Source organism: Escherichia sp. MAL-1 (assembly GCF_052948035.1).
Map to the genome: position 1 here is coordinate 4,241,559 of NZ_CM129609.1, position 57,671 is coordinate 4,299,229.

Consider the following 57,671-nt stretch of genomic DNA (forward strand, 5'->3'; position numbering starts at 1 on the left):
GAGGATCTCTTCTACGGACCATACTTCGCCGTTCGGGATATGGTGCAGCGCGGTAACCACGCCAGTTGCGCCCGCCTGACGGACATCAGCTAAAGAAACCGGATCGTTTGGGCCGTACCAGCGCCAGGTCTGTTCCATGATTTTTCCTCTTTCACATAGTGGGTTCCACAGCAAAGAGACGCAGAACCCTGGAGTTGTTTAGGTATCCGGATGAACAACCAGACCGCAGCCGTGGCGTTGCATCGGATGAGATGGCGTATAAGTTCTACCTTTTGGTAAGACATGTCAACCCGAATTCTGAAATTGGTTAACCACATCACAAGAATTTCACTCTCATGGTTGTTGCTGCAAATTGCAGCAAAGGGTAATCGATGGTTATTGATCAGAGGATGTGACATTCATCGCAACAATGGTTGACCAATTTACATAACATGTCGCCCAAAATAACAACGGTTCAACCAGGTAAGGTAAAACGTTATGCATGTGCTTAACATTCTCTGGGTGGTATTCGGCATTGGCCTGATGCTGGTACTGAATTTGAAGTTCAAAATCAATTCAATGGTGGCTTTGTTGGTGGCGGCGCTGTCCGTCGGGATGCTGGCGGGCATGGATTTGATGTCGCTGCTGCACACTATGAAAGCGGGCTTCGGCAACACGCTGGGGGAACTGGCTATCATCGTGGTGTTCGGTGCGGTCATCGGTAAATTGATGGTCGACTCCGGCGCGGCTCACCAGATAGCGCATACGCTGCTGGCGCGTCTCGGTCTGCGCTATGTACAGCTGTCGGTGATTATCATCGGCCTGATTTTTGGTCTGGCGATGTTCTATGAAGTGGCCTTTATCATGTTAGCGCCGCTGGTTATTGTTATTGCCGCCGAAGCTAAAATTCCGTTCCTGAAACTGGCGATCCCGGCAGTAGCAGCTGCCACTACCGCACATTCACTGTTCCCACCGCAGCCGGGTCCGGTGGCGCTGGTGAATGCTTATGGCGCGGATATGGGGATGGTTTATATCTATGGCGTACTGGTGACGATCCCAAGTGTAATCTGCGCAGGTCTGATCCTGCCGAAGTTCCTCGGCAATCTTGAGCGCCCAACGCCATCATTCCTGAAAGCAGATCAACCGGTAGATATGAATAATCTGCCCTCTTTCGGCGTTTCGATTCTGGTGCCGTTGATCCCGGCGATCATTATGATCTCCACCACCATCGCCAATATCTGGCTGGTAAAAGATACCCCTGCCTGGGAAGTGGTTAACTTTATTGGTTCCTCGCCGATTGCGATGTTTATTGCGATGGTGGTTGCATTCGTACTCTTTGGCACCGCGCGTGGTCATGACATGCAGTGGGTGATGAACGCTTTTGAAAGCGCGGTGAAGAGTATTGCAATGGTGATTCTGATCATCGGTGCGGGTGGCGTGCTGAAGCAGACCATCATCGACACCGGCATTGGCGACACCATCGGCATGTTGATGTCCCACGGCAATATCTCGCCCTACATCATGGCATGGCTGATCACTGTGCTAATTCGTCTGGCGACGGGTCAGGGTGTCGTTTCGGCGATGACCGCCGCCGGGATTATCAGTGCTGCAATCCTTGATCCAGCAACCGGTCAGCTGGTTGGAGTGAATCCGGCGCTGCTGGTGCTGGCGACGGCTGCGGGTTCCAACACCCTCACCCACATTAACGATGCATCTTTCTGGTTGTTCAAAGGATACTTTGACCTGTCAGTAAAAGACACGTTGAAAACCTGGGGTCTGCTGGAGCTGGTCAACTCCGTGGTTGGGCTTATTATTGTGCTGATTATTAGCATGGTAGCGTAAAAGGACACCAGAGCCTGCCAATGGCAGGCTCAGACTGATGACAAAGTCTAAAAATGTGCCCGGACAGTCCCCTCGCCCCTCCGGGGAGAGGGTTAGGGTGAGGGGAACAGACCAGCAAAGTGCGCTTTGTTTATGCCAGATGCGACGCTGACGCGTCTTATCTGGCCTACAAAGGGCTAACGTGCAGGTTTTTAGCTTCAGGTAATATTGCGTACCAGCATTAGCAATGTCCTGTGATTTCTTTATTGATAAACAAAAGTCACGCCAATAATCGATTGCACATTCCCTGCAGTCACCTGCCCTCCGGTACGTGCATAATTTGCCGTTAATCCCAGACTTACCGCCGAAGTCCCTACTGCTCCTAACGATACCGTGTTATTCGCTGGAATAATCGTACCGTTGCGCGTCAACTGTACGCCGACGCCCTGCGCTGGTGAAAACGACGCGGTATTGGTGAAAATCGAGTTGCCCGCATCTGCGGTTGTGCCGGAGAGGTAATACCCCAGGTTTTGGCTTTTCGCACAATAAACGGTAAGAGGAATCGGCACTGAACCAGGGTAGTCCGGCAGAGTAACGGTGACATCACGAGCAGAAACATCACAGCCGCCAGTAGGCACCACCACATCATTATTGGCGTAAATATTCCACACAAACTGGAAATCATCGCTGTTATAGTTGTTGGTCTGTCGCAAAATAAGCACGGCAATTAATGAGCCAGCTTTAATCGCCACCCCGCCCGCACTGCTCACAGGCGTCAAATAAAGCGCCACCGGCCACGGCTTATCCGTTCTCGAATTATAAACAACCCGCGGCGTTTCGCTGGTGGTCGGAAATGGATAGCTACTGCCACTATATTTTACGGTCCCGGAAAAATTAGATAACACGCCGCCATAAGCCGAGCCTCGTTGCAGTGTGACATAGTCTGTAATGGTTTCCGGATAATCGTTATGGCAAAAGATTTGCGTCGAAAGATCTACGACCAGGTTTTGCCCCACATTCACGGCAGGCGTAAGGTTTACATAAACATTAGCGCTGCCACCGCCAATAGGGATAGCTGTACCATTGGCGGTTTTACAGGCGAATGACCAGGCATTTACCGACCAGCCCATCAGCAGTACAGCAAACAGGGTAATAACTCGTTTCATTACAATCATCTCTTCGGGTTCAGCTGTAGGTATAGGTGATGCTAATCACTGCCTGAATGGTTCCCTGAGTGGCTCCGCCATTTACTGTCAATGCTCTGACCTGTAACGGGAAGTGCGCTGATTGTGAGGAATCATCCACCTGAACTGTTTTGGTTGCGCCAGTATTCAATGTGTTGCCACTGTCATCCTGTAGCTCTAACTGGATGTTTTGCGCGGTCCCCTGGTTTTTATAATATCCAGTACTGTCGGCTGCCCCGCTGAAACTAGCAGTGACCCTCGACGTTCCCACCGGACAATTAGTCAACTCAAGCGCAACATCATGCCAGGCCGATGCCGCCCCGGCAGACATCAGACTGAAAGAATAAAGATCGCCGAGATCAACCGTGGCATTGGTGGTGGAAACCGTACACGGTTTGGCGACGACCTTACCGTTCACCGTGATGGTGACATCGGCTGCCTGTATCGTCGCACTTGCGAGCGCCAATATTGCCGCCAATACATACCCACGTTTGCACCATTTCATGAGCATCTCCAGTTACTGATATTCAAGAGTGAAGGTAGCCGTGGCATTGATATGCCCCGCAGTGACAGGCACCTGTGTCGCCATTAGCCGGGCGTAAAAATTCAGCGTATTTGGTTTACCCGGCGTCAGGGTCGTCCACGAAATCGCGGACGATGGAGCATTAAGGGGGATTTGATTTTGCTGCTCATTCAGAAGTTGTATTCCCAGTCCCGAAGCCGCTGACACCGTATTTTCAAGTGCAAGCAGGTTGGCATTGTGGCTATCTGCAACGCCAGTAAACCCAACCTTTACGGCAGAAACGGCGTTACCACAGGGTGACAGCAAAATACGAAATGGAACGACAGGAGTCGTCGCGCCAATGTTGTTAAATTGCTTCGCCGCGTTTTCCATCAGATCAACAGTAAAATTGGTTGATTCAGCGGCCACACTACAGCCGTTATCTCTGACATAGCCGCGGATAGTAATCGTGCTATCCGCAGCCAAAGCGTGACTCACCGCCAGCCACAAAAAAGCGCACAGAAGATAAAAAGGTTTGTTTCTCATCACGCCCCCTTAACGACATTCAGCTGATAGCTGGGTTAATAACTGCTGCTGACTCTCTGGTGGCAGTTGATAATTGGCGACACAGTGAGCATTTTCCTCTTCTCCCCATTTCACCTGAACTTTTCCCGCTAAAGGCATTCCGCTGAGGTAAACCTGGCCATTATCCGCAACAATGCCGCTACTCTGGCTACTCTCTGATGTCACCATCGCCCCGAACGGCAGCGGCTTATTATTGTGGGTTAGCGTCATGAGCAGTTTTATCCCAACGCGCGCTTTAAACTCTGCTCGCACGATCGCCCCACGAGTGGGAACAACGTTAGCGACCGCGTTATCTAAATCGACGTTATCAGCCAGGGTATTGGTATCCAGCGCTACTCTGTTTTCCCGATATTCAGTGGCATAAGGCAGCACGGCATAACCGCGCCAGTCGGTACGCACCCCCGTCTGGTTTTCGACTTTTGCATCTTTTGCGCCAGGCGCTTTAACAAGCACCACCGTATCGTTTAACGGCTGCCCCAGCGTTACGCCATTGGCATGAGCCAGTACCCCACCGCTGACTCCGTAATAGAGCTGCTTAATATCATCGCTATGGCTGTAACCGATGTTGGCATTGCCGTAGCCACCGCGATAATTCAGCGTGGCGTAGCCTGTGCTTCCGCTATTACCATCGCCTCCCCCGGCATAGCCGGTTTGCACGCTATAGCTGAGGTTGTTGTCTTCCAGCAACGTACCGTATACACCAGCCAGATTGGTCATCCGACCGTTGAGATCGTGTGACATGCTGTAGCTGGCACTGGCATGTCGCCACTGAGATTTACTGTCAGAACGCAGCCAGTGGCTGAAAGGAATATTGACGTTAAGCGCTAACATCTGATCCCGTCCTTTTTGCCAGGCGTTTTTCGTCAGGCTATAGCTGAGCGTCCAGTTGATATCTTCGAACGCAGTATTTAATCCAGCCTGGAATTGCTCATCGACATTACTCGTTCCCCAATAAGTTTGATGGCTACCACTCAAATACAGTGTTGATGTGCGCCCGAGTTGCTGAGTAACGGTGAGCTGTAATTTCCCGCGTTTGTTATAAGCGAGGTTGTAATAGTCGGTGAATTTTGGCTTAACCTGAATAACTCCATCCTGTGTTTCGATGTTGTAGCCATTCATTCGACTGTATGTTGTATCAGCGAAATTAAAATATCCGCTGGTCGAATAACGGTAACCCACTAACTGAATATTCGTGCCTGACTCATTGAGCGATTTGTTATAGAGAAAACGCACCGATTGTCCGTCATGCTGACTGTCATCGGGAAGTGTGGAATTAGCCTGCGTCATATCCACAGACAGAGCGCCCAGTGCCCCCATGTTTTTCCCGATACCGAAATTAAAAGCACGATAACGATCCGCCAGTTGCGTTCCACCATATATTGTCCAGCCAGCCGGAAGGCCGTGGAGTAATGTACTCTGGAAAAAGCGGGTTTTTTCCTGCTGCGCATTTCCACTACGGTATTCTCCTGCCGTAATGGAATAACGAGTATGCCCTTCACGTTGCAAAAGCGGGACTGACGAATAGGGTACGGTAAAAATCTGCGTGCTGCCGTCAGCCTCTTTGATCGTTACCTGCAAGTCACCACTATTACCTGCGGCATAGATATCGTTGATGGTAAAAGGCCCCGGTGGCACCGTACTATTATAAATGTCATACCCATTTTGTTTAATAGTGACCTGTGCAGTACCACGAGCAATACCGTGGATCACCGGGGCAAATCCTCTTTGGCTATCGGGTAACATATTGTCATCTGAGGCCAATTGTGCGCCGCGAAAGTTAATACCATCGAAAATATCGCCCTGGGTATAACCATCACCCAACGTCAGCCGGGAACGTAAAGGAATTATGTCTCGCTCAAGCCAGGTATTGATATGCTGCCATTTATTTTTGCTACCTGATGAACTGTCGCTACTGTTATAACTCCAGGTGGTATTGTCGCGTAAACGCCACGCACCAATATTTAACCCACTCTGTAGGTTTAAATATGCATAATGGCTGTTACCCCCAATCCGATTCTGCACACTATTTCCGCTGAAATTATAATTGAGCAATCCGGCATTAATACCGGGATCCCATAACTCAGGAGGAATATAACCACGCGCGCGATTACTCATAAATGCCTGAGGGATCGTCAGGTTCAGTCGCTGCTGACCAACATCCAGATGCGCAGTAGCGTCCTGGACCATTGTGGTTAATGGCACACAGGCATCATCCGCCAGCAGATTCATACCGGCGACAGAAGCCGTATTCAGCCCCATACTGGCGAGTTGCGCGCGTGTCAGGCAGGGAACAATCCCTTGTTCACTGTCGCCCGTATTAAATGTGACATCACGCGTTGCCATATAACCATTATTCAAATAGATATCGACGCGATACGTCCCTGGCGGTAATTCTTGCCCATTTTCAAAACGCGATAAATCGGCCACAGCCTGGGGATCATCCGCTAAAAAGCGCGGATTAAAATAGAGGTCGGCAGATGACAAAGGTGCCTGTGCGGCAAAAGCACAGGCGACAACGAGTCGGACAAAAAAACCAGCCAAACGATGCTTACGAATATGCAAGCATTGTGTGTTTCGCTGGTAAAGTCTTAAATTCAGATATGACATTATTCCTCCGGTTTAAAATCACCCGGCAGTCAATTCTTTTTATTCAGGCGAAAAATTCCCCCTGCGTTATTCCATTACGCCCGTCATTTTGGGGGTAAGTGCGCCATAATCATTTATTGTTCGGTAAGTAATATTGCTTCCTGCATCAGAAGGCAATTTAACCGTGCTTTCGCCCATTGGAGGCACCAATGCATTTTCAAGAACCCGGGTTCCGGCATTCAACTCTGTTACCGTCAGGTAATAGGGTGTCGGGTTAATCAGCGTCAGAGAATTCGCGCTACGACGAAATCTTAATTTTTCTGCGGCCTGATCGGGTGGCAACGCTAATTTAGCCGGGCGATAGTACAGTTTAATGCGGCTGATAATTGCGAGCTGTAGCGTATTCTCAGTCAATTTTGATTTATCCATTGACGGAATCGCTTTAACGTTCATCCAGAATAAACTTTCCCGGTCCTGTGGCAATTGGTTATTTGTTGCATCAAGAATACGTAAGGTATTCTCTTTTTTTCCCTTCATCGCAAACAGAGGAGGCGTCACGATAAAACGACCATCCTTTACACCATCGGCATTTTCCACCCATGATTGAATTAAATAGGTACTATTTTCATCATTATTTGTCACGGCAAGTTGCACTTGTTTTTGCCCTGCCGGATAAATTACGCGAGTCGCGCCTAAGGCCACTCCCGCTTCAGCGCGTCCGGCAACCATCATTGCCATGAACATCAGGATACCTGCCAGCAAGCAGAATGTTATTTCCTGCGATTTCCTTACATTGACGTTTTTATTACTCACTGTCCTGTTCCTGTTATCACATTATCTGCTGAACAATTACTGATAGGTTAAAGAGAACCAGGCCTGGGCATTGGCGATGCCGCCAGTAACCCGACGCCCGGTAGCACGATATTTGGCGATGAAATGTAGCGAAGTAGAGCCTGAGTAAAGCCGTTTCCAGTTTGCTGGAGGACGATTAATCGGTACGAGGTTTCCTTCATCATCAAACAACGCTACGCCAATATTGGTGGCTATCCCTGGCCCCTCTCCCACGGAAAGCACATCCGGATTTTTACCATCCGCGACACCGTGAAACGCCACACCCACACGTTCACTCACCACCGTGCTACATTCCCGTAAATGAATAACAAAAGGCACCGGTGCGCTATCTTCCCCTGCCGCATGAAACCGGTTACTGCTGATTTGCCCCATATTGACCGTCATTTGTTTATCACCGGCTTCAATCCGGCAAGTTTCCGCAATAATGACGCCCTGAAATTGCATATTTCCGCCGGGCAGCGTGGTATTCCATTTATTTCCGGCCAGAGCAAACATTGGCAGCAACGACGCTAACAGAAATAATCTCTTCCTTTTCATCGTTATTTTTATCGCACAAGGGTGGGCATCCCTGCCCGTAATGACGTCCTTGAACCTGGGTAGGTTATTGATACTGAACCTTGAAGGTCGCATCCGCATTAGCAGCACCCGGGGTTGCGGCCCCGGTTGCAAAATAACGCGCCTGGAACGGAATGGTATTGGTTCCGTTATTCAGGGTTGTTTCTGAACTAAATGTCGCACCGTCCAGCGCCAGCGCAGCACCCGTTCTGTCCAGGATCTGCACACCAACGTTTGTTGCGCTACCCGCAGCAGAACTCTGCAGAGCCAGTACATCAGTATGCGTAGCATCAATTGCCGTACCTAAGAAGGCAACAGCGGCTTTTGTGGCAACAGTGGTATCGCAATCATTCAGCTGAATGTTAAAACCAACGGCAGAGCTGGTTGCTCCAGCCTGCTTCAGGCTAGCGGTACGAACCTGTCCCAACTGAACGGTTTGATCAACAGAGCCTGCATCAACTGCGCAAGCGGCGTTAACAACTTCCCCTTTAAAGTGAACGGTCCCACCATTTACCGTCGTAGTATCGGCCAGAGCCGCTGCGGAACTGAGGGACAGAGCCGACAGAACAACGATTGCCAGAGTTTTAATTTTCATGCTGCTTTCCTTTAAAAAAACTATTTCTAAATCGACATGGGCAGTCGTTCTGTACACTTTGTTTTGTCAACGAGTTTGACTGCCAACACTGCACAGTTTTCCCCCAAAAGATGAAACATTTGGGGCCATTTTGACTCATAGAGGAAAGCATCGCGCACAAACTTTTTCAGTTTATTTGTTGGCTTAATATTCTATTGTTATCTTTATTTATAGATTTTTATATTGCATGAGGTGGTTTTTGGAGAGAAGAATGAGGAAGATGCGTCGAGCCAAAGAAACGTTAGCTTTACATATAGCGGAGGTGATGTGAAATTAATTTACAAGAGAAATAATTTACATATCAAACAGTTAGATGCTTTTTGTCGTTTTTTAATATTTTTATGCTTGAGAAAAAATACGTAACTTATTTATGATATGGACAGTTTGGCCCCAATTGTCTTGTATTTATTTGTTTTTTAACTTTATTATCAATGAGTTAAATCAAACCTCTTCTCTTTTTAATTTTTCGTTTATGAGATTATTTCTTTCCCATAATCCGGCAAAACGAGCAGCATTACTGGCGGTATAACGTACAGTATGGCGAATATTTCGATGCCCGAGATAATCCTGAATTAAACGAGTATCTGCACCACGCTCCGCCAGTTCATAACCGCAAGCATGCCTTAACATATGAGGATGAGTCTGCGTTACGGTTCCAGCTTCAATACCGGCATCGCGAATAATGCGATAGGCCTGCTGGCGAGAAAGCCGACTCCCACGGCGAGAAATAAATATAGCGTCGGTCCGGTCAGCGCCTTTCCAGTTAGCACGTTCCTGGGTCCAGCGTTCCACGGCTTCACGCTCATCAAAACGTAACGGGTGAACGGTAGAAAATCCGTTCTTCAGTCGGCGAATATTTATTCGACCTTCATTAAGGTCAAGATCCTGATAATGCAGATCAAGCAGTTCACTAATACGCATCCCATGCCGATATGCCAACAGAATAAGACAATAATCTCTGGCTCCCGTTGCCCCGTAACAAACCGCCTGCATCATGGCCTGAACTTCTTTACCGGTAAGATAACGACGTTTACTCACAATAGTAGTACTCCTAACTGAGATATATTTGAATGAATACCTATAGGAAACCTCAATCGGTCAAAATTAGCCCAATAGATAAAAAGATAACCACACACGAAGTGATGTGGCTATCAGTCAATTACATTAAATATCATACAAAAATAAAATATCACTGATGTGATAACATCTATTTTCATTGATTTGATTCAATATAACAATAGATTGCAGTGGATTAACTTCCAGTTGCTTAAAAAATAAAGAAAAAAGTGCGGAAACAGGAGAATTTAAGTGATGTGTAAATTTATGAATGATTTTGTTTATTTATTTTGAAGAACATAAACCATTGTATTTTGTATGGATATGGTTAACTTAATGTTTATTATGAAAATTAATAATCACACTTACAATAACATCAATTAATAAATGGTTAATCATTTTTGATATATCGTAAGAATAATGTAGTTTTTAACACCATCCCTGGTATCTCAACTATCTCTATAAAACAGCGTGACGCTGTCGTCCTCTGGCTCTATCCCAGATGCCGTAAAAACGCCCTGCATTGCTGGCGGTATACCAGACAGTATGACGAATATTGCGATGCCCAAGATAATCCTGGATAAGTCGCGTATCTATTCCCATATTCGCCAAAGCAAAACCACACGAATGGCGTAACATGTGCGGATGAATCTCCAGTGACAACCCGGCATTACCACCGGAAGTCGAGATAATATGGTAAAACTGTTGCCGAGAAAGCGGATTTCCCTTACGCGATAAAAATACCCATTCGCTCTCAGCATGCGGGTACGAAGTACGGATACTCAACCAGTTTTTTAAAGCCTGAACTTCTTTGTTCAATAGCGGGTGCGTTGTTGAAAAGCCTTTTTTTAATCGATGGATATATATACACTTTGCCTTAAGATCAATATCCGAAATCCTCAATCGACAAATTTCACTCGCCCGGAAACCATGAATAAAACAAAGCAAAGTCAGACAATAATTACGTGCTGCATGAGGCCCGGTATTTGCTGCTTTAAGGAGTGATTCGATTTCACTATGGGTCAGGAAGTTCCTTTTTTTGTTATCAGCCTTATTCTTCATCGTTTTTCCCTTATAATTACAGACGCGCACTAGCTGTGCTGGGTTAGCAATAATCCAACATTTTTATCCTGATTATGTTTATAAAAGCGAACGTTTGCTTAATAACTAACGTAAGTGGACCAGTTCTTCTGAGTGAACTTAAATGGAGTAGCAACAGTTACTTATAATAACGTTGCCATACAAACGCTATGCTCTTGCATGCTATGTACCTTTATATATTTATCAATCGGATACGAATCTAATAATAACCCTCATCATTAATGCAACTAATCTTATCTATATATCATGTGATATGTTCTGTAACAAGTAAAATCAACATAAAAAATTCAGCAAAATTTAATATTCGTTCAACTATCCGTCTCACATATGACATTATTAGACAACTCCATTTGCCACAAAATGGCTATTTCATGGAACGCAGTAATTTCTTAGTAGCTATTATCAGGCTAATTCTTAGGTCCCTAGCGATTATTCCTGGCTGGTTCGTCAGTTTAGTTCATGAGATTGTTACATTCCTTTTTATCCTGGAGATATGGGGGAAAGCAGGAGATGATTTTTTCATCTGCATCCGTTGGTAAATATGGCTTTGGTCACTGCGACTTAAACCTTCCTCAATCACAGCTGTTCGCCGGGCTATTCGGCAAACAAGCTAAGTGAAACATCATCCTGAAAACACCAACATCAACAAGCCTCTCCAGAGAGACTTCAGGAGTGACCAGCTACAAGCCACAAACCAGGAAACATATTTCATGATGAGAATTATGCTCAGCCTGATGGCGGGTAAACACTTATTTTCACCACGCCCACTGAGTTATCTTGCAAATCTTTCCTTGTTTATACTCTAAATAAATTACTTATAAAACAGATAATTAAATAACAACCCTTGGTTTGTGAAGGCCTCCGCAAGTGTTCGTTTGGCTTCACATGGCATCTTCTTCTTAGAAAAATATCGACATATTTTGTGACACGAATTGCAAATCTGGTTTTGTTGTATGGATTGCGTGATTTTTGATCTGGTATAACAGGTATAAAGGTGCACCAAGATAGTCAATGAGACAGGGCATCTCGCAATCTATGGCAAACATCACTTCAGTTCTTTCACATCGGGTGATGAAAATGCACTTCAGTCTGAAAGGAATATGAAAATGAGATCAACAGACACTCTATTTTATGACTCTGGGTAAAATGGATTGAGTAAGTGATATAGCTTACGAACATTCAAATCAATTAAACATCAGAAGAGATTTTATACTCAGGTATTTAATCTGGCTCTCTGTTTATTTAAATAATGTGAAAAGAGATTTTTCACAGGAGACCTTATACAAAAAATATAAAATACAGCTACCGGTTGCCAAAGACACTATAAGCCTGGCAAAAAAATATTACACAACATAAATGCTAATTGTTTATGCGGGCTTTGTATTGCTTTCTGTTTCCTACAAATGAGTGAAATTTATGAAAAAGGCTAAAATACTTTCTGGCGTATTATTACTGTGCTTTTCGTCACCATTAATTTCTCAAGCTGCGACACTGGACGTACGTGGTGGATATCGTAGTGGAAGCCATGCCTATGAGACTCGACTCAAAGTCAGTGAGGGATGGCAAAATGGATGGTGGGCAAGTATGGAAAGTAATACCTGGAATACCATTCATGATAATAAAAAGGAAAATACCGCACTCAATGATGTTCAGGTTGATGTTAATTACGCGATTAAACTTGATGATCAATGGACGGTGCGCCCGGGAATGTTAACGCATTTTAGCAGCAACGGCACACGCTACGGACCCTACGTAAAACTGTCCTGGGACGCGACAAAAGATCTTAATTTTGGCATTCGCTATCGTTACGACTGGAAAGCTTACCGACAACAAGACTTATCCGGTGATATGTCTCGTGATAACGTTCATCGTTGGGATGGATATGTCACTTACCATATTAATAGTGATTTCACCTTCGCATGGCAAACGACGCTATACAGCAAACAGAACGATTATCGCTATGCAAACCATAAGAAATGGGCGACGGAAAATGCATTTGTTCTACAATACCATATGACGCCGGATATTACGCCATACATAGAATATGACTACCTTGACCGTCAGGGTGTTTACAACGGCAGAGATAATTTATCGGAAAACAGTTATCGCATTGGTGTGTCATTTAAACTGTAGTAGACAGGAGACAGTCACAATGAATAAAACAATAACGGCGCTTGCTATCATGATGGCTTCATTTGCCGCAAACGCGTCTGTATTACCGGAAACTCCTGTGCCATTTAAAAGTGGTACCGGAGCAATTGATAACGACACTGTCTACATTGGTTTAGGTAGCGCAGGTACGGCATGGTACAAGCTGGATACACAGGCCAAAGATAAAAAATGGAAAGCGTTAGCTGCATTCCCTGGTGGACCAAGAGATCAAGCAACCTCTGCATTTATTGATGGCAATCTGTATGTGTTTGGCGGCATTGGCAAAAACAGCGAGGGCTTGACTCAGGTATTTAATGATGTACACAAATACAACCCCAAAACCAATAGTTGGGTTAAATTGATGTCGCACGCGCCGGTGGGCATGGCGGGCCATGTGACTTTTGTACACAACGGCAAGGCTTATGTTACTGGCGGTGTTAACCAGAATATCTTCAATGGCTATTTTGAAGATCTCAACGAGGCTGGAAAAGATCAAACCGCTGTAGATAAAATCAACGCTCACTATTTTGACAAAAAAGCAGAAGATTATTTCTTCAATAAGTTTCTGTTGTCTTTTGATCCCTCAACACAGCAATGGAGTTACGCTGGCGAATCTGCCTGGTACGGAACGGCTGGTGCGGCGGTTGTTAATAAAGGTGATAAAACCTGGCTTATTAATGGCGAAGCCAAACCAGGATTGCGAACGGATGCCGTATTTGAACTTGATTTCACCGGTAATAATTTAAAATGGAATAAGCTTGCTCCCGTCTCATCACCAGATGGCGTCGCTGGCGGTTTTGCGGGGGTAAGCAATGATTCTCTTATATTTGCCGGAGGGGCCGGATTCAAAGGTTCACGAGAAAATTACCAGAACGGTAAGAACTATGCGCATGAAGGCCTGAAAAAATCATATAGCGCTGATATTCATCTTTGGCATAACGGGAAATGGGATAAATCGGGTGAATTATCGCAAGGTCGGGCCTACGGAGTATCATTGCCCTGGAATAATAGTTTATTAATTATTGGCGGTGAAACTGCAGGCGGCAAAGCGGTGACGGATTCAGTTTTGATCACTGTGAAGGATAATAAAGTCACAGTACAAAACTAACGCTTCAGGGCCCCGGTAAAGGGGCCCTGCTATCAATTTACCATTTCAATTACGCGAAAATTATATGGACGCAATAATATCGCCCGATTATTACTATGTTCTTACCGTTGCTGGTCAGTCTAATGCCATGGCGTATGGCGAAGGACTGCCATTACCGGACAGTGAAGATGCGCCTCATCCCAGAATTAAACAATTAGCGAGATTTGCGCATACGCATCCCGGAGGCCCGTCATGTCACTTTAACGACATTATTCCACTGACTCACTGCCCACACGATGTTCAGGATATGCAGGGTTATCACCATCCTCTGGCAACGAATCATCAAACACAGTACGGCACCGTTGGCCAGGCACTGCATATTGCACGGAAATTACTACCCTTTATTCCTGATAATGCAGGGGTTCTCATCGTTCCATGTTGCCGTGGCGGATCGGCTTTTACAGCGGGCAGCGAAGGGACATATTCAGAACGGCACGGAGCCAGCCATGATGCTTGTCGTTGGGGAACGGATACTCCGCTATACCAGGATTTAGTCAGCAGAACGCGAGCCGCACTGGTAAAAAACCCGCAGAACAAATTCCTCGGCGTATGCTGGATGCAAGGCGAATTTGACTTAATGACCAGTGACTACGCGTCACATCCTCAACACTTTAATCATATGGTTGAAGCCTTTCGTAGGGATCTAAAACAATACCATTCTCAGCTTAATAATATTACTGACGCACCATGGTTTTGCGGCGATACCACCTGGTACTGGAAAGAAAATTTCCCTCATGCGTATGAAGTTATTTATGGCAATTATCAAAATAATGTTTTAGCCAATATTATTTTCGTCGACTTCCAGCAACAAGGTGAAAGAGGACTGACGAACGCGCCTGATGAAGATCCGGACGATTTAAGCACGGGATATTACGGTTCAGCGTACCGGTCACCGGAGAACTGGACGACGGCACTGCGAAGCAGTCATTTCAGCGCGGCAGCCCGTCGGGGGATTATTTCTGACAGGTTTGTAGAAGCAATTTTGCAGTTTTGGCGCGAAAGGTGAGCGTTCATTAATTTGATTTATTCGCATCCATCAGCGCTTTTAACTCCTCCGGCGTAAACGGTGGTTTGCGCCGGTGCAGCATCGCATGGCAATTAGGGCACACAGGAAGTAAATCATTAACTGGATCCAGCTGGTAATCCTCTTTAATGGCTGAAAGCGGCACCAGGTGATGCATATGGATAAAACCCTCAGCGATATCGCCATAGATCTTCACCAGATCAACGCCGCATACGTTGCACTGGCATCCGTGATGTTCGACTGCTTTCTCGCGAGCTTTTTTATCGCGTTCATAGCGGTTTACCGTCACCTTTATCGCCGCACCTTCAACGTAGGTCCCCTGCGACGGCAACTCATCCGGGAACAGAACATCGGCTATGGGAGCCGCAGCGGCTTTATCCTGATGAATATGAAATCCCTGATCTATAAGTAGCTTGACGCATTTAGATTTTATTCCGCCGGTGAAATCCGCAGGGGTAAATTGCGTCCCCGTCATCAATGTCGCTGCGATACCAGCAATCGCCTTCGAGGGGTAACGTCGGCCATGATATTCAATCTCATACAACCGTGCAGGCTGGAACTGATGAGTTTCTCCCGCATCCCATAAATGAATAGCTTTGATGATATACCGCCGAGGAAGATGATCGGGGAGTTTATTCATGGAGAATGTCCTTATACGTTCTCAGAACAAGCAGCAAAAAAACAAATGAGATCAAGGTAATATATCTTCACTTGCAGGCTTGAACAGCAGAAAATTTGCGAGCATGATCGCAATTATTTCACTGCCAGGGATATCAATGGCTTCCAGTAAATCGCTACAGCAGGCAATTGCCAATATAAAAATCTGGCATAAGGGTGAACAGCGCGCACCGCATAAACCATTGTTATTGCTATACGTATTAGCGGGATACCTGAATGGACATCCGCGCCTTTTCGATTATTGTAGTGGAACAGTCTACGAGGATGCAGTTTGAAGTGAGTAAGTAAAGGTTGCTGGAAACGATCAATGCCGCCATACAATGATATTTGAGGATCACCAATGAGTAATAAAAACTACGAAAGTCACCGCAAAGCAATTGTTAGTAAAGGTATACCACCCGCTCTATTAAATAGGCTCACCAATTCGGATGTTCAGGTGATCAATACCTTCTTAACACGAGTGAGCAAACTGGAACTATCTCAACAAGAGAAAGACTGGATCATAAAAATCATCTCTATGGTTTAGACAATTTCAGCCTTGTAGCCTTTCAAGGGTTTTGTGTGGGTACAAACATTATCGAATCGGGATATAGCCGCAGCTGTAGCTGTATCCACATCAGTAAGTTGATGTAGGTTGACTTAGGTTGAGCGAAAAATAGCGAAAAGCCTTGTGTGGCGCGGATTTCAGTCATAAAAAAAACGTCCGTTGACGTCTATTGATGTTCCGATGGTGCGAAGGTGCGAAGGTGCGAAGGTGCGAAGGCCGGACTCAAACATCAAAATAAGTTAATGATAAAAAACAAATAATAAAACACAACAATGAAATATGCCCCCTTTTGTGCCCCCACTGTTTTTCTGACCAATCTATTTTCAGCCCATCAATAAATCGGAAAGTTAAATCATTTTTAATCAGTAAGTTTGGATCCGTAGCTCGGATCCAAACCAGTGCATCTTTTATCCACATAAAAAATTTTTTTTCGAAAGAACTGTTCACACTGTTCACCTTTCTGTTTTCTCCTTTTATTTCAGAGTGATAGGTGGTGAATAATGGGTGAAGGGTGAACATTCGATTCTTCACCTCCGGCATTCTGCCGGTGTGACTCATACCGGTGATTAATCCCCCGTACTGAAATCACTCAGGAAGAAAAAAGTTTTTTTTGATTTGATTGTTCACACTGTTCACCTTTCGTTTTTCTCTTTTAATTTCAGTATGATAACGGGTGAATATACGGTGAAGGGTGAACAGTGGATTGTTCACCTGCGGGGGATATCGGGATAAAAAAAGACCGGCAGATGCCGGTCAGGTGGGTCATGAGGGTCAGGTTGTCGCAGGGTCGTCACATTTTGGCAGCCAGTCGCCGTAGCTTTCCTCTTTCAGCGTCAGGTTGGTCTGTATCCCCTGTTTGGTATGGCGCTTCTCGTAATTCAGTCCGTATTCCTTCAGCATCACCGGCAGCCCCAGCCCGAACATTTTCAGACTGAGTACATTCCGGTAGCCGTTTGCCTCCATGTAGGCCAGATAGGCGTGATAGAGGTATTTACGGTAATTACGCGGGATGATACTGGCGTTCCCCATATACATGCCGCTGGTCTGCGGCAGGGTTTCCAGATAGCCGATAAAATCAAACGTCGGGTCGGCATCCCGTTTGATGTTCAGCGCCTCGTCTGAGTTCTGCTGGGACTGAAGCAGTGACCGGGCGAGCATCGGGTCGCTGAACTTCTGCATCAGGTGACGCACGATGACCGCCAGCTCGCGGGTGATTTTGTCCTTAAGCTGCGGGTCGCGCTCCTGCGGGGCTATCTGTTCCGGGAAGTGAATAATCACCCGCCGGCGTGACACGCCGCCGCTGCGGTCGGTGAAGCGCATCGGGTTATTGTTCACGGCCAGAATCACCGCCGGGATGTGCGTGGAGTATGCATCCCGGTATTTCGGGTCAACGGACACCGCATCGCCGCCGGTGATGGCCTTGAGTCCGGCACCGTCGCCGCTCCATTTTTCCTGGTCCGGCAGGCGTATCAGTGAGAAGCCAGTTAACGCGGCACGTTCACGCGGGGATTCCAGCGTCTCAATGGTGGCCGACGTGGCGTTATCTTCCCCGGCCAGCAGGGTGGCTATTTCGGCCATGATACTTTTGCCGCTGCCGCCGGGACCGGTCACCTCCAGAAAGAGCTGCCAGTCGTAGCGGTTTGCCAGCACCATAAACAGTGCGGCCAGAATCACGTCGCGTTTTTCCGCACGGCCACCGGCGGCACGGTCAAGCCAGCGCCAGAACGCGGGGGCGTGGGTTTCCAGCGTTTCCCCTTCCACCGGCGGGGTGAAATCCACATCACACAGGGTGCGCATCCAGTGTGACGGACTGTGCGGGTGGAACGTGCCGTTCTGCGTGTCGAGCACGCCGTTACGAAAGCCAATCAGGCGGCGGGAGGGGGCTTCCTGCTGCGGAATAATCAGCTTCAGGGTGTCCACCACGGAGGCCACCTTCCCGGAGGAGAACGGCGCGCGCAGACGCTGAAACAGCCCGGCCACATCCCGGGCAAAGTCCTGTGGCGGCAGCACCTTCCAGACACCATTTTCATAGCGGGACAGAAGCTGGCCGTTGGCATCGACCGCGAGCGCCTCGCCGTAATGCTCATAGATACGCATGGCCTTTTCACTGGTACTCATGGCGGAAAACTCCGCTTCGCTCATGGTGTCGAACGGGCTTTCAGCCGGTGGCCGGATGGCATCGTAAATGGCCTTACGGGTGGCTTCCCTGCCGTACTGCGTGAAGGCATCATTCCAGTCACCGAAGACCGGCGGCAGGGCAACAACACCTTCACACGCATCTGCGGCTGCGGCGGCTTTTTTCTGGCCGTCACCGCTGAGGTCACGGTCTGCGGCAAGGACAATCTGACAGGCCGGATGCTTCTGCCGGGCAAGGCTGGCCAGAGAAAGGAGGTTCACGGAAGAAAGCGCCACCATCACCGTTTCACCGGTCAGGTGATGTACGGTAAGTGCGGTCGCGTATCCCTCCGCTATCCACAGACGTTTTCCGGCCTGATTCTGTCCTTCAAGGATGTGACAGGTGCCCCTGACCTGCCCGCCTTTCAGGGTGCGCTTACGGCCGTCAGCGCTGATTAACTGAAGGTTAACAAGTTCGCCGCTGTCGTCATACAGTGGCACCACAAGGTCACCGGCGCGCCAGCTCACGCCACCGGCTCTGTGTGTGCCGGTCAGCATCCGGCATTCCCGGCCGGGAAAGCCCTTGCGGGTCAGGTAGGCGTTACCGGTTCCGGTACGGGTTTTCGCCATCAGGGTTTGTGCCAGTGCGGCGGCGTTCTTCCGGGCAGCGTCTGTTTCAGCACCGGCGGCGGCCGTCACTGCCGGGTCAGCCGGGGGCAGGCTGCCGGTCACGGCAGCCACCTTTGTGGCCGCGTCGGACGGGGAGACACCAAACACCTTTTCAACCAGTTTCAGGCCGTCACCGGCACCACACTGATTGCAGTACCAGGTGCCGCGCCCCTCCCTGTCATCAAAACGGAAGCGGTCACTCCCGCCACAGACCGGACAGGGCTGATGACGGTTTTTCAGCACCTGAATCCCCAGCGCCGGGAGGATACGCGGCCAGTGGCCGAGCGCATGGCTGACGGTGGCGGTTACGTTCATTTTCATGGTGTTGTTCTCCTTCAGTGCAGTACCGGCGCTTTTATGTGACGGGCACAGAGTTCATCCATCACAACCAGCCCGAGAAAGGACAGCGACGGCGCGGCCTTCAGGGGGCCGGATTCCATTAAATCTTCCAGCAGGGCACAGGCTATCTGACGCCCTTTTTCCTCACCGTGCTGGCGCAGATAAAAGCCTTCCAGCTCAGCGGCGATGGCCGCCTCCAGTGATTCAAGGGTGAGATGCGGGTAGCGGTGCTGACGTTCGCACACGGTCAGCCAGGCACAGGCGACAGCGCGACGGTAAAGGGCAGCGCGTAAGACGGGCGGTAAGGGTGTTTTCATTTGCTTTCCTCCCTGTGACAGATGACTGCATTCCGTGCCGGTTGCATTAACTGATAAGGCATATCTGCGTCTCCTGAAGACGTGCGTATCCCTGCGCGAATACGCACATTTAATTTTTCGGGTGTCGTTTTTTAATTACAGATAATTGCGGTAACTGTTATCCGGGGTGATTTCCGGGTCAGGCTCCGTGCGGGGAATTTCCCGCCATTCCCGCGCCACCGGTGCTGCCCGGCTGACCGGAACAGGGTCCTGCGGGTAAATATCCAGATATTTCTCACGCCATTTCTGTAATTCCGGGTCTCCGGCCATTTCTTTCAGTACCGCATGCCGGTTTACGGGGCTGCGTTTAAACAGGTCAGGACGGTCACAGGTAAATTCCCGCAGAAAACGCCCCAGCGGGATGTCTGTGGTGCGCCCGTCAGCGAGGATACGCACAAGGATACTGAATTTACGGCGGTACGGGTTCCAGACAATGTCCGGGCAGCGGTACGGCATTTCCCACGGAATACCGTCTTCCAGAATGCCGACCACGGCCACATCGGGAAAACCGGCAGAACGGTAAATCTCACCGGGCTGGGGAAAATCAAACATGCGTCCTGTCTCCCCGGTCTTTCTGCTGGGCGAGAAAATCGCGGCACAGGCCTTTGGCTTTCAGCTCATTCAGCACAAAATCAATATCTTCATTCAGGTAGCTGAAAATATGCGGAATGTAGAGCTGATGCAGGCCGGAGAGTTCACGGTGAATCAAATCACCCCCAACAAACCGGGATACGGCGCTGGCGCGGTTGAGCTTATGGTAAGCCTCAATGCTGAGGTGTTCACGGGCGTCATGACGCGCTGAGACGGTCTGAGGGGCTTTTTTATTACGCACGGGACACCTCCACCACCGGCAGACGGGCAGCAAGGGAGAGCACATAGTCACGGACAAGGGAACGGCGGGCACTGCGTTCATCACCGGCGACGGTGCGAAGCATACAGATACGGGGATGACGGTCTGTGCGACGGACAGCCGCAAACACAAAGACAAATTCAGGGTGTGAGGGGGTAAGGGTTGTAGCCATGATGGCAGCCTCCTGTGAATAGCAAATAACGCTATCGCCGGAGTTTCCACGCTCGATGGCGATAGCCCAGACGGGGGTGGAAATACCGGCTTCACAGGATACCGGCCAGCCCGGAGGCTGCCCCGCCTGAGCTACCATTGACTCTGCGGCATAATGAGCGGACGCGGGCAGGATGCACGGAATGCCATCTGCACGACTGACCACACACCACACCATAATCTGGCGCTCTGTGGCGTTGATTGCGACACAAAAAAAGACGCATGGCGCGTCATATGTCGCCTGTGAATTGCTCGGGTTTCCACGCCCGGCTGCCGATTTTGCGGCAGCGGAAAAACTATATCCGCAAATGCCGGAAAAAGGCAAGCCAGAAAAAGGGACTTTTTGCAGAGCGGGCATCATCATGCGTCGTACCCCCGTTTGCGTCCGGCAATGCGCCCGGCCATCCATGCGGTGACTTCAGAGTGCAGCCAGGCCACATTTTTACCGCCAAGACTCACCTGCGGCGGAAATTCCCCCTTACGGATGAGTTCATAGATGGTCGAGCGTGACAGGCCGCACAGGTGCATCACTTCCGGAAGACGTAAAAAACGCTCCTGTGTGATGTCCGGCAGCGGCATCAGTGGCGTCACAGGGGCGGGAGACGGGGAAGAAAAAACAGCTTGCATCGGGCTACCTCGTTAATGTCCATACAGCACCGGATAAGTCCGTCCGGCTTCGGGTAGCGCTTTATTTTGTGAATATTTTCAGCAGACGCAACAGGGGGGATTTGTTCCGGCAGCCTTACAATGCTTGTGTATTTTTTGTTCATCTCCACTTAAAGTCATTTAAAGCCACTTAAAGCAATTCGTAATTTTTATAGTGAAATACAAATCGTTTTTTCTTATTCATTCCCGGCGAATTAATAAAAACAAACAGTAATAAACAGCACAAAAAGCCCATCAACGGGTGAACAGTGGTGAACAGACGGTGAACAGTCATTACTGCGATTGTTCACCCTTTAACTTACTGTATTACTTATCTTTTTTCTTATGGTGAACAGAGGTGAACAGTAAAATATAAAAAAAATAAACAGTAAGCCGTTTTTTCCAGCGACCTTTTCCTGGCTTGCCGGTCTGAGGATGAGTCTCCTGTGTCAGGGCTGGCACATCTGCAATGCGTCGTGTTGCTGTCCGGTGTACGTCACAATTTTCTTAACCTGAAGTGACGAGGAGCCGGAAAATGTCTGACCACACTATCCCTGAATATCTGCAACCCGCACTGGCACAACTGGAAAAGGCCAGAGCCGCCCATCTTGAGAACGCCCGCCTGATGGATGAGACCGTCACGGCCATTGAACGGGCAGAGCAGGAAAAAAATGCGCTGGCGCAGGCCGACGGAAACGACGCTGACGACTGGCGCACGGCCTTTCGTGCAGCCGGTGGTGTCCTGAGCGACGAGCTGAAACAGCGCCACATTGAGCGCGTGGCACGCCGGGAGCTGGTACAGGAATATGACAATCTGGCCGTGGTGCTGAATTTTGAACGCGAACGCCTGAAAGGGGCGTGTGACAGCACGGCCACCGCCTACCGGAAGGCACATCATCACCTTCTGAGTCTGTATGCAGAGCATGAGCTGGAACACGCCCTGAATGAAACCTGTGAGGCGCTTGTCCGGGCAATGCATCTGAGCATTCTGGTACAGGAAAATCCGCTCGCCAACACCACCGGCCATCAGGGCTACGTCGCACCGGAAAAGGCTGTCATGCAGCAGGTGAAATCATCGCTGGAACAGAAAATTAAACAGATGCAAATCAGCCTCACCGGCGAGCCGGTTCTCCGGCTGACCGGACTGTCAGCGGCAACACTTCCTCACATGGATTATGAGGTGGCAGGCACACCGGCACAGCGCAAGGTGTGGCAGGACAAAATAGACCAGCAGGGAGCAGTGCTTAAGGCCAGAGGACTGCTGTCATGATTTACTGCCCGTCGTGTGGACATGTTGCTCACACCCGCCGCGCACATTTCATGGACGATGGCACCAAGATAATGATTGCACAGTGCCGGAATATTTATTGCTCTGCGACATTTGAAGCGAGTGAAAGCTTTTTCTCTGACAGTAAAGATTCAGGAATGGAATACATTTCAGGCAAACAGAGATACCGCGATTCACTGACGTCAGCCTCCGGCAGTATGAAACGCCCGAAAAGAATGCTTGTTACCGGATATTGTTGTCGGAGATGTAAAGGCCTTGCGCTGTCAAGAACATCGCGGCGTCTGTCTCAGGAAGTCACCGAGCGTTTTTATGTGTGCACGGATCCGGGCTGTGGTCTGGTGTTTAAAACGCTTCAGACCATCAACCGTTTCATTGTCCGCCCGGTCACGCCGGACGAACTGGCAGAAAGCCTGCATGAAAAACAGGAACTGCCGCCAGTACGCTTAAAAACACAATCATATTCGCTGCGTCTGGAATGAGGGCTGCCGGTTAACACCGGCCGTCGCCGCACACCGTATTTTTATTCTTCAGCATGATGAGAAAGAGATAACGATGGAAAGCACAGCCTTACAGCAGGCCTTTGACACCTGTCAGAATAACAAAGCAGCATGGCTGCAACGCAAAAATGAGCTGGCAGCGGCCGAACAGGAATATCTGCGGCTTCTGTCAGGAGAAGGCAGAAACGTCAGTCGCCTGGACGAATTACGCAATATTATCGAAGTCAGAAAATGGCAGGTGAATCAGGCCGCCGGTCGTTATATTCGTTCGCATGAAGCCGTTCAGCACATCAGCATCCGCGACCGGCTGAATGATTTTATGCAGCAGCACGGCACAGCACTGGCGGCGGCACTGGCACCGGAGCTGATGGGCTACAGTGAGCTGACGGCCATTGCCCGAAACTGTGCCATACAGCGTGCCACAGATGCCCTGCGTGAAGCCCTTCTGTCCTGGCTTGCGAAGGGTGAAAAAATTAATTATTCCGCACAGGATAGCGACATTTTAACGACCATCGGATTCAGGCCTGACGTGGCTTCGGTGGATGACAGCCGTGAAAAATTCACCCCTGCGCAGAACATGATTTTTTCGCGTAAAAGTGCGCAACTGGCATCACGTCAGTCAGTGTAAAATTCCCCGAAAATCCGCCCGTTTTTACTGAAAAAAGCCATGCATCGATAAGGTGCATGGCTTTGCATGCGTTTTCCTGCCTCATTTTCTGCAAACCGCGCCATTCCCGGCGCGGTCTGAGCGTGTCAGTGCAACTGCATTAAAACCGCCCCGCAAAGCGGGCGGGCGAGGCGGGGAAAGCACTGCGCGCGCAATCGAAAATTATGTGTTTGATAATTAAAACATTCTATATGCAGAAACATCACTGCCTATGGATAGCTTCTACTGCCGAACACACACTAATCATCAAAATATCGCACTAAAGCACCCCAATATTATTAAAAGAAAAATACCAAGCAGAATTATCCCTTTCCATATTGAACGTTCGTTGATCTTATAGTGATAAGTTGCTAATCTCCATTAAAAAAGGAGATAACAATGCACGCTTTAGCACCGTATCTTTTCCGCTGCTACAATCCGAACGCAGCCAAAGAACAACGTTATTCAGCACTGAGTAACATCAGAGAACATGATTTACTTGATATACTCGATGAATTTATTAAGCAGTATAATGAAGAATATATCCTTTCTGAAGAAACCAAACAAGTTTTTCGTTTTAATGAGATTACACGCGATAACAACAATCGAGAAATATATGGATGGTTCGAGTCTGGATATTACGGAACAAAGACCGACATAATAAACATTGAAACTGGCGATGTAGACTTCGAAAAGACAAAAAACAATGCTGAAATAATTAGATATTACATACATTTTTATATTCCTAGAGATGTAAATGAAGGCATGGCGTTTTTACATACCTATAGAGGTGATGGTATAAAAACTCTTTTTATGAGATTGTTTTCAGATTATTTCAAGAGGGTTACCAACTTAGTGATTCAAATGAACCCTCTGGCGTATGATAAAGCGATTGAAAAATGGATGAATGCCATTACCAAAGAAATCAAGGTAACTAAATTCCATGGCATTACAGATGTAGCTGAACAAGCCAAAAAGCTAGGCCATAACGAGCAAGAATTAATTATCAAACCGCCTCGAAATGCAGGACTTGGAAGACTTCGAGACTATTTCTCCAGAGGCTCGGAGCAATATCAACTCGTTGAAGTCCTTAAAGAATATGGAGAAACAGTAAAAACAGTTGTTGAATTAGATAATGGCAGAAAAAGAACTTTTCATATTGGAACAACAGCAAGGGGAGCTGTATGTGAAATTTTATTTGATGAAGAACAAGTTGTTTTTTATGATGGCATGCCGGAAATAGCATCACTAAATAATTTTGTTGATGTTATTATCATGGAATATATACAGTTGTTATATCGTGGTGTTACTATAAGGAGAGCGTAATGAGTTCAAAGATAAATATATGCGAAGTTCTTATAGGCCACTTCAGAACTTTAAAAAATGCTGACACTAATAAGATCAGTTTATGGGATATATTTACATTCATAATACTACCATTTATTATTGCTGCCGCATTCTCACTCCTTGGAAGTGGTATAACAAAAGATTTAATATCATTATTAGTTAATTTCAGTGCAATACTAACAGCATTACTGCTTAGCGTTCTTGTTTTAGTATATGATCAAGAATCAAAAATAAGACAAAGAAAAGATATTGATACATTCTATGAATCAAAGAAAGCATTACTCACTGAACTTTATTATAACATTTGTTATTCAATTTTATGTGGAGTTTTGTTAGTCGTGTTGTGTTTTATAGTATCACTGTTTCCTGTCAATCAATCAGGATTCTTTTACGGCAAAACACATGAATATTATGTCAGCATAATAAACACAACTCTAAAATTAAATGTGTTATACTATTTTTTATGCCCACTCATAATATATGTTTGCGTACATTTAATTTTGAATATCATTATGATTGTTAAAAGAATGCACGCACTCTTAACTCTTGATGTGAATGATTAGCTTTTAAATTAACCTAGCCAGCGAGACTACAAAAATTCTGGCTAGGTTAAAATACTATTTAAGTTGTCTAGCAAAATCATATGGTGTAATACTTTCTTTCTTATTTCTATCTAAATAATCTGCCCACCACTGTATCATTAAACGCCTTTCGTCTAAATGCTCAGATGTATGAATATAAGCAGCACGTACATTATTACGTTCTGAGTGACTTAGCTGACGTTCAATCGCATCATCACTCCATAAGCCTGATTCCCCTAATGCTCCACGCGCCATCGTTCTAAACCCGTGCCCGCAAACTTCGGTTTTCGTGTCATAGCCCATCGCACGCAATGCGCTATTTACTGTATTTTCACTCATAACCTTAGTTGCGTCATGATCCCCCGGAAAAAGCAGTTCTTTATCACCACTAATCTGCTTTAACTGGTTTAGCTGCGTATTTTCATGAAAGGAGATCACTCAATAACTTCCATCGAGATCGGGTAATAACATTTGAACAGATCGCTGAATAACATCGATGGAGATCACTTTTGACTCATTTTGTTATTCAGTGATCTCCATCAATGTTATTGGAACTTCACAGGTGTGTTGATCTGTATCTTTTGCCATTCCGGTAAAGGATACCTATGCCAACAGTTCCAATTTCTATGAGAAAACTTAAAGAAATTCTTAGGCTTAAATACGGTGTTGGACTCAGCCATCGACAAATTGGTCGTAGTCTTGCAATCTCCCCTTCCGTTGTATCCAGATATGCTAATCGGGCGGCTCAACTTGGCATAAAGCAGTGGCCCTTACCTACAGGATGGGATGATACAAAACTAAAACATGCGTTCCTTCAGACCCAGGTTAAGATGAAGAAGCACTCTCTGCCTGACTGGGCTACAGTACACCGGGAACTGCGTAATAAATGCGTGACGCTGCAGCTACTCTGGGAAGAATACTGTGAGCGTAATCCAGGCGGTTTTTACAGCTATAACCATTACTGCCGGATGTACCGTGAATGGCTCAAAACCACTTCACCATCAATGCGTCAGGTACATAAAGCTGGCGAAAAACTTTTCGTTGATTACTGTGGACCTACCGTTGGCGTTACCGACCCTGAGACCGGAGAAATAAGAACTGCTCAGGTCATCGTAGCTGTTCTCGGGGCATCAAGTTACACATGGGCAGAGGCCACCTGGTCTCAGCAGCTTGAAGACTGGGTGATGAGTCATGTTCGCTGCTTCCAGTGGTTGGGTGGCGTTCCTGAACTTGTTGTTCCGGACAATCTGAAAAGCGCCACATCCAGGGCATGTAAGTATGATCCTGACGTTAACCCTACCTACCAGCAGATGCTTGAGCATTATAATGTCGCAGTTTTGCCTGCGCGGCCACGTAAACCGAAAGATAAAGCCAAAGCTGAAGTTGGCGTTCAGGTTGTTGAACGCTGGATCATGGCCCGAATCAGGCATGAGATCTTCTACAGCCTTGCATCGCTTAATCAGCGCATTCGGGAGTTGCTGGAAAGACTGAATAACAAAATAATGCAGAAGTTGGGTTATTCACGTGCAGAACTCTTCATCCAGCTTGATAAACCCGCACTGAAGCCTCTTCCTGAAGCCAGTTACAGTTACACCCTGGTGAAGAAAGTCAGAGTTCATGCCGATTACCACGTGGAAATCGACAAACATTACTACTCGGTTCCATGTTCGCTGTTAGGCCAGCAACTGGAAGCATGGATCTCCGGAGAACTGGTAAGACTCTTCAATCAGGGGCAGGAGGTTGCTGTGCACCCGCGCAAGCGTACTTATGGCTACAGTACCCGCAACGAGCACATGCCTGAAGCTCATCGACAGCATGCCACCTGGACGCCAGAGCGTCTTCTGGAATGGGCGGGGCACATAGGCAGTGAAACTCATAGTTATGTGCTTCATATACTGAACTCTCGTCCACATCCGGAACAAAGCTATCGCTTCTGCCTTGGACTCCTGAACCTTCATAAAAAATACAGTAAAGCCAGACTTAATGCAGCATGTGCAAGAGCTCTGAAAACAAAGGTATGGCGTCTGTCAGGTATTAAATCGATCCTGGAAAAAGGTCTGGATAAACAACCTGTTCAGGATCCAAAACCAGATCTGTTATCCACGATGGAACACGAAAACGTACGCGGCAGTGAGTATTACCACTGATACGGGATCCAATGATGAATCATCTTTACGAACAACTGACCGCACTTAAACTCACCGGCTTCCGTGATGCGCTTAAAAAGCAACTTGCTCAGCCGGGCACATACCAGGAGCTGGGCTTCGAAGAACGCCTGTCATTACTGACAGCAGAAGAACTAACCTGCCGTGAAAACAGGAAGGCAGAGCGTCTGATCAAACATGCACGGTTCAGACTTAATGCTGAGTTATCAAAGCTGGATTATCGTAACAATAGAGGGCTGGACAGGGCCTTCATCCGTTCACTCAGTCAGGGAAACTGGTTAACCCTGAAACAAAATATTTTACTGACCGGGGCCACCGGCAGCGGTAAAACGTTCCTGGCATGTGCACTTGGTCATAATGCCTGCCGACAGGGATACAAGGTCTACTATTATCGCCTTAAAGCGCTGATGGAACAGTGCTATCAGGGGCATGCTGATGGAAGATACAGCAAACTTTTGACCAGGCTGAATAATAGCGATCTGCTGCTTCTGGATGACTGGGGGCTGGAACCTCTCTCATCAGAACAGCGTAGCGACCTGCTGGAAATAGTGGATCTGATGTACCAACGAGGCTCAATCATCGTAGTGAGCCAGTTGCCGGTGGAAAACTGGTACAAAATGATCGGAGACTCCACACATGCGGATGCCATCCTAGATCGACTGGTTCATGGCAGTATCAAGATCGAACTTAAAGGAGAATCAATGCGGAAAATACAATCTCCGTTGACCGAAGGAGATCAGTGAAGGTAATTTAAAAACGGTTCTGTGAAAGTGACACGAACCGATCTCCATCGATGTTACTCACCGATCTCCTTCACGGTAATACGCATTAGCAAAATCATCGCTTGCCGACTAAGCGGAACGATATGCTCTTCTTTCATCTTCATGCCACGGTACGAATAACGCACTCCTTTAATTTCTTCTCGTTTTGCAGGTACTCGCCAGAGAGATTTATCGAAATCAAACTCATCCCAACGCGCGAAACGTAACTCACTGGAACGCACAAAAGTTAGTAAGGAAAGCTCAACCGCAATCCGCGTCATTACGCGACCACGATATGCAGCAAGACGTGCAAGAAACTCAGGAAACCGGCTAGAAGGTAAAGCAGGATAATGGCGCGCTTTGGTTGTCGATAGTGCACCAGCCATATCGCTGGCTGGATTTGAGTCGATGTAATCGTTCTGTACGGCATAACGCATAATGGCTGTGACGCGCTGTTGCAGGCGCTGAGCGACATCGTGTTTGCCACTGGCATCAACTTTTTTAATCGGGGCTAACAGGTGGCTGGTTTTAAGCTGCCGAATGTCGGACGAACCGATATGAGGGAAGATATAAAGCTCAAGATAGCGAAGAACGCGCGCTCGATGGTCTTCACTCCAGCGCTTGTTACTGGCATGCCATTCTCGGGCGATAGTTTCAAAAGTATATGCCCCCGAATTCTCGGCCTGAGCTTCTTTTTGTACGACTTTTGGATCTATGCCCTGTACTAAAAGCTTTTTAGCTTCATCGCGTTTTGCTCTTGCCTGAGCAAGCGTCACAGTAGGCCAAACACCAAAAGCGAGACGATCCTCTTTTTTGTCAGAGGGACGTCTGTATTTCATGCGCCAGTATTTGGAACCTTTGGCAGAAACCTCAAGATACAAACCACCACCATCGGCCATTTTGTAGGTTTTGTCTTTTGGCTTTGCGGTCTCGACCTGTCTGGCGTTGAGCTTCATTTGGGGGCACATTTCTAATCGAAGTTAAGATGCCCCCAATTATGCCCCCAATGATATCCGGATTTCAACGGACAACCTCGGAAGAGGTAGGACGTAAAAATCGCTGCAAGCATTGATTTTAAAGGGATATTTGGACTTTCTCGGATGGTCTTGGAAGTACTAATGGTGCCGAAGGCCGGACTCGAACCGGCACGTATTTCTACGGTTGATTTTGAATCAACTGCGTCTACCGATTTCGCCACTTCGGCACTGAAGAGGTATGCGGAAAACGTTGTGGATTATACCTGTCGCACGCCACCATGCAAGCGCCAGCTTGCTCGCACCTCGCTAAGTGCTGAAATTTTCAGCATTGCATACCGCGATGTGTAACCTTTGTCACACTCCAGGCACCCCGCCCTGCCATGCTCTACACTTCCCAGACCAAACCAGAGAAGGATAAAAGCATGTCGATGATAAAAAGCTATGCCGCAAAAGAAGCGGGCGGCGAACTGGAAGTTTATGAGTACGATCCCGGTGAGCTGAAGCCACAAGATATTGAAGTGCAGGTGGATTACTGCGGGATCTGCCATTCCGATCTGTCGATGATCGACAACGAATGGGGATTTTCACAGTATCCGCTGGTTGCCGGGCATGAGGTGATTGGGCGCGTGGTGGCACTCGGGAGCGCCGCGCAGGATAAAGGTTTGCAGGTCGGTCAGCGTGTCGGGATTGGCTGGACAGCGCGTAGCTGTGGTCACTGCGACGCCTGTATTAGCGGTAATCAGATCAACTGCGAGCAAGGCGCGGTGTCAACAATTATGAATCGCGGTGGCTTTGCCGAGAAGTTGCGTGCGGACTGGCAATGGGTGATTCCACTGCCAGAAAATATTGATATCGAGTCCGCCGGGCCGCTGTTGTGCGGCGGTATCACGGTCTTTAAACCACTGTTGATGCACCATATCACTGCTACCAGCCGCGTTGGGGTAATTGGTATTGGCGGGCTGGGGCATATCGCTATAAAACTTCTGCACGCAATGGGATGCGAGGTGACGGCCTTTAGTTCTAATCCGGCGAAAGAGCAGGAAGTACTGGCGATGGGTGCCGATAAAGTGGTGAATAGCCGCGATCCGCAGGCACTGAAAGCCCTGTCGGAGCAGTTTGATCTCATTATCAATACTGTGAACGTCAGCCTCGACTGGCAGCCTTATTTTGAGGCGCTGACCTATGGCGGTAATTTCCATACGGTCGGTGCGGTTCTCACGCCGCTGTCTGTTCCGGCCTTTACGTTAATTGCGGGCGACCGCAGCATCTCTGGTTCTGCTACCGGCACGCCTTATGAGCTGCGAAAGCTGATGCGCTTTGCCGCCCGTAGCAAGGTTGCGCCGACCACCGAACTGTTCCCGATGTCGAAAATTAACGACGCCATCAAGCATGTGCGCGACGGTAAGGCGCGTTACCGCGTGGTTCTGAAAGCTGACTTCTGATCTCTTTGCCGGGTGCCTGTCGCCCGGCACTTAAATCTCTTTGGAAGGCGTCTCGCAATCTGCTTAATTTAGCGGTGAAGAGTGCACAGCCGTTGCCTATACTCCAGGCAGGAAACTGGAGGATATCTCATGAGCGAACCCCTGTTAATTGCCCGCACGCCGGACACAGAACTGTTTTTACTGCCGGGAATGGCTAACCGTCACGGGCTGATTACTGGCGCAACGGGGACGGGTAAAACTGTCACGCTGCAAAAACTGGCGGAGTCTCTATCGGAAATCGGTGTTCCGGTGTTTATGGCCGATGTGAAAGGCGATCTGACCGGCGTCGCGCAGGCAGGAACGGCGTCGGAAAAACTGCTCGCAAGGCTTAAAAATATCGGCGTCAATGACTGGCAACCGCATGCCAATCCGGTGGTGGTGTGGGATATCTTTGGCGAGAAAGGCCATCCGGTGCGGGCGACGGTTTCGGATCTGGGGCCGCTGTTGCTGGCGCGGCTGTTGAATCTCAACGATGTGCAATCTGGCGTGCTAAATATCATCTTCCGCATTGCTGACGATCAGGGGCTGTTACTGCTCGACTTTAAAGATTTGCGGGCGATTACCCAGTACATCGGCGATAACGCCAAATCATTCCAGAATCAGTACGGTAATATTAGTAGCGCATCGGTTGGTGCCATCCAGCGCGGATTACTGACGCTGGAACAGCAAGGGGCAACGCATTTCTTTGGTGAGCCGATGCTGGATATCAAAGACTGGATGCGTACTGATGCCAACGGTAAAGGCGTTATCAATATCCTCAGCGCCGAGAAACTTTATCAGATGCCGAAACTGTACGCCGCCAGCCTGCTGTGGATGCTTTCAGAGTTGTATGAACAATTGCCGGAAGCGGGCGATCTGGAGAAACCAAAACTGGTGTTTTTCTTCGACGAGGCACATCTGCTGTTTAACGATGCACCGCAGGTACTGCTGGATAAGATTGAGCAAGTGATAAGGCTTATTCGCTCAAAAGGCGTGGGCGTCTGGTTCGTTTCGCAAAACCCGTCTGATATTCCGGATAATGTGCTCGGGCAGCTCGGTAATCGCGTTCAACACGCTTTGCGGGCTTTTACGCCCAAAGATCAGAAAGCGGTAAAAGCTGCGGCGCAAACCATGCGGGCCAATCCGGCATTTGATACCGAAAAGGCAATCCAGGAACTGGGGACCGGCGAGGCGTTAATCTCGTTTCTCGATGCAAAAGGAAGTCCTTCTGTGGTGGAACGGGCGATGGTGATTGCGCCTTGTTCGCGGATGGGACCGGTGACGGAAGATGAGCGTAATGGCTTGATTAATCACTCTCCGGTGTATGGCAAGTACGAGGATGACGTGGACCGGGAATCCGCCTATGAGATGTTGCAAAAAGGCGTACAGGCAAGCACCGAGCAGCAAAATAATCCTGCCGTGAAAGGGAAAGAGGTGGCGGTGGATGACGGCATTCTTGGTGGATTGAAGGATATTTTGTTCGGCACTACCGGACCACGCGGCGGGAAGAAAGATGGTGTTGTGCAAACAATGGCGAAAAGCGCCGCCCGCCAGGTGACGAATCAGATTGTGCGTGGAATGTTGGGGAGTTTGCTGGGAGGGAGAAGAAGGTAAGTCAGGTGCGATTTGTCTTTGCCTGATGCGACGCTGGCGCGTCTTATCATGCCTACACCACTGCAATATATTGGATTTTCATGATTTTTCAGGCATGAACGAAGCACACTTTGCTAACAATAATAAAGGGAGCTTTCGCTCCCTTTATTCGTTCATCAGGTTACGATTTTCTCATTAACAGCCACAGGCTGATTAAGAAGAAGCTGGCGCTTGGCAACAGTGCGCCGATGATCGGCGGGATGCCATAAACCAACGTCAGCGGGCCGAAGATCTGGTCCAGTACGTAGAAGACAAAACCGAAGCTGATACCGGTGACCACACGCACGCCCATCGGTACGCTACGCAGTGGGCCAAAGATGAACGACAGCGCCATCAGCATCATCACCGCCACGGATAGCGGCTGGAAGATTTTGCTCCACATATTGAGCTGATAACGTCCGGCATCCTGACCGCTCGACTTCAGATACTTCACGTAGTTGTGCAAACCGCTGATTGAGAGTGCATCCGGGTCCAGCGCCACCACGCCCAGTTTGTCTGGCGTGAGGTTGGTTTTCCAGGTGCCGCTCACCGTCTGCGAACCGGTGATCTGTTTCGGATTGGTCAGATCAGATTCATCAACCTGCGACAGACGCCAGACTTTATGTTCCGGGTCAAACTTCGCGGTAGCGGCATAGCGTACGGATTGCAGACGACGATTCTCGTTAAAGGCATAGATACTGATGCCACCTAACTCTTCGTCACCTTTAACCCGCTCAATGTAGACGAAGTTGTTGCCATCTTTCGCCCATAAGCCTTGCTGGGTAGAGAGCAACGAGCCGCCGTACATCGCCTGCGCACGGTAGTTACGCGCCATCTGCTCGCCCTGCGGCGCGACCCATTCGCCAATAGCCATCGTCAGCAAGACCAGTGGAATGGCGGTTTTCATCACCGACAGCGCCACCTGCATACGGGTAAAACCAGAAGCCTGCATCACCACCAGTTCGCTGCGCTGCGCCAGCATCCCAAGACCAAGCAACGCCCCAAGCAGAGCCGCCATCGGGAAGAAGATTTGCACATCTTTCGGCACGCTCAGCAAGGTATACATTCCTGCGCCTAACGCGTCGTAACTCCCCTGCCCGGCTTTTTTCAGCTGATCGACAAACTTGATAATGCCCGACAGCGACACCAGCATGAACAGCGTCATCATGATGGTGGTGAAAATAGTTTTACCGATATAGCGGTCAAGTACGCCAAAAGGTTGCATCACACCGCTCCTTTACGCGAAAAACTGGCGCGCAGGCGGCGGACCGGCACGGTGTCCCAAAGGTTGAGAACAATCGCCAAAGCCAGATAAATCAGGTTAACGGTCCACATCCACAGCGTCGGGTCCAGCTTACCTTTACCGCCGTTCGATTTCAGGGAGGTCTGGATCAGGAAGAAAAGTAGATACAGCAGCATGGCTGGCAGCATCGACAGTACGCGTCCCTGACGCGGGTTAACCACGCTCAGCGGTACGACCATAAGTGCCATCATAAACACGGTGAATACCAACGTGATACGCCAGTTCAGTTCTGCGCGAGCACGATCGGTATCAGTGTTCCACAATGTACGCATGTCCATCTGGTCGGTATCGTTCGGGTCGAGCGCCACCGCCTGGTGACCAATGATCGCCTGATAATCCTGGAAGTCCGTAATGCGGAAATCACGTAACAGTGCAGTGCCTTCGAAGCGCGTTCCCTGGTTGAGAGTGACGACCTGGGAGCCGTCGCGCAGCTGGGTTAAATGTCCGGAATCGGCCACCACCACAGAAGGACGAGCATTACCTTTTGGTCGAATTTGCGCGAGGAACACATCTTTGAAATCGCTGCCGTCAACGCTTTCGATGAACAGCACCGAGCTGCCATTAGTCGCTTGCTGGAATTGCCCTTGCGCCAGCGCCGCCATGCCAGGGTTCGCTTTCGCTTCTGCTAACACTTCATCCTGATGACGCGATGACCACGGTCCCGCCCACATCACGTTAACCGCCGCGACGATTGCCGTGAATACCGCAAGGATCATTGCCGCTTTCACCAGAACCGCTTTGCTCAGGCCGCAGGCATGCATTACCGTAATTTCACTTTCGGTATACAGTTTGCCCAGCGTCATCAGCAGCCCGAGGAACAGGCTTAATGGCAGGATAAGCTGCGCCATTTCCGGCACGCCCAACCCGAGAAGGGAGAGCACCAGATTCGCCGGAATATCGCCGTCAACCGCTGCGCCGAGGATCCTCACTAACTTTTGACAGAAGAAGATCAAAAGCAAGATGAAGAGTATCGCCAGCTGGCTTTTGAGCGTCTCCCGCACCAGATATCTTATGATTATCACTTTAAATACGCCCGTAAAAACTCGTCTTTTGCAGGATTTTAGCTTGTTTCATGGCTTAAACGTCATTTATTCTCTTGAGTCGTCGAAATCGTCGCTAAGATAATTATACTCAACGGATTCACCTCTCAGATTTTGTTCTGACGTGCCAATGCCGTAATAACGTTAAGATTAACACGAAGTCATCGCAACAGCGGACATGAGTTACGAAAGCTTGCAATTCTATCTGTAGCCACCGCCGTTGTCTTTAAGATTCAGGAGCGTAGTGCATGGAGTTTAGTGTAAAAAGCGGTAGCCCGGAGAAACAGCGGAGTGCCTGCATCGTCGTGGGCGTCTTCGAACCACGTCGCCTTTCTCCGATTGCAGAACAGCTCGATAAAATCAGCGATGGGTACATCAGCGCCCTGCTACGTCGGGGCGAACTGGAAGGGAAACCGGGGCAGACATTGTTGCTGCACCATGTTCCGAATGTACTTTCCGAGCGAATTCTCCTTATTGGTTGCGGCAAAGAACGTGAGCTGGATGAGCGTCAGTACAAGCAGGTTATTCAGAAAACCATTAATACGCTGAATGATACTGGCTCAATGGAAGCGGTCTGCTTTCTGACTGAACTGCACGTTAAAGGCCGTAACAACTACTGGAAAGTGCGTCAGGCTGTCGAGACGGCAAAAGAGACGCTCTACAGTTTCGATCAGTTGAAAACGAACAAGAGCGAACCGCGTCGTCCGCTGCGTAAAATGGTGTTCAACGTGCCGACCCGCCGTGAACTGACCAGCGGTGAGCGCGCGATCCAGCACGGTCTGGCGATTGCCGCCGGGATTAAAGCAGCAAAAGATCTCGGCAATATGCCGCCGAATATCTGTAACGCCGCTTACCTCGCTTCACAAGCGCGCCAGCTGGCTGACAGCTACAGCAAGAATGTTATCACCCGCGTTATCGGCGAACAGCAGATGAAAGAGCTGGGAATGCACTCTTATCTGGCGGTCGGTCAGGGTTCGCAGAACGAATCGCTGATGTCGGTCATTGAGTACAAAGGCAACGCGTCGGAAGATGCACGCCCAATCGTACTGGTGGGTAAAGGTTTAACCTTCGACTCCGGCGGTATCTCCATCAAGCCTTCAGAAGGCATGGATGAAATGAAGTACGATATGTGCGGTGCGGCAGCGGTTTACGGCGTGATGCGCATGGTCGCAGAGCTGCAACTGCCGATTAACGTTATCGGCGTGCTGGCTGGCTGCGAAAACATGCCTGGCGGGCGTGCCTATCGTCCGGGCGATGTGTTAACCACCATGTCCGGTCAAACCGTTGAAGTGCTGAACACCGACGCCGAAGGCCGTCTGGTACTGTGCGACGTGTTAACTTACGTTGAGCGGTTTGAGCCGGAAGCGGTGATTGACGTGGCGACGCTGACCGGTGCCTGCGTGATCGCGCTGGGTCATCACATTACCGGCCTGATGGCGAACCATAACCCACTGGCCCATGAACTGATTGCCGCGTCTGAACAATCCGGTGACCGTGCATGGCGCTTACCGCTGGGTGACGAGTATCAGGAACAACTGGAGTCCAATTTTGCCGATATGGCGAACATTGGCGGTCGTCCTGGTGGGGCGATTACCGCAGGTTGCTTCCTGTCACGCTTTACCCGTAAGTACAACTGGGCGCACCTGGATATCGCCGGTACCGCCTGGCGTTCTGGTAAAGCAAAAGGCGCAACCGGCCGTCCGGTAGCGTTGCTGGCACAGTTCCTGTTAAACCGCGCTGGGTTTAACGGCGAAGAGTAATTGCGTCAGGCAAGGCTGTTATTGCCGGATGCGGCGTGAACGCCTTATCCGACCTACACAGCACTGAACTCGTAGGCCTGATAAGACGCGCAAGCGTCGCATCAGGCAATGCTGTTATTGTCGGATGCGGCGTGAGCGCCTTATCCGACCTACACACAGCACTGAACTCGTAGGCCTGATAAGACACAACAGCGTCGCATCAGGCGCTGCGGTGTATACCTGATGCGTATTTAAATCCACCACAAGAAGCCCCATTTATGAAAAACGCGACGTTCTACCTTCTGGACAATGACACCACCGTCGATGGCTTAAGCGCCGTTGAGCAGCTGGTGTGTGAAATTGCCGCAGAACGTTGGCGCAGCGGTAAGCGCGTGCTCATCGCCTGTGAAGATGAAAAGCAGGCTTACCGGCTGGATGAAGCCCTGTGGGCGCGTCCGGCAGAAAGCTTTGTTCCGCATAATTTAGCGGGAGAAGGACCGCGCGGCGGTGCGCCGGTGGAGATCGCCTGGCCGCAAAAACGCAGCAGCAGCCCGCGCGATATATTGATTAGTCTGCGAACAAGCTTTGCAGATTTTGCCACCGCTTTCACAGAAGTGGTAGACTTCGTTCCTTATGAAGATTCTCTGAAACAACTGGCGCGCGAACGCTATAAAGCCTACCGCGTGGCTGGTTTCAACCTGAATACGGCAACCTGGAAATAATGGAAAAGACATACAACCCACAAGATATCGAACAGCCGCTTTACGAGCACTGGGAAAAGCAGGGCTACTTTAAGCCTAATGGCGATGAAAGCCAGGAAAGTTTCTGCATCATGATCCCGCCGCCGAACGTCACCGGCAGTTTGCATATGGGTCACGCCTTCCAGCAAACCATCATGGATACCATGATCCGCTATCAGCGCATGCAGGGCAAAAACACCCTGTGGCAGGTCGGTACTGACCACGCCGGGATCGCTACCCAGATGGTCGTTGAGCGCAAGATTGCCGCAGAAGAAGGTAAAACCCGTCACGACTACGGCCGCGAAGCTTTCATCGACAAAATTTGGGAATGGAAAGCGGAATCCGGCGGCACCATTACCCGTCAGATGCGCCGTCTCGGCAACTCCGTCGACTGGGAGCGTGAACGCTTCACGATGGACGAAGGCCTGTCCAATGCGGTGAAAGAAGTTTTCGTTCGTCTGTATAAAGAAGACCTGATTTACCGTGGCAAACGCCTGGTAAACTGGGATCCGAAACTGCGCACCGCTATCTCTGACCTGGAAGTGGAAAACCGCGAATCGAAAGGTTCGATGTGGCACATCCGCTATCCGCTGGCTGACGGCGCGAAAACCGCAGACGGTAAAGATTATCTGGTGGTTGCGACTACCCGTCCGGAAACCCTGTTGGGCGATACCGGCGTGGCCGTTAACCCGGAAGATCCGCGTTACAAAGACCTGATTGGCAAATATGTCATTCTACCGCTGGTTAACCGTCGTATTCCGATCGTTGGCGACGAACACGCCGACATGGAAAAAGGCACCGGCTGCGTGAAAATCACTCCGGCGCACGACTTTAACGACTATGAAGTGGGTAAACGTCACGCGCTGCCGATGATCAACATCCTGACCTTTGACGGCGATATCCGTGAAAGCGCCCAGGTGTTCGATACCAAAGGTAACGAATCTGACGTTTATTCCAGCGAAATCCCGGCAGAGTTCCAGAAACTCGAGCGTTTTGCTGCACGTAAAGCAGTCGTTGCTGCGGTTGACGCACTCGGCCTGCTGGAAGAAATTAAACCGCACGACCTGACCGTTCCTTACGGCGACCGTGGCGGCGTAGTTATCGAACCAATGCTGACCGACCAGTGGTACGTGCGTGCCGATGTACTGGCGAAACCGGCGGTTGAAGCGGTTGAGAACGGCGACATTCAGTTCGTACCGAAGCAGTACGAAAACATGTACTTCTCCTGGATGCGCGATATTCAGGACTGGTGTATCTCTCGTCAGCTGTGGTGGGGTCACCGTATCCCTGCATGGTACGACGAAGCAGGTAACGTTTATGTTGGCCGCAACGAAGAAGAAGTGCGCAAGGAAAATAACCTCGGTGCCGACGTTGCCCTGCGTCAGGACGAAGACGTTCTCGACACCTGGTTCTCTTCTGCACTGTGGACCTTCTCTACCCTTGGCTGGCCGGAAAACACCGACGCCCTGCGTCAGTTCCACCCAACCAGCGTGATGGTATCCGGCTTCGACATCATCTTCTTCTGGATTGCCCGCATGATCATGATGACCATGCACTTCATCAAAGATGAAAATGGCAAACCGCAGGTGCCGTTCCACACTGTTTACATGACCGGTCTGATTCGTGACGACGAAGGCCAGAAGATGTCCAAATCCAAGGGTAACGTTATCGACCCGCTGGATATGGTTGACGGTATTTCGCTGCCAGAACTGCTGGAAAAACGTACCGGCAATATGATGCAGCCGCAGCTGGCGGACAAAATCCGTAAGCGCACCGAGAAACAGTTCCCGAACGGCATTGAGCCGCACGGCACCGATGCCCTGCGCTTCACCCTGGCGGCGCTGGCGTCTACCGGTCGTGACATCAACTGGGATATGAAGCGCCTGGAAGGTTACCGTAACTTCTGTAACAAGCTGTGGAACGCCAGCCGCTTTGTGCTGATGAACACAGAAGGTCAGGATTGCGGCTTCAACGGCGGTGAAATGACGCTGTCGCTGGCGGACCGCTGGATTCTGGCAGAGTTCAACCAGACCATCAAAGCGTACCGCGAAGCGCTGGACAGCTTCCGCTTCGATATCGCCGCAGGCATTCTGTATGAGTTCACCTGGAACCAGTTCTGTGACTGGTATCTGGAGCTGACTAAGCCGGTAATGAACGGTGGCACCGAAGCCGAACTGCGCGGTACTCGCCATACGCTGGTGACCGTGCTGGAAGGTCTGCTGCGCCTCGCGCATCCGATCATTCCGTTCATCACCGAAACCATCTGGCAGCGTGTGAAAGTACTTTGCGGTATCACTGCCGACACCATCATGCTGCAGCCGTTCCCGCAGTACGATGCATCTCAGGTTGATGAAGCCGCACTGGCCGACACAGAGTGGTTGAAGCAGGCGATCGTTGCGGTACGTAACATCCGTGCAGAAATGAACATCGCGCCGGGCAAACTGCTGGAGCTGCTGCTGCGTGGTTGCAGCGCGGATGCAGAACGTCGCGTAAATGAAAACCGTGGCTTCCTGCAAACCCTGGCGCGTCTGGAAAGCATCACCGTGCTGCCTGCCGATGACAAAGGTCCGGTTTCCGTTACGAAGATCATCGACGGCGCAGAGCTGCTGATCCCGATGGCTGGCCTCATCAACAAAGAAGATGAGCTGGCGCGTCTGGCGAAAGAAGTGGCGAAGATCGACGGCGAAATCAGCCGTATCGAGAACAAACTGGCGAACGAAGGCTTTGTAGCGCGCGCACCGGAAGCGGTCATCGCGAAAGAGCGTGAGAAGCTGGAAGGCTATGCAGAAGCGAAAGCGAAGCTGATTGAACAGCAGGCTGTTATCGCCGCGCTGTAATCAAATCACAGCGATGAAAACGAAGGCCGGAGCATACTCCGGCCTTTTTTATCTCTTACAGAAATGGTAAAGAAGGCATAATTCCCCGTGAAATCCTGGCTAAGAAGCCTTTATCTGGTTGTTCTTCTTTATTGATTAAAGGAAGGTCATCCAAATCGCCCAGCAAATACGTATTTTTTGCCTGCCAGTCAATCATCCATATTTTCAGCAGTGGATAAGCCAGACCGCCCGTAATCCCGGATATCACCACCAACGCACACATGCGATAAAGCATACCGTGGTACGTTAAAGTTGAGCGAAAACGAATACGCCCATCATTCAGTGACAGGTTGCTCATAAAATGATTTCGCAACGACACCGTTAAATAACTGGTGCTAACAGCAATCCCAAAATAATAGATTAACTGCGCGATTATCATTTTACGTTGCATTTCCATAAATTGCTGTAAATTCTTAATATCATCACTTGCATACACAGAACTATCATACGCATTTAATATTTGATCGAAGATAATATAACCAGCAACAGCGAGAAAAGGTAATAAAGCTAAAAATGCGAGAATGGCATATTTTATACAATACGTAGTATCTAATTTCACCTTGAAACGATGTATACCGAAACTGGTATTGCTCCAGAGAAAACTCATTACCAGACTATATAAAGTACCATTAAAAATACCAATGGAAACAATACCAACTATTGCCATCAGAACCACAGATATAATAACACTACTTGAACTATTGGCATGTAGCATCTTTGTCGAGATAAAGAAAACAGTCCCCATCCCAATGGCCATTAAAATCGGCAAGAAAAAGGTTACCCACCAGAACCCTTTCAAAGAGCAATTAAAACTAAATCTTACGCCGTTGAGACTGGTCATCAAGGCCTGATAACGCAGTCCTTTTGCTGCCATAAATATAAGCAAAACCAACAGTGACAAAGTCAAAACACAGCCAACAAGCGGCATATCTGCTGACACTGTCATTAAGATTGCGAAATAGAAAAAAACAAAAACAAGACAACTAACAAAAACATTCCCACCGGTAATTCCATAAGAAAATCGTTGTCCGTTAACTTCCATATTAGCATAGAGATAACGCTTACATTTCATTAATGCCCATGGTAAATAGATACCTAGCGTTATAATCGTTAACAACACATTCACCACACAAATAAGAAAATATCTCTCACCTGTGCCATGAAAAACAAACGAATGGGACGGAACATCCATTTCATTAATAACTTGAGCCATAAAAATCCCCTGAATTAAAAAATCCATTGATATAATTTATAGATACAGACAGTAAAATGTTCTGCCACGTTACAATACTCTTATCAGTAATAGGCTGGCAAAAACTTTATTACTTTATAAGTCGCTTGCGCACGTAAGAAGAGAGTGGTATTAAACAAATGTATAATTACTTTATTTTTATTGGGTTAAACTATGAATAACATTGCGCCGCAATCACCTGTAATGCGTCGCCTGACGCAGCAGGATAATCCCGCTATCGCCCGCGTCATTCGTCAGGTATCCGCCGAATACGGTCTTACCGCTGATAAAGGCTACACCGTCGCCGATCCGAACCTTGACGAGTTGTATCAAGTGTATAGTCAGCCTGGCCATGCATATTGGGTGGTTGAGTTCGATGGTGAAGTGGTCGGCGGCGGTGGGATTGCGCCATTAGCAGGTAGTGAATCGGACATTTGCGAACTGCAAAAGATGTATTTTCTTCCGGCTATTCGCGGTAAAGGGCTGGCGAAAAAACTGGCCTTAATGGCGATGGAGCAGGCACGAGAGATGGGCTTCAAACGCTGCTATCTGGAAACGACCGCTTTTTTAAAGGAAGCCATTGCGCTTTATGAGCATTTGGGCTTTGAGCATATCGACTATGCGCTTGGCTGCACGGGCCATGTCGATTGTGAAGTGCGGATGCTACGCGAACTCTAAAAAAATGCCCGCTAGTGTGTGCTATCGGGCATTTTAATTAATTAATTAGTGGCGAACCCCGTCATCGTCTTCATCGACAAAATCTTCATCGTCGCCGTCTTCGCCGTTAGGATCTTCAAAGTAAGTGCCCCAACCGTCGTACTCAACGTCAAATTTCTCCGCCAGCGTCATCAGTTGTTCAACCTGGGCATCGATCAGATCGGCATTCAACGCGCACTCGCTGAGGATGTCGCAGCAAATCACGATATCACCATCTTCAACTTCCAGCTCTTCTGGATCGGTCACTTCATAACCAAGTTTAAACGCTTCAACTGCTGCTTTTTCCAGGGTTTCCAGATCGTCTGCGGAAAGATGGTGTTCGATGGTGTACAGCGCGTCCGGATCGCTGCCATCTTCCAGTAATTCTTCAATAATCAAACGTGTTTCTTCACGCTGTTCTTCCAGTTGTTCCGGGTTTGCCATGGCTCATTCCTCTTAATGTCCTGCCGATACTCTTATTGTCACACACCACTGACATTGCCTCCACCTTTGTGACAAAGATTTATGCTTTAGACTTGCAAATGAATAACTATCCATATAAATTGAATTTTAATTCATTGAGGCGTTAGCCACAGGAGGGATCTATGTCTGGGTTTTATCATAAGCATTTCCTGAAATTACTCGATTTCACGCCAGCTGAACTCAACAGCCTGCTGCAGTTAGCCGCGAAGCTGAAAGCCGATAAGAAAAGTGGTAAAGAAGAAGCCAAACTCACTGGTAAAAACATCGCGCTCATCTTCGAAAAAGACTCGACTCGTACCCGATGCTCTTTCGAAGTTGCCGCATATGACCAGGGTGCTCGCGTTACTTATCTCGGCCCAAGCGGCAGCCAGATTGGTCATAAAGAGTCGATTAAAGACACTGCCCGCGTGCTTGGTCGCATGTATGACGGTATTCAGTATCGCGGCTATGGTCAGGAGATTGTCGAAACACTGGCGGAATACGCTGGCGTGCCAGTATGGAACGGCCTGACCAATGAGTTCCACCCCACCCAGCTGCTGGCGGATCTTCTCACCATGCAAGAGCATTTGCCCGGTAAAACATTCAACGAAATGACGCTGGTCTATGCAGGTGACGCACGTAACAACATGGGAAACTCGATGCTTGAAGCTGCGGCGCTTACCGGTCTGGATTTGCGTCTGGTCGCGCCAAAGGCATGCTGGCCGGAAGCTGCGCTGGTTACGGAATGCCGCGCCCTGGCACAGCAAAATGGCGGGGATATTACGCTGACGGAAGATGTAGCCAAAGGAGTTGAAGGTGCTGACTTTATCTATACCGATGTATGGGTGTCGATGGGTGAAGCAAAAGAGAAATGGGCGGAACGGATTGCATTGCTGCGTGATTATCAGGTGAACAGCAAGATGATGCAGTTGACTGGTAACCCGGAGGTCAAATTCCTCCACTGCCTGCCCGCGTTTCATGACGACCAAACGACGCTTGGTAAGAAAATGGCGGAAGAATTTGGCCTACATGGCGGTATGGAAGTTACTGATGAGGTCTTCGAATCTGCCGCCAGCATTGTTTTTGATCAGGCGGAAAACCGTATGCATACCATCAAAGCGGTGATGGTCGCGACGCTCAGTAAATAATTGATATCGCTATAAAGATGCCGGGAAATACAAAACTATCCCGGCATCACATTATTTTATGTAGTAATAGTTCTATTCTACCACCCAAATTTTTCTATTACTATACGTAAATCTTCCGGAGGATTTAATTTTCCCAACTGTTCATTATTAATATATTCATATATATTGATTTTGCCATTCCGGAGGATTTTCATCATTCTTGTTCTAATTTTTAATTCATTACCCATCTTTTCTTCAAAAATCTTAATGACATAACCCGGATGTTTTTTTACAATTTCATTTGTTTTTTCTTCATTACCATAAACATATCCTAACTCATTAAGATACAGCTGTTCGCCCTCATACTTCTTAAGTAATTGATAGAAGTACCACTTCGCAAAATCAGGTTGCCTCATGAAAAAATCCTTCAAAAAAATATCATTTACTAAAATGCTGACAGGCACTTCATTAAATAGCAACTTAACATCATCAAATAACCTTAGTATTAAGCGTGATTTTTCTTGATTGCTTAAGTTAAAATCATTGACATACGCAACCAACTTATCCCAAATCAATTCCTGTAATTTACGGCTATTTTCATAGGGTTCTTTATCGAGATTAAAAAATAAGGTCTCAGCTATTTTAATTTTAGATTGATCGCAGCTAAAATCTTTAGATTGATCGCGACTAAAATCAATATGATTTATCACAGAGCATGCATACTTTATCTTTTCAGAATCACCAAAATATTGCATGCTTTTATTAAAACACCAATCCAGCATTCTTACATCATTAATATATGGGGATTTTAAAAAAGTCTCCAGAATCGAACCGATAACCGGTGTAAGGTTAACTTTCGCATCATCTAAGGAATCAATAAGAATATGAGACAGGTTAACTTTGATGTCATTAATTTCATTGTCAGTAGCTTTCTTATTATTAATAAGATAATTATTTAAGGCGTTAAGGGCATCTATTTCTTTCAGTGTCCATTTTTCACCAAGTAAGTATGAAATCGATTCATTACACATATAAGGCATTAATAGCAGATGTTCTTTCCTTATTGCTAATAATGCATTGTTCAATGGTTTTTCTAATAAATCCGTAATCGTAGAATCAACTGAGTTTTTACAACTCACCTGCGAGTAATTTAAGTCATGAGGATTATTTAACTCCTGCGGAATATTTAATAGACGAGCTATTTCCTTGTTAGCTTCGCGTTGGTAACACGCCAGAACCTTGTTAGTAATCAGGTGTAATGAACTATCATCTTTTCTTTCAAAAGACTTACCTTCATAACGAAAACTCAAAAAATCAGATTGTGGAAATATAATGGCTGTATGTCCTTGACGAGTCCCCATAGTAGTGGTAGTAGAAAGTGAAATTTCTATAATCACCTTAGATGAATCCGCACGCTCACCTTCAGGATTATTCATAACAAAATTCATTATTTCACTGCCATCATTATTTTTGATATAAGATGAGGACTCAATATGAGCCATCATATTTCTACCCGCTTCGTTGGAGCGTTTGCTAAAATCCACATAACCCAGGGTAAATATTTTTGCCAAAAACTCCAAAAATGCTCTGGGAGAAAGAATATTCCTTCTGCTATCCTGCCCCCCGGCAATACGGGCAAAATCATTCATTCCAACACGCCAGGTATTTAAAACTTCACTTTTTTGTTTAAAATTGTCGGCTAATGTAATGTGTTGAGAATAATTCAAATCTGATATTTTGCTCATGACGGACTCCTTGAGTTAATAAGAACGTCTAAGCATTACAAATTCTACTCACAAAAAAATATCAAAAAACGCTCTTTTCATAAGCTCGCCGTAAACCTGGAGTTATTTACGGCGAAAAGTCATCACGCCATCAGCATCTTCACTACTGCTTTGCGAACCTGGGCTGGTGCGCCCACTGCGCACAGCGGTTTATGCACTTCCCCCGGATAAAACACAACAAAATCACCTTCATTTAGGATAACTGTTTTCTCATCAACGCCTTCCGGCAAAAATGCGATGTCTTTATCTGCTAACCAGTCGGTCTCCGGCGTACCTGCAGGTTGCGTGCTGAAGGTCATGCCTTCCTGACCTTTTAACACAATCTGAATGTCGAGATAGCGGGCATGGTACTCCGCACGGCGAGCTTCGTACGGCTCGGTCATATCTTCCGAGATAAGATAAAACAGACGATTGCCTTCGATATCGTGCTTGCCCTTTGGCGTTTCTGCCGTAACGTGTGCTTTGATATGCTCAATCGCCTGGCGTAACTCCTGGGGTAGCCACGGCTGAAGATTATGAATATTTCCGATGATCATCTTTTCCACTCCTTAATTAAAACAATGTTTCATTTCTATCGTTATACGAAAAGATGATCAATTCCGCCAGCCTTAACGCGTGAATTATTGTCTTATCACAACTTATCGGCAGGCGCGTTCCCGCCTTTCGGGTCAAGGCCAGCATCACTCCTTGAGAATAGTTTTTATCGCTTCCCCCGCCAGTGCAGCTGTTGCACAGAGTTGTTCGATGGAGTGCCCCTCCCGTGCCTTCGCAGAAAGCCCTGACATCACGGTACTCATAAAATCAGTCACACATTGTGCGCTTTGTGGATGCCGCCTGGCGATATAGTCATAAATGGTCGTTTCTGCGGCGTGATAATATTGAACGGCAATATCACGCGCTTGTGGATCATGACTATGAATACCTTCAAGAACCATACAGCCAGCGCAGCCGCCGTTTTGGCTATATCTGCGCGCCGCTTCTTTTAATACCTCAACCAGGCACTCGCCTACCGGACGATCATCACGAAGAATATCGGCAAGCGGAATAGCTTCCGTACCGACATATTCATTGAGTACACGGCTAAATAACCCAGCTTTACTGCCAAAAGCTGCGTAGAGGCTCGGGGGGTTAATACCAAGATAATCAGTAACTTCAGCAACACTGACAGCATCGAAACCTTTTTGGTGAAAAAGCACTTTTGCCGCAGAGACTGCCTGCTCAGGAGCGAAACGTCTGGGACGACCTGGAACGCGAGATTGTTTTTTAGTGACCATTACAAAACTTGTTGACAGAAAGTTAAAACAGTTTTGTAATGCATGTTACATAATAAATCAAGGAGTCCTTATGGGCGCTTTTACAGGTAAGACTGTTCTCATCCTCGGTGGCAGCCGTGGAATCGGTGCCGCTATCGTACGTCGTTTCGTCACCGATGGGGCCAATGTACGATTCACCTATGCGGGGTCGAAAGATGCCGCTGAACACCTGGCACAAGAGACTGGAGCGATAGCAGTATTCACAGATAGTGCTGACAGAGACGCTGTCATTGATGTCGTTCGTAAGAGTGGCGCATTGGATATTCTGGTAGTAAATGCAGGTATTGGCGTCTTTGGCGAGGCCCTGGAATTAAATGCCGACGATATTGATCGCCTTTTCAAAATCAATATTCATGCTCCTTATCATGCCTCTGTTGAAGCCGCCCGGCAGATGCCCGAAGGCGGGCGCATCTTAATCATCGGCTCCGTGAATGGCGATCGTATGCCTGTTGCAGGCATGGCTGCTTATGCCGCCAGTAAATCTGCCCTGCAAGGCATGGCGCGCGGGCTGGCCCGTGATTTCGGACCGCGTGGGATCACCATCAACGTCGTCCAGCCAGGGCCAATTGATACCGACGCTAATCCCGCCAACGGGCCAATGCGCGATATGTTGCATAGTTTTATGGCTATCAAAAGACATGGGCAACCGGAAGAGGTCGCTGGTATGGTCGCATGGTTAGCAGGGCCAGAAGCCAGCTTTGTTACCGGCGCGATGCATACCATTGATGGCGCGTTTGGCGCATAACCGACTACGCTCAATTAAGCCCAGCCATTATCCATGATGTCTGGGTTTTGTTTACTCACGTCGTCCGCTAAAAGCGGCTCCCGGTAAATAGAAATCTTCTGTTCATGTCGTAAATCTTGAGGATAACCAAATGGTAGAAAGAACCGCTGTTTTCCCTGCTGGCCAACATTCACTGTATGCAGAACATCGTTATTCTGCGGCTATTCGTTCCGGCGATTTGCTGTTTGTTTCCGGGCAAGTAGGAAGTCGAGAGGACGGAACACCAGAACCCGATTTTCAGCAACAAGTCAGACTGGCATTTGATAATTTGCATGCGACCCTGGCTGCTGCGGGATGCACTTTTGACGATATCATTGATGTTACGAGCTTCCATACCGATCCAGAAAACCAATTTGAAGACATCATGACGGTGAAAAATGAAATATTTAGCGCCCCACCTTATCCAAACTGGACGGCGGTAGGTGTTACATGGCTGGCAGGCTTTGATTTTGAAATTAAAGTGATAGCGCGCATCCCTGAGCAGTAAGCAATAGTGTTAGCCGTTCGTTTTCACACTCCGCCCTATAAGTCGGATGAATGGAATAAAATGCATATCTGATTGCGTGAAAGTGAAAAAGAAAAAAGCAGGAAATGTCTGCAATTATTGATACCGAACGACCGTTCCCCTGCAGAATCACAACAAATAAAAATGCATGTATTTTGACTTATAATTCAAATAAACCGTTTGCGCTGACAAAATATTGCATCAAATGCTTGCACCGCTTCTGACGATGAGTATAATGCCGGACAATTTGCCGGGAGGATGTATGGTTCAGTGTGTTCGACATTTTGTCTTACCGCGTCTGAAAAAAGACGCTGGCCTGCCGTTTTTCTTCCCGTTGATCACCCATTCCCAGCCCCTCAATCGAGGGGCTTTTTTTTGCCCAGGCGTCAGGAGATAAAAGATGGCTAATCCGCTATATCAGAAACATATCATTTCCATAAACGACCTTAGTCGCGATGACCTTAATCTGGTGCTGGCGACAGCGGCGAAACTGAAAGCAAACCCGCAACCAGAGCTGTTGAAGCACAAAGTCATTGCCAGCTGTTTCTTCGAAGCCTCTACCCGTACCCGCCTCTCTTTCGAAACATCTATGCACCGCCTGGGTGCCAGCGTGGTGGGCTTCTCCGACAGCGCCAATACATCACTGGGTAAAAAGGGCGAAACGCTGGCCGATACCATTTCGGTTATCAGCACTTACGTCGATGCGATAGTGATGCGTCATCCGCAGGAAGGTGCGGCGCGCCTGGCCACCGAGTTTTCCGGCAATGTACCGGTACTGAATGCCGGTGATGGCTCCAACCAACATCCGACGCAAACCTTGCTGGACTTATTCACTATTCAGGAAACCCAGGGGCGTCTGGACAATCTCCACGTCGCAATGGTTGGTGACCTGAAATATGGCCGCACCGTTCACTCCCTGACTCAGGCGTTAGCGAAGTTCGACGGCAACCGTTTTTACTTCATCGCGCCGGACGCGCTGGCAATGCCGCAATACATTCTGGATATGCTTGATGAAAAAGGGATCGCCTGGAGTCTGCACAGCTCTATTGAAGAAGTGATGGCGGAAGTAGACATCCTGTACATGACCCGCGTGCAAAAAGAGCGTCTGGACCCGTCCGAGTACGCCAACGTGAAAGCGCAGTTTGTTCTTCGCGCCAGCGATCTCCACAACGCCAAAGCCAATATGAAAGTGCTGCATCCGCTGCCGCGTGTTGATGAGATTGCGACGGATGTTGATAAAACGCCACACGCCTGGTACTTCCAGCAGGCAGGCAATGGGATTTTCGCTCGCCAGGCGTTACTGGCACTGGTTCTGAATCGCGATCTGGTACTGTAAGGGGAAATAGAGATGACACACGATAATAAATTGCAGGTTGAAGCTATTAAACGCGGCACGGTAATTGACCATATCCCCGCCCAGATCGGTTTTAAGCTGTTGAGTCTGTTCAAGCTGACCGAAACGGATCAGCGCATCACCATCGGTCTGAACTTGCCTTCTGGCGAGATGGGCCGCAAAGATCTGATCAAAATCGAAAATACCTTTTTGAGTGAAGATCAGGTAGATCAACTGGCATTGTATGCGCCGCAAGCCACGGTTAACCGTATCGACAACTATGAAGTGGTGGGTAAATCGCGCCCCAGTCTGCCAGAGCGCATCGACAATGTGCTGGTCTGCCCGAACAGCAACTGTATCAGCCATGCCGAACCGGTTTCTTCCAGCTTTGCCGTGCGAAAACGCGCCAATGACATCGCGCTCAAATGCAAATACTGTGAAAAAGAGTTTTCCCATAATGTGGTGCTGGCCAATTAATTGCGGTTGGTAATAAAAGTCTGGCTCCCTATAATGAGCCAGACTTTTTACCGCTGTAATAAAGGAGAAATCATGAGCAAAACTATCGCGACGGAAAATGCACCGGCAGCTATCGGTCCTTACGTACAGGGCGTTGATCTGGGCAATATGATCATCACCTCCGGTCAGATCCCGGTAAATCCGAAAACGGGTGAAGTACCGGCAGACGTCGCTGCACAGGCACGTCAGTCGCTGGATAACGTAAAAGCGATCGTCGAAGCCGCTGGCCTGAAAGTGGGCGACATCGTTAAAACCACCGTGTTTGTGAAAGATCTGAACGACTTCGCTACCGTTAATGCTACCTACGAAGCCTTCTTCACCGAACACAACGCCACCTTCCCGGCACGTTCTTGCGTTGAAGTCGCCCGTCTGCCGAAAGACGTGAAGATTGAGATCGAAGCGATCGCTGTTCGTCGCTAATCTTGATGGAAATCCGGGCTATCATGCCCGGATTAAGTCTGATGACAAACGCAAAATCGCCTGATGCGCTACGCTTATCAGGCCTACGTGATTCCTGCAATTTATTGAATTTGTTGGCCGGATAAGGCATTTACGCCGCATCCGGCATGAACAAAGCTTACTTTGTCTGCAATCTGAATCGGGGCTATCGTGCCCAGTTTATTCTTTATTGCCAGCCGTAACGACGGCTATAGAACCCTTTCACCAACTGGGTTAATGTCATATACCCTGCCAGAATCGCAACCAGCCACGGGAAATAGCTTAACGGCAGCGCCTGTAATTGCAGATAACTGGCCAGCGGTGAAAACGGCAATGCGATCCCGACAATCATCACGATCACGGTCATGATCATTAACGGCCACGATGCACAGCTCTGAATAAACGGCACACGGCGGGTGCGGATCATATGCACAATCAGCGTTTGCGACAGTAAGCCCACCACAAACCATCCCGACTGGAACAGCGTTTGCGTTTCCGGCGTGTTGGCATGGAATACCCACCACATCAGGCAAAACGTCAGAATATCGAAGATCGAGCTGATCGGTCCGAAGAAGATCATAAAGCGCCCCAGATCCGCCGGATTCCAACGCTGCGGCTTTTGAATTTGCTCGTCGTCGACGTTATCAAACGGGATCGCCACCTGTGACACATCATACAGCAGGTTCTGAATAAGCAAGTGTAACGGCAACATCGGCAGGAAGGGCAAGAAAGCACTCGCCACCAGCACGCTGAACACATTACCGAAGTTGGAGCTCGCCGTCATTTTGATGTATTTCAGCATGTTGGCGAAAGTGCGACGTCCTTCAATAACCCCCTCTTCCAGCACCATCAGGCTTTTTTCCAGCAGGATGATATCAGCCGCTTCACGGGCAATATCTACCGCGCCGTCCACAGAAATGCCGATATCCGCAGCGCGTAAGGCGGGCGCATCATTAATACCATCGCCCATAAAGCCAACCACATGCCCTTCGCGCTTCAGTAAGGTCACAATGCGTTCTTTATGCATCGGCGTCAGACGAGCAAACAGCGTGGTGCGCTGTGCGAGATTTGCCAGTTCGTCGTCAGATAGCGTTTCAATATCACTACCAATGACCACCTCTCCCGCGTCCAGCCCCACTTCATGGCACACTTTCGCTGCAACTAACTCACTGTCGCCAGTAAGGATTTTTACGGTAATTCCACTCGCTTTTAATGCCTTCAGTGCCGGAGCAGTTGTCTCTTTTGGCGGATCAAGGAAAGCAATATATCCTTCGAGGATCAGGTCGGATTCATCCGCCCGCTGGTAATCTCCTTCACGCGCTGGCAGGTATTTCGTCGCCACCGCAACCACGCGCAGCCCCTGACGATTCAGCGTATCAGTAACCCGCTTAATCTTACGCAGCATGATGTCATCGAGCGGCACAATCTCGCCATTGTGACGCACCTGCGAACACACATTGAGGATTTCCTGCAATGCACCTTTGCAAACCAGCTGATGGTGCTCGGTATTTTCTGCCACTACCACCGACATCCGGCGACGCTCGAAATCAAACGGAATCTCATCAATTTTTTGCCAACGGCTGGCCAGCGAGCGCGCTGACTCTTCATCCGTACCTTCGAGCACCGCTGTATCGAGCAGGTTTTTAAGTCCGGTCTGATAATGACTGTTCAACCACGCGCTATGCAGCACGCGTTCGCTGGTTTTACCGGAGATATCGGTATGATTCTCCAGCACAATTTTGTCCTGTGTCAGGGTGCCGGTTTTATCAGTGCACAGAATATCCATTGCGCCAAAGTTCTGAATAGCATCCAGATGTTTGACGATCACTTTCTGTTTCGACAGCTTTACTGCGCCGCGCGCCAGCGTCGAGGTAACAATCATCGGCAACATTTCCGGCGTTAAGCCTACCGCGACCGAAAGCGCAAACAGTGCCGCTTCCCACCAGTCGCCTTTGGTGTAACCGTTGATAAGCAACACCACCGGAGCCATCACCAGCATAAAGCGAATCAGCAGCATACTGACGCGGCTGATCCCCTGCTGAAAGGCATTCGGCTCGCTTTCCTGCTCACTAACACGCCCCGCCAGTTGACCAAACCAGGTGTTGGCTCCTGTAGCAATCACCATTGCTTGTGCCGTGCCGCTCACCACGGTGGTGCCCATAAAACACAGGGTATCGCACTCCAGCGGATTGCTGTGCTCCGGCTGGCGAGTGGTAGCGGCTTTTTCTACGGGCAGAGACTCACCGGTTAACGACGCCTGAGCGACGAACAGATCCCGCGCCTGCAAGATACGTAAATCTGCCGGGATCATATCTCCCGCCGCCAGTTTTATAATATCGCCGGGCACCAGCTGGTCGATCGGGATCTCCAGCCAGCCATTTTCGCCTTTGTCGTTAATTACGCGCAGCACCGTCGCGGTATTGCTGACCATCGCTTTCAGGGCATCTGCCGCTTTAGTGGAACGTGCTTCCTGAATAAAGTTCAGCAACGTTGAAATAGCGACCATTAGCGCGATAACGCCCGCGGCAAATAAATCTTCCGTGGCGTAAGAAATAGCGCCGAGAATGGTGAGTAAAATATTAAAGGGGTTGCGATAGCAGACCCATAAATGTACCCACCACGGCGACGGTTGTTGTGCGGGTAATTTATTTTCACCATGTTGTTCGCGGGCAGATTCCACTTCCGCCTGATTTAACCCTTCCGGATGGGTGTCGAACGTTTTCCATAATTCTTCTTCGGGCATCACCGCCATTTTCAGGCAATGCGCACTTAAGGACGGCGGGACCGCCGTATTCACTGTCTGCTGCGCGCCAGGCAATGGATCGCGATGAACCAGACGGGAAGGTAAATGGCGAATGAGCCGGGTAAAAATTTCTTTAAACATAAGGAGTCCCTCCGCACTGTCTGAAACAGTACAGAAATGTCTTCAGGCGTGGCGAAGCCTTACCTGAAGGTAATAAAGCTGAGCAGGGACGTTAAAACGTCACGGCCTTACGCATCCGGTAACGCCGTGAAAAGACGGGCTTACCGGAAAAGTTTTAATCTCCGTCGAGGGAGAGGCGTGGGATCAGGTTCCATATAACCTCCGGTAAGTGAAAAAAGCGCCGCAAATAATAAGGAGAATCCAATAATATTCGTAGCATCTATGGCGATATAATACCTGCTGGCAACTAAACCAACGATAAACCAGACTTTACCCATTGCTGAATGCACGGGTAAAGTTAGGCTCAAATAATTAAACAACACGTTACAGGACAACAGGATGCAAAATCGGCTGACCATCAAAGACATCGCACGCTTAAGCGGCGTGGGGAAATCTACAGTTTCCCGGGTGCTGAATAACGAAAGCGGCGTGAGCCAGCGCACCCGCGAGCGTGTTGAAGCAGTGATGAATCAGCATGGATTTTCCCCTTCCCGCTCTGCGCGCGCTATGCGTGGGCAAAGCGATAAAGTGGTCGCCATCATTGTTACCCGTCTGGATTCGTTGTCAGAAAATCTCGCCGTTCAAACCATGCTGCCAGCGTTCTATGAACAAGGTTACGACCCAATCATGATGGAAAGTCAGTTTTCCCCACAATTAGTTGCCGAACATTTGGGGGTGCTGAAACGGCGTAATATCGACGGCGTAGTGCTGTTCGGTTTTACTGGCATAACAGAAGAAATGTTAGCCCACTGGCAGTCATCGCTGGTTCTGCTGGCGCGTGACGCAAAAGGCTTTGCTTCGGTCTGTTATGACGACGAAGGGGCAATCAAGATCCTGATGCAACGGCTGTATGACCAGGGGCATCGTAATATCAGTTATCTCGGCGTGCCGCATAGTGACGTGACAACCGGTAAGCGACGTCACGAAGCCTACCTGGCGTTCTGCAAAGCGCATAAACTGCATCCCGTTGCCGCTCTGCCAGGGCTTGCTATGAAGCAAGGCTATGAGAACGTGGCAAAAGTGATTACGCCTGAAACTACTGCGTTACTGTGCGCAACCGACACGCTGGCACTTGGCGCAAGTAAATACCTGCAAGAGCAACGCATCGACACCTTGCAACTGGCGAGCGTCGGTAATACACCGTTAATGAAATTCCTCCATCCGGAGATCGTCACCGTAGATCCCGGTTACGCCGAAGCTGGACGCCAGGCGGCCTGCCAATTGATCGCACAGGTAACCGGGCGCAGCGAACCGCAACAAATCATCATCCCCGCCACCCTGTCCTGATCGTTTCCTGAACGATAAATTGTGATCTTCGCTGCGTTTCGGGAACGTTCCCGTTTTTAAATTTTTCCGCGCAATATATTCTGCAGCCAACCAAAAATGTCATCTGCCATGGGGCTTTATGATGAGCAAAATAAACCAAACGGATATCGATCGGTTGATTGAACTGGTCGGCGGGCGCGGCAATATTGCGACAGTGAGCCACTGTATTACTCGCCTGCGCTTTGTCCTCAACCAACCGGCCAATGCCAGACCGAAAGAAATTGAGCAACTCCCCATGGTGAAAGGCTGTTTCACCAATGCCGGGCAATTTCAGGTGGTGATTGGCACCAATGTGGGTGATTACTATCAAGCACTAATAGCGTCAACCGGACAGGCGCAGGTTGATAAAGAGCAGGTAAAAAAAGCCGCCCGGCAGAATATGAAATGGCATGAGCAGTTGATCTCTCATTTCGCGGAGATCTTCTTCCCGTTGCTGCCCGCGTTGATTAGCGGCGGTTTGATCCTCGGTTTTCGCAATGTGATCGGCGATTTGCCCATGAGCAACGGTCAAACGCTGGCGCAAATGTACCCTTCCCTGCAAACGATCTACGATTTTCTGTGGTTGATCGGTGAAGCGATCTTCTTCTACCTGCCGGTCGGGATTTGCTGGTCAGCGGTGAAAAAAATGGGCGGCACGCCGATCCTCGGTATCGTGCTTGGCGTGACACTGGTTTCTCCACAGCTGATGAACGCTTATCTGCTCGGGCAGCAGCTGCCGGAAGTGTGGGACTTTGGCATGTTCAGCATCGCCAAAGTAGGCTATCAGGCGCAGGTGATCCCGGCACTGTTAGCCGGACTGGCGCTGGGCGTTATTGAAACTCGCCTTAAACGCATCGTGCCGGATTACCTCTATCTGGTGGTGGTACCCGTCTGTTCGCTGATCCTCGCGGTGTTCCTCGCCCATGCGCTGATTGGTCCGTTTGGTCGCATGATTGGCGATGGCGTTGCCTTTGCGGTACGTCACCTGATGACCGGCAGCTTTGCTCCGATTGGTGCGGCATTGTTTGGCTTCCTGTACGCGCCGCTGGTGATCACCGGCGTACACCAGACCACCCTTGCTATTGATTTGCAGATGATTCAAAGCATGGGTGGCACGCCAGTGTGGCCGCTGATTGCGCTGTCGAATATCGCTCAGGGCTCCGCCGTGATAGGCATTATCATTTCCAGCCGCAAGCACAATGAACGCGAGATCTCCGTGCCTGCCGCTATCTCCGCCTGGCTTGGGGTCACTGAGCCTGCAATGTACGGCATCAACCTGAAATATCGCTTCCCGATGCTGTGCGCGATGATTGGTTCTGGTCTGGCAGGATTGCTATGCGGCCTGAACGGCGTTATGGCGAATGGCATCGGCGTAGGCGGCCTGCCGGGAATTCTCTCGATTCAACCGAGCTACTGGCAGGTGTTTGCGCTGGCAATGGCTATCGCCATCATCATCCCGATTGTACTCACCTCGTTTATCTATCAGCGGAAATACCGCCTGGGCACGCTGGACATTGTTTAATTTTCTTCGGGGCGCAATTGCGCCCTCTCGCATTTGCAGGAATAACGTAATGACTAATCTTCCCCACTGGTGGCAAAACGGCGTTATCTACCAGATTTATCCAAAGAGTTTTCAGGACACCACGGGTAGCGGCACCGGCGATTTACGTGGCGTTATCCAACGCCTGGACTATCTGCATAAACTGGGCGTTGATGCCATCTGGCTAACCCCCTTTTATGTCTCTCCCCAGGTCGATAACGGTTACGACGTAGCGAACTATACGGCGATTGATCCCACTTACGGCACGCTGGACGATTTTGACGAACTGGTGACGCAGGCAAAATCGCGCGGGATTCGTATCATTCTCGATATGGTGTTTAACCATACCTCTACCCAACATGCCTGGTTTCGCGAGGCGCTGAACAAAGAAAGCCCTTACCGCCAGTTTTATATCTGGCGCGATGGCGAACCAGAAACGCCACCGAACAACTGGCGTTCAAAATTTGGCGGTAGTGCGTGGCGCTGGCATGCGGAAAGCGAACAGTACTATTTGCATCTCTTTGCACCAGAGCAGGCGGATCTCAACTGGGAGAATCCAGCGGTACGCGCAGAGCTGAAAAAAGTCTGTGAGTTCTGGGCCGATCGTGGGGTCGACGGGTTGCGCCTGGATGTGGTGAATCTGATCTCCAAAGACCCACGTTTCCCTGATGACCTGGATGGCGACGGGCGTCGCTTCTACACCGACGGGCCACGAGCACACGAGTTTTTGCACGAGATGAACCGCGATGTGTTTACGCCACGCGGGTTAATGACCGTAGGTGAAATGTCCTCCACCAGCCTTGAGCATTGCCAGCGATACGCGGCACTGACAGGCAGTGAATTGTCGATGACCTTTAATTTTCATCACCTGAAGGTCGATTATCCCGGTGGTGAAAAATGGACGCTGGCTAAACCTGACTTTGTGGCGTTGAAAACCTTGTTCCGCCACTGGCAACAAGGAATGCACAACGTAGCATGGAATGCCTTGTTCTGGTGTAACCACGATCAGCCGCGCATTGTTTCTCGCTTTGGTGATGAAGGTGAATACCGCGTGCCTGCGGCAAAAATGCTGGCGA

At 48.8% G+C, this 57,671-nt stretch carries 55 protein-coding genes, 1 tRNA gene and 4 pseudogenes (2 of these 60 cut by a window edge); 28 read left to right on the plus strand and 32 right to left on the minus strand.

Annotated features, from left to right (window positions below; translation table 11 throughout):
* Window positions 1-138, minus strand: the 5' end (the start) of a protein-coding gene (gene uxuA, locus ACU8XX_RS21165; protein WP_000438591.1) for a mannonate dehydratase. The gene continues 1,047 nt to the left of window position 1, outside the view; the window shows 138 of its 1,185 coding nt (coding positions 1-138); its start codon is at window positions 136-138; its stop codon lies off the left edge, out of view.
* Window positions 139-477: 339 nt separating this feature from the next.
* On the opposite strand from uxuA, the gene gntP reads away from it, so the two are divergent.
* Entirely contained in the window at window positions 478-1,821 is a 1,344-nt protein-coding gene (gene gntP / locus ACU8XX_RS21170) for a gluconate permease GntP (RefSeq protein WP_000558251.1), read from the plus strand.
* Window positions 1,822-2,063: 242 nt separating this feature from the next.
* Here gntP and fimH read toward each other — a convergent pair whose 3' ends face one another.
* From fimH to fimB, 9 genes are all read right to left on the minus strand, one after another.
* Window positions 2,064-2,966: a type 1 fimbria D-mannose specific adhesin FimH gene (gene fimH, locus ACU8XX_RS21175; protein ID WP_024176559.1), complete on the minus strand. Its 903-nt coding sequence runs from the start codon at window positions 2,964-2,966 to the stop codon at window positions 2,064-2,066.
* A gap of 19 nt (window positions 2,967-2,985) precedes the next feature.
* Window positions 2,986-3,429, minus strand: a complete 444-nt coding sequence (locus ACU8XX_RS21180) for a fimbrial protein (RefSeq protein ID WP_077897989.1) — start codon at window positions 3,427-3,429, stop codon at window positions 2,986-2,988.
* Window positions 3,430-3,501: 72 nt separating this feature from the next.
* On the minus strand, window positions 3,502-4,032 hold the full coding sequence (gene fimF / locus ACU8XX_RS21185; protein WP_001244826.1) for a type 1 fimbria minor subunit FimF: 531 nt from the start codon (window positions 4,030-4,032) through the stop codon (window positions 3,502-3,504).
* Between the two features lie 9 nt (window positions 4,033-4,041).
* Window positions 4,042-6,678, minus strand: coding sequence for a fimbrial usher FimD (gene fimD / locus ACU8XX_RS21190; protein ID WP_000121007.1), 2,637 nt, complete (start codon window positions 6,676-6,678; stop codon window positions 4,042-4,044).
* A gap of 66 nt (window positions 6,679-6,744) precedes the next feature.
* Window positions 6,745-7,470, minus strand: coding sequence for a type 1 fimbria chaperone FimC (fimC, locus tag ACU8XX_RS21195; RefSeq protein ID WP_000066560.1), 726 nt, complete (start codon window positions 7,468-7,470; stop codon window positions 6,745-6,747).
* A gap of 36 nt (window positions 7,471-7,506) precedes the next feature.
* Complete coding sequence (locus ACU8XX_RS21200; protein ID WP_000824105.1) at window positions 7,507-8,046, minus strand: fimbrial protein; 540 nt, start codon at window positions 8,044-8,046, stop codon at window positions 7,507-7,509.
* 64 nt (window positions 8,047-8,110) lie between these two features.
* Window positions 8,111-8,659 carry a type 1 fimbrial major subunit FimA gene (gene fimA, locus ACU8XX_RS21205; protein ID WP_000695543.1) on the minus strand — a complete coding sequence of 183 codons (549 nt, stop codon included), beginning with the start codon at window positions 8,657-8,659 and terminating at the stop codon, window positions 8,111-8,113.
* Window positions 8,660-9,139: 480 nt separating this feature from the next.
* A complete protein-coding gene (fimE, locus tag ACU8XX_RS21210) occupies window positions 9,140-9,736 on the minus strand; it encodes a type 1 fimbria switch DNA invertase FimE (protein WP_000044711.1) in 597 nt (198 codons plus the stop codon).
* Window positions 9,737-10,213: 477 nt separating this feature from the next.
* Window positions 10,214-10,816, minus strand: a complete 603-nt coding sequence (gene fimB, locus ACU8XX_RS21215; protein ID WP_000790583.1) for a type 1 fimbria switch DNA invertase FimB — start codon at window positions 10,814-10,816, stop codon at window positions 10,214-10,216.
* A gap of 1,455 nt (window positions 10,817-12,271) precedes the next feature.
* Here fimB and nanC point away from each other — a divergent pair.
* The 3 genes and pseudogenes from nanC to ACU8XX_RS21230 form a co-directional block, all read left to right on the plus strand.
* Complete coding sequence (nanC, locus tag ACU8XX_RS21220) at window positions 12,272-12,988, plus strand: N-acetylneuraminic acid outer membrane channel NanC (RefSeq protein WP_072002294.1); 717 nt, start codon at window positions 12,272-12,274, stop codon at window positions 12,986-12,988.
* A gap of 19 nt (window positions 12,989-13,007) precedes the next feature.
* Window positions 13,008-14,114, plus strand: coding sequence for an N-acetylneuraminate epimerase (gene nanM, locus ACU8XX_RS21225; RefSeq protein WP_029403685.1), 1,107 nt, complete (start codon window positions 13,008-13,010; stop codon window positions 14,112-14,114).
* Window positions 14,115-14,400: 286 nt separating this feature from the next.
* A pseudogene (locus ACU8XX_RS21230) lies at window positions 14,401-14,745 on the plus strand (sialate O-acetylesterase); the annotation flags it as partial.
* A 332-nt stretch (window positions 14,746-15,077) separates the two neighbouring features.
* On the opposite strand, the gene ACU8XX_RS21235 reads toward ACU8XX_RS21230, so the two are convergent.
* Window positions 15,078-15,167, minus strand: coding sequence for a hypothetical protein (locus tag ACU8XX_RS21235; protein WP_374758120.1), 90 nt, complete (start codon window positions 15,165-15,167; stop codon window positions 15,078-15,080).
* Complete coding sequence (locus ACU8XX_RS21240) at window positions 15,167-15,817, minus strand: HNH endonuclease (RefSeq protein WP_001037977.1); 651 nt, start codon at window positions 15,815-15,817, stop codon at window positions 15,167-15,169. Before ACU8XX_RS21240 ends, ACU8XX_RS21235 begins: the two co-directional genes overlap by 1 nt.
* A 136-nt stretch (window positions 15,818-15,953) precedes the next feature.
* Here ACU8XX_RS21240 and ACU8XX_RS21245 point away from each other — a divergent pair.
* Window positions 15,954-16,103 (plus strand): annotated as a pseudogene (locus ACU8XX_RS21245) (phosphorothioated DNA-binding restriction endonuclease); the annotation flags it as partial.
* A 521-nt stretch (window positions 16,104-16,624) separates the two neighbouring features.
* On the opposite strand, the gene ACU8XX_RS21250 reads toward ACU8XX_RS21245, so the two are convergent.
* From ACU8XX_RS21250 to ACU8XX_RS21280, 7 genes are all read right to left on the minus strand, one after another.
* A complete protein-coding gene (locus ACU8XX_RS21250) occupies window positions 16,625-16,960 on the minus strand; it encodes a hypothetical protein (RefSeq protein ID WP_001405510.1) in 336 nt (111 codons plus the stop codon).
* Window positions 16,961-17,173: 213 nt separating this feature from the next.
* Window positions 17,174-19,507, minus strand: coding sequence for a primase-helicase zinc-binding domain-containing protein (locus tag ACU8XX_RS21255; RefSeq protein ID WP_240765287.1), 2,334 nt, complete (start codon window positions 19,505-19,507; stop codon window positions 17,174-17,176).
* A gap of 14 nt (window positions 19,508-19,521) precedes the next feature.
* Window positions 19,522-19,842, minus strand: a complete 321-nt coding sequence (locus ACU8XX_RS21260; RefSeq protein WP_000856729.1) for a DUF5375 domain-containing protein — start codon at window positions 19,840-19,842, stop codon at window positions 19,522-19,524.
* A gap of 135 nt (window positions 19,843-19,977) precedes the next feature.
* Entirely contained in the window at window positions 19,978-20,433 is a 456-nt protein-coding gene (locus ACU8XX_RS21265) for a hypothetical protein (RefSeq protein WP_000459294.1), read from the minus strand.
* Window positions 20,426-20,713 (minus strand): hypothetical protein, encoded by a 288-nt coding sequence (locus tag ACU8XX_RS21270; RefSeq protein WP_001244670.1) that lies wholly within the window; start codon window positions 20,711-20,713, stop codon window positions 20,426-20,428. The genes ACU8XX_RS21265 and ACU8XX_RS21270 overlap by 8 nt, the downstream gene beginning before the upstream one ends.
* Window positions 20,706-21,305: a host cell division inhibitor Icd-like protein gene (locus ACU8XX_RS21275; RefSeq protein ID WP_001544034.1), complete on the minus strand. Its 600-nt coding sequence runs from the start codon at window positions 21,303-21,305 to the stop codon at window positions 20,706-20,708. Before ACU8XX_RS21275 ends, ACU8XX_RS21270 begins: the two co-directional genes overlap by 8 nt.
* The gene (locus tag ACU8XX_RS21280) at window positions 21,302-21,568 is read right to left on the minus strand and encodes a helix-turn-helix transcriptional regulator (protein WP_001149160.1); all 267 of its coding nucleotides are present in this window, start codon (window positions 21,566-21,568) and stop codon (window positions 21,302-21,304) included. The genes ACU8XX_RS21275 and ACU8XX_RS21280 overlap by 4 nt, the downstream gene beginning before the upstream one ends.
* A 553-nt stretch (window positions 21,569-22,121) precedes the next feature.
* On the opposite strand from ACU8XX_RS21280, the gene ACU8XX_RS21285 reads away from it, so the two are divergent.
* The 5 genes from ACU8XX_RS21285 to ACU8XX_RS21305 all read left to right on the plus strand — a co-directional run bounded on the left by ACU8XX_RS21285 (window position 22,122) and on the right by ACU8XX_RS21305 (window position 25,927).
* A complete protein-coding gene (locus ACU8XX_RS21285; protein ID WP_001547911.1) occupies window positions 22,122-22,856 on the plus strand; it encodes a hypothetical protein in 735 nt (244 codons plus the stop codon).
* A complete protein-coding gene (locus ACU8XX_RS21290) occupies window positions 22,853-23,353 on the plus strand; it encodes an ogr/Delta-like zinc finger family protein (RefSeq protein ID WP_000638635.1) in 501 nt (166 codons plus the stop codon). Before ACU8XX_RS21285 ends, ACU8XX_RS21290 begins: the two co-directional genes overlap by 4 nt.
* Window positions 23,354-23,426: 73 nt before the next feature.
* Complete coding sequence (locus ACU8XX_RS21295) at window positions 23,427-23,999, plus strand: phage polarity suppression protein (protein ID WP_001660389.1); 573 nt, start codon at window positions 23,427-23,429, stop codon at window positions 23,997-23,999.
* A 417-nt stretch (window positions 24,000-24,416) separates the two neighbouring features.
* Window positions 24,417-25,343 carry a hypothetical protein gene (locus ACU8XX_RS21300; protein ID WP_240765289.1) on the plus strand — a complete coding sequence of 309 codons (927 nt, stop codon included), beginning with the start codon at window positions 24,417-24,419 and terminating at the stop codon, window positions 25,341-25,343.
* Window positions 25,343-25,927, plus strand: coding sequence for a hypothetical protein (locus ACU8XX_RS21305; RefSeq protein WP_240765291.1), 585 nt, complete (start codon window positions 25,343-25,345; stop codon window positions 25,925-25,927). The genes ACU8XX_RS21300 and ACU8XX_RS21305 overlap by 1 nt, the downstream gene beginning before the upstream one ends.
* A 54-nt stretch (window positions 25,928-25,981) precedes the next feature.
* Here ACU8XX_RS21305 and ACU8XX_RS21310 read toward each other — a convergent pair.
* Window positions 25,982-26,356 (minus strand): annotated as a pseudogene (locus ACU8XX_RS21310) (tyrosine-type recombinase/integrase); the annotation flags it as partial.
* A gap of 194 nt (window positions 26,357-26,550) precedes the next feature.
* Here ACU8XX_RS21310 and istA point away from each other — a divergent pair.
* Together istA and istB are read left to right on the plus strand one after the other, a co-directional pair.
* Window positions 26,551-28,092 (plus strand): IS21-like element ISEc12 family transposase, encoded by a 1,542-nt coding sequence (istA, locus tag ACU8XX_RS21315; protein WP_001298859.1) that lies wholly within the window; start codon window positions 26,551-26,553, stop codon window positions 28,090-28,092.
* 14 nt (window positions 28,093-28,106) lie between these two features.
* The gene (istB, locus tag ACU8XX_RS21320) at window positions 28,107-28,853 is read left to right on the plus strand and encodes an IS21-like element ISEc12 family helper ATPase IstB (RefSeq protein WP_240765510.1); all 747 of its coding nucleotides are present in this window, start codon (window positions 28,107-28,109) and stop codon (window positions 28,851-28,853) included.
* 77 nt (window positions 28,854-28,930) lie between these two features.
* Here istB and ACU8XX_RS21325 read toward each other — a convergent pair.
* Both ACU8XX_RS21325 and ACU8XX_RS21330 read right to left on the minus strand, forming a co-directional pair.
* Window positions 28,931-29,827: pseudogene (locus tag ACU8XX_RS21325) on the minus strand (tyrosine-type recombinase/integrase); the annotation flags it as partial.
* Window positions 29,828-29,990: 163 nt separating this feature from the next.
* Window positions 29,991-30,075, minus strand: a tRNA-Leu gene (locus ACU8XX_RS21330).
* 195 nt (window positions 30,076-30,270) lie between these two features.
* On the opposite strand from ACU8XX_RS21330, the gene ahr reads away from it, so the two are divergent.
* On the plus strand, window positions 30,271-31,290 hold the full coding sequence (gene ahr / locus ACU8XX_RS21335; protein WP_029403688.1) for an NADPH-dependent aldehyde reductase Ahr: 1,020 nt from the start codon (window positions 30,271-30,273) through the stop codon (window positions 31,288-31,290).
* Window positions 31,291-31,419: 129 nt separating this feature from the next.
* On the plus strand, window positions 31,420-32,922 hold the full coding sequence (locus ACU8XX_RS21340; RefSeq protein ID WP_016241802.1) for a helicase HerA-like C-terminal domain-containing protein: 1,503 nt from the start codon (window positions 31,420-31,422) through the stop codon (window positions 32,920-32,922).
* 160 nt (window positions 32,923-33,082) lie between these two features.
* Here the strand turns inward: ACU8XX_RS21340 and lptG are convergent, their stop codons facing one another.
* The 3 genes from lptG to ytgA all read right to left on the minus strand — a co-directional run bounded on the left by lptG (window position 33,083) and on the right by ytgA (window position 35,378).
* Entirely contained in the window at window positions 33,083-34,165 is a 1,083-nt protein-coding gene (lptG, locus tag ACU8XX_RS21345) for an LPS export ABC transporter permease LptG (RefSeq protein ID WP_001295681.1), read from the minus strand.
* Entirely contained in the window at window positions 34,165-35,265 is a 1,101-nt protein-coding gene (gene lptF, locus ACU8XX_RS21350) for an LPS export ABC transporter permease LptF (protein ID WP_000584114.1), read from the minus strand. Before lptF ends, lptG begins: the two co-directional genes overlap by 1 nt.
* A 62-nt stretch (window positions 35,266-35,327) precedes the next feature.
* Window positions 35,328-35,378, minus strand: a complete 51-nt coding sequence (gene ytgA, locus ACU8XX_RS21355; RefSeq protein WP_211180521.1) for a protein YtgA — start codon at window positions 35,376-35,378, stop codon at window positions 35,328-35,330.
* A gap of 153 nt (window positions 35,379-35,531) precedes the next feature.
* On the opposite strand from ytgA, the gene pepA reads away from it, so the two are divergent.
* From pepA to valS, 3 genes are all read left to right on the plus strand, one after another.
* Window positions 35,532-37,043: a leucyl aminopeptidase gene (pepA, locus tag ACU8XX_RS21360; RefSeq protein WP_000397144.1), complete on the plus strand. Its 1,512-nt coding sequence runs from the start codon at window positions 35,532-35,534 to the stop codon at window positions 37,041-37,043.
* A gap of 257 nt (window positions 37,044-37,300) precedes the next feature.
* The gene (holC, locus tag ACU8XX_RS21365) at window positions 37,301-37,744 is read left to right on the plus strand and encodes a DNA polymerase III subunit chi (RefSeq protein ID WP_000786399.1); all 444 of its coding nucleotides are present in this window, start codon (window positions 37,301-37,303) and stop codon (window positions 37,742-37,744) included.
* Window positions 37,744-40,599, plus strand: a complete 2,856-nt coding sequence (gene valS / locus ACU8XX_RS21370; RefSeq protein WP_000416400.1) for a valine--tRNA ligase — start codon at window positions 37,744-37,746, stop codon at window positions 40,597-40,599. Before holC ends, valS begins: the two co-directional genes overlap by 1 nt.
* A 55-nt stretch (window positions 40,600-40,654) precedes the next feature.
* Here valS and ACU8XX_RS21375 read toward each other — a convergent pair whose 3' ends face one another.
* Window positions 40,655-41,851 carry a YjgN family protein gene (locus ACU8XX_RS21375; RefSeq protein ID WP_154311543.1) on the minus strand — a complete coding sequence of 399 codons (1,197 nt, stop codon included), beginning with the start codon at window positions 41,849-41,851 and terminating at the stop codon, window positions 40,655-40,657.
* 192 nt (window positions 41,852-42,043) lie between these two features.
* Here ACU8XX_RS21375 and ACU8XX_RS21380 point away from each other — a divergent pair, with 192 nt between their 5' ends.
* On the plus strand, window positions 42,044-42,547 hold the full coding sequence (locus ACU8XX_RS21380; protein WP_001059412.1) for a GNAT family N-acetyltransferase: 504 nt from the start codon (window positions 42,044-42,046) through the stop codon (window positions 42,545-42,547).
* Between the two features lie 45 nt (window positions 42,548-42,592).
* Here ACU8XX_RS21380 and rraB read toward each other — a convergent pair whose 3' ends face one another.
* Window positions 42,593-43,009: a ribonuclease E inhibitor RraB gene (gene rraB / locus ACU8XX_RS21385; protein ID WP_000002953.1), complete on the minus strand. Its 417-nt coding sequence runs from the start codon at window positions 43,007-43,009 to the stop codon at window positions 42,593-42,595.
* Between the two features lie 161 nt (window positions 43,010-43,170).
* Here rraB and argF point away from each other — a divergent pair, with 161 nt between their 5' ends.
* Window positions 43,171-44,175, plus strand: a complete 1,005-nt coding sequence (gene argF, locus ACU8XX_RS21390) for an ornithine carbamoyltransferase (protein ID WP_000012926.1) — start codon at window positions 43,171-43,173, stop codon at window positions 44,173-44,175.
* 77 nt (window positions 44,176-44,252) lie between these two features.
* Here argF and ACU8XX_RS21395 read toward each other — a convergent pair whose 3' ends face one another.
* The 3 genes from ACU8XX_RS21395 to ACU8XX_RS21405 form a co-directional block, all read right to left on the minus strand.
* Window positions 44,253-45,899, minus strand: a complete 1,647-nt coding sequence (locus ACU8XX_RS21395; protein ID WP_021563931.1) for a hypothetical protein — start codon at window positions 45,897-45,899, stop codon at window positions 44,253-44,255.
* A 122-nt stretch (window positions 45,900-46,021) separates the two neighbouring features.
* Window positions 46,022-46,474 carry a toxin-antitoxin biofilm protein TabA gene (gene tabA / locus ACU8XX_RS21400; protein ID WP_000583471.1) on the minus strand — a complete coding sequence of 151 codons (453 nt, stop codon included), beginning with the start codon at window positions 46,472-46,474 and terminating at the stop codon, window positions 46,022-46,024.
* Between the two features lie 144 nt (window positions 46,475-46,618).
* Window positions 46,619-47,212 (minus strand): TetR/AcrR family transcriptional regulator, encoded by a 594-nt coding sequence (locus ACU8XX_RS21405; RefSeq protein ID WP_000256672.1) that lies wholly within the window; start codon window positions 47,210-47,212, stop codon window positions 46,619-46,621.
* Between the two features lie 70 nt (window positions 47,213-47,282).
* On the opposite strand from ACU8XX_RS21405, the gene bdcA reads away from it, so the two are divergent.
* From bdcA to ridA, 6 genes are all read left to right on the plus strand, one after another.
* Window positions 47,283-47,996 carry an SDR family oxidoreductase gene (bdcA, locus tag ACU8XX_RS21410; RefSeq protein WP_016241798.1) on the plus strand — a complete coding sequence of 238 codons (714 nt, stop codon included), beginning with the start codon at window positions 47,283-47,285 and terminating at the stop codon, window positions 47,994-47,996.
* A 130-nt stretch (window positions 47,997-48,126) separates the two neighbouring features.
* On the plus strand, window positions 48,127-48,522 hold the full coding sequence (locus tag ACU8XX_RS21415) for a RidA family protein (RefSeq protein ID WP_000230262.1): 396 nt from the start codon (window positions 48,127-48,129) through the stop codon (window positions 48,520-48,522).
* A 280-nt stretch (window positions 48,523-48,802) separates the two neighbouring features.
* A complete protein-coding gene (gene pyrL / locus ACU8XX_RS21420; RefSeq protein ID WP_001296693.1) occupies window positions 48,803-48,937 on the plus strand; it encodes a pyr operon leader peptide in 135 nt (44 codons plus the stop codon).
* A gap of 3 nt (window positions 48,938-48,940) precedes the next feature.
* The gene (gene pyrB, locus ACU8XX_RS21425; protein ID WP_000013046.1) at window positions 48,941-49,876 is read left to right on the plus strand and encodes an aspartate carbamoyltransferase; all 936 of its coding nucleotides are present in this window, start codon (window positions 48,941-48,943) and stop codon (window positions 49,874-49,876) included.
* 12 nt (window positions 49,877-49,888) lie between these two features.
* On the plus strand, window positions 49,889-50,350 hold the full coding sequence (gene pyrI / locus ACU8XX_RS21430; RefSeq protein ID WP_000148581.1) for an aspartate carbamoyltransferase regulatory subunit: 462 nt from the start codon (window positions 49,889-49,891) through the stop codon (window positions 50,348-50,350).
* 72 nt (window positions 50,351-50,422) lie between these two features.
* Window positions 50,423-50,809, plus strand: coding sequence for a 2-iminobutanoate/2-iminopropanoate deaminase (gene ridA, locus ACU8XX_RS21435; RefSeq protein WP_000047539.1), 387 nt, complete (start codon window positions 50,423-50,425; stop codon window positions 50,807-50,809).
* A 205-nt stretch (window positions 50,810-51,014) separates the two neighbouring features.
* Here ridA and mgtA read toward each other — a convergent pair whose 3' ends face one another.
* Together mgtA and mgtL are read right to left on the minus strand one after the other, a co-directional pair.
* Window positions 51,015-53,711: a magnesium-translocating P-type ATPase gene (gene mgtA, locus ACU8XX_RS21440; RefSeq protein ID WP_000471866.1), complete on the minus strand. Its 2,697-nt coding sequence runs from the start codon at window positions 53,709-53,711 to the stop codon at window positions 51,015-51,017.
* A 140-nt stretch (window positions 53,712-53,851) separates the two neighbouring features.
* The gene (mgtL, locus tag ACU8XX_RS21445; RefSeq protein WP_001387276.1) at window positions 53,852-53,905 is read right to left on the minus strand and encodes a mgtA regulatory leader peptide MgtL; all 54 of its coding nucleotides are present in this window, start codon (window positions 53,903-53,905) and stop codon (window positions 53,852-53,854) included.
* A gap of 184 nt (window positions 53,906-54,089) precedes the next feature.
* Here mgtL and treR point away from each other — a divergent pair, with 184 nt between their 5' ends.
* From treR to treC, 3 genes are all read left to right on the plus strand, one after another.
* Window positions 54,090-55,037 (plus strand): trehalose operon repressor TreR, encoded by a 948-nt coding sequence (treR, locus tag ACU8XX_RS21450; protein ID WP_001181324.1) that lies wholly within the window; start codon window positions 54,090-54,092, stop codon window positions 55,035-55,037.
* Between the two features lie 118 nt (window positions 55,038-55,155).
* Window positions 55,156-56,577: a PTS trehalose transporter subunit IIBC gene (treB, locus tag ACU8XX_RS21455; protein ID WP_001299664.1), complete on the plus strand. Its 1,422-nt coding sequence runs from the start codon at window positions 55,156-55,158 to the stop codon at window positions 56,575-56,577.
* A gap of 49 nt (window positions 56,578-56,626) precedes the next feature.
* Window positions 56,627-57,671 carry the 5' portion of an alpha,alpha-phosphotrehalase gene (treC, locus tag ACU8XX_RS21460; protein ID WP_001295199.1) on the plus strand. 611 nt of this gene lie beyond the right edge of the window, so only the first 1,045 of its 1,656 coding nucleotides appear in the window; the start codon lies at window positions 56,627-56,629; the stop codon falls past the right edge of the window.

Excerpts from the sequence above, each read along its gene's own strand:
- gntP (WP_000558251.1), top strand. The coding sequence starts at position 478 with ATGCATGTGCTTAACATTCTCTGGGTGGTATTCGGCATTGGCCTGATG.
- fimH (WP_024176559.1), bottom strand. The coding sequence starts at position 2,966 with ATGAAACGAGTTATTACCCTGTTTGCTGTACTGCTGATGGGCTGGTCG.
- fimF (WP_001244826.1), bottom strand. The coding sequence starts at position 4,032 with ATGAGAAACAAACCTTTTTATCTTCTGTGCGCTTTTTTGTGGCTGGCG.
- fimD (WP_000121007.1), bottom strand. The coding sequence starts at position 6,678 with ATGTCATATCTGAATTTAAGACTTTACCAGCGAAACACACAATGCTTG.
- ACU8XX_RS21200 (WP_000824105.1), bottom strand. The coding sequence starts at position 8,046 with ATGAAAAGGAAGAGATTATTTCTGTTAGCGTCGTTGCTGCCAATGTTT.
- fimA (WP_000695543.1), bottom strand. The coding sequence starts at position 8,659 with ATGAAAATTAAAACTCTGGCAATCGTTGTTCTGTCGGCTCTGTCCCTC.
- fimB (WP_000790583.1), bottom strand. The coding sequence starts at position 10,816 with ATGAAGAATAAGGCTGATAACAAAAAAAGGAACTTCCTGACCCATAGT.
- nanC (WP_072002294.1), top strand. The coding sequence starts at position 12,272 with ATGAAAAAGGCTAAAATACTTTCTGGCGTATTATTACTGTGCTTTTCG.
- nanM (WP_029403685.1), top strand. The coding sequence starts at position 13,008 with ATGAATAAAACAATAACGGCGCTTGCTATCATGATGGCTTCATTTGCC.
- ACU8XX_RS21235 (WP_374758120.1), bottom strand. The coding sequence starts at position 15,167 with ATGAACGCTCACCTTTCGCGCCAAAACTGCAAAATTGCTTCTACAAAC.
- ACU8XX_RS21240 (WP_001037977.1), bottom strand. The coding sequence starts at position 15,817 with ATGAATAAACTCCCCGATCATCTTCCTCGGCGGTATATCATCAAAGCT.
- ACU8XX_RS21250 (WP_001405510.1), bottom strand. The coding sequence starts at position 16,960 with ATGAGTCACACCGGCAGAATGCCGGAGGTGAAGAATCGAATGTTCACC.
- ACU8XX_RS21255 (WP_240765287.1), bottom strand. The coding sequence starts at position 19,507 with ATGAAAATGAACGTAACCGCCACCGTCAGCCATGCGCTCGGCCACTGG.
- ACU8XX_RS21260 (WP_000856729.1), bottom strand. The coding sequence starts at position 19,842 with ATGAAAACACCCTTACCGCCCGTCTTACGCGCTGCCCTTTACCGTCGC.
- ACU8XX_RS21265 (WP_000459294.1), bottom strand. The coding sequence starts at position 20,433 with ATGTTTGATTTTCCCCAGCCCGGTGAGATTTACCGTTCTGCCGGTTTT.
- ACU8XX_RS21275 (WP_001544034.1), bottom strand. The coding sequence starts at position 21,305 with ATGATGATGCCCGCTCTGCAAAAAGTCCCTTTTTCTGGCTTGCCTTTT.
- ACU8XX_RS21280 (WP_001149160.1), bottom strand. The coding sequence starts at position 21,568 with ATGCAAGCTGTTTTTTCTTCCCCGTCTCCCGCCCCTGTGACGCCACTG.
- ACU8XX_RS21285 (WP_001547911.1), top strand. The coding sequence starts at position 22,122 with ATGTCTGACCACACTATCCCTGAATATCTGCAACCCGCACTGGCACAA.
- ACU8XX_RS21290 (WP_000638635.1), top strand. The coding sequence starts at position 22,853 with ATGATTTACTGCCCGTCGTGTGGACATGTTGCTCACACCCGCCGCGCA.
- ACU8XX_RS21295 (WP_001660389.1), top strand. The coding sequence starts at position 23,427 with ATGGAAAGCACAGCCTTACAGCAGGCCTTTGACACCTGTCAGAATAAC.
- ACU8XX_RS21300 (WP_240765289.1), top strand. The coding sequence starts at position 24,417 with ATGCACGCTTTAGCACCGTATCTTTTCCGCTGCTACAATCCGAACGCA.
- ACU8XX_RS21305 (WP_240765291.1), top strand. The coding sequence starts at position 25,343 with ATGAGTTCAAAGATAAATATATGCGAAGTTCTTATAGGCCACTTCAGA.
- istA (WP_001298859.1), top strand. The coding sequence starts at position 26,551 with ATGCCAACAGTTCCAATTTCTATGAGAAAACTTAAAGAAATTCTTAGG.
- istB (WP_240765510.1), top strand. The coding sequence starts at position 28,107 with ATGAATCATCTTTACGAACAACTGACCGCACTTAAACTCACCGGCTTC.
- ahr (WP_029403688.1), top strand. The coding sequence starts at position 30,271 with ATGTCGATGATAAAAAGCTATGCCGCAAAAGAAGCGGGCGGCGAACTG.
- ACU8XX_RS21340 (WP_016241802.1), top strand. The coding sequence starts at position 31,420 with ATGAGCGAACCCCTGTTAATTGCCCGCACGCCGGACACAGAACTGTTT.
- lptG (WP_001295681.1), bottom strand. The coding sequence starts at position 34,165 with ATGCAACCTTTTGGCGTACTTGACCGCTATATCGGTAAAACTATTTTC.
- pepA (WP_000397144.1), top strand. The coding sequence starts at position 35,532 with ATGGAGTTTAGTGTAAAAAGCGGTAGCCCGGAGAAACAGCGGAGTGCC.
- holC (WP_000786399.1), top strand. The coding sequence starts at position 37,301 with ATGAAAAACGCGACGTTCTACCTTCTGGACAATGACACCACCGTCGAT.
- valS (WP_000416400.1), top strand. The coding sequence starts at position 37,744 with ATGGAAAAGACATACAACCCACAAGATATCGAACAGCCGCTTTACGAG.
- ACU8XX_RS21375 (WP_154311543.1), bottom strand. The coding sequence starts at position 41,851 with ATGGCTCAAGTTATTAATGAAATGGATGTTCCGTCCCATTCGTTTGTT.
- ACU8XX_RS21380 (WP_001059412.1), top strand. The coding sequence starts at position 42,044 with ATGAATAACATTGCGCCGCAATCACCTGTAATGCGTCGCCTGACGCAG.
- rraB (WP_000002953.1), bottom strand. The coding sequence starts at position 43,009 with ATGGCAAACCCGGAACAACTGGAAGAACAGCGTGAAGAAACACGTTTG.
- argF (WP_000012926.1), top strand. The coding sequence starts at position 43,171 with ATGTCTGGGTTTTATCATAAGCATTTCCTGAAATTACTCGATTTCACG.
- ACU8XX_RS21395 (WP_021563931.1), bottom strand. The coding sequence starts at position 45,899 with ATGAGCAAAATATCAGATTTGAATTATTCTCAACACATTACATTAGCC.
- tabA (WP_000583471.1), bottom strand. The coding sequence starts at position 46,474 with ATGATCATCGGAAATATTCATAATCTTCAGCCGTGGCTACCCCAGGAG.
- ACU8XX_RS21405 (WP_000256672.1), bottom strand. The coding sequence starts at position 47,212 with ATGGTCACTAAAAAACAATCTCGCGTTCCAGGTCGTCCCAGACGTTTC.
- bdcA (WP_016241798.1), top strand. The coding sequence starts at position 47,283 with ATGGGCGCTTTTACAGGTAAGACTGTTCTCATCCTCGGTGGCAGCCGT.
- ACU8XX_RS21415 (WP_000230262.1), top strand. The coding sequence starts at position 48,127 with ATGGTAGAAAGAACCGCTGTTTTCCCTGCTGGCCAACATTCACTGTAT.
- pyrL (WP_001296693.1), top strand. The coding sequence starts at position 48,803 with ATGGTTCAGTGTGTTCGACATTTTGTCTTACCGCGTCTGAAAAAAGAC.
- pyrB (WP_000013046.1), top strand. The coding sequence starts at position 48,941 with ATGGCTAATCCGCTATATCAGAAACATATCATTTCCATAAACGACCTT.
- pyrI (WP_000148581.1), top strand. The coding sequence starts at position 49,889 with ATGACACACGATAATAAATTGCAGGTTGAAGCTATTAAACGCGGCACG.
- ridA (WP_000047539.1), top strand. The coding sequence starts at position 50,423 with ATGAGCAAAACTATCGCGACGGAAAATGCACCGGCAGCTATCGGTCCT.
- mgtA (WP_000471866.1), bottom strand. The coding sequence starts at position 53,711 with ATGTTTAAAGAAATTTTTACCCGGCTCATTCGCCATTTACCTTCCCGT.
- treR (WP_001181324.1), top strand. The coding sequence starts at position 54,090 with ATGCAAAATCGGCTGACCATCAAAGACATCGCACGCTTAAGCGGCGTG.
- treB (WP_001299664.1), top strand. The coding sequence starts at position 55,156 with ATGATGAGCAAAATAAACCAAACGGATATCGATCGGTTGATTGAACTG.